This is a genomic window from Amycolatopsis sp. NPDC089917, from assembly GCF_040684635.1.
In the GTDB taxonomy this organism is placed as follows: Bacteria; Actinomycetota; Actinomycetes; order Mycobacteriales; family Pseudonocardiaceae; genus Amycolatopsis.
In genome coordinates this window covers 1-55,600 of record NZ_JBFBGL010000035.1, presented here as the reverse complement: position 1 = coordinate 55,600, position 55,600 = coordinate 1, and the positions used below count along the sequence as shown (strand labels likewise).

General features: G+C 69.5%; 58 protein-coding genes and 1 pseudogene (1 of these 59 cut by a window edge). 26 read left to right on the top strand and 33 right to left on the bottom strand.

Translation table 11 applies throughout. From position 1 onward, the window contains the following. A protein-coding gene (locus tag AB0N89_RS24815) for a sugar-binding domain-containing protein (protein WP_364208308.1) crosses the window boundary here: on the bottom strand, window positions 1-722 show its beginning. 1,045 nt of this gene lie to the left of the window's left edge; the window shows 722 of its 1,767 coding nt (coding positions 1-722); the start codon lies at window positions 720-722; its stop codon lies beyond the left edge, outside the window. 108 nt (window positions 723-830) lie between these two features. On the opposite strand from AB0N89_RS24815, the gene AB0N89_RS24810 reads away from it, so the two are divergent. Next, the gene (locus AB0N89_RS24810) at window positions 831-2,084 is read left to right on the top strand and encodes a glycosyltransferase family 4 protein (protein WP_364208305.1); all 1,254 of its coding nucleotides are present in this window, start codon (window positions 831-833) and stop codon (window positions 2,082-2,084) included. A 168-nt stretch (window positions 2,085-2,252) separates the two neighbouring features. Here the strand turns inward: AB0N89_RS24810 and AB0N89_RS24805 are convergent, their stop codons facing one another. From AB0N89_RS24805 to aceA, 3 genes are all read right to left on the bottom strand, one after another. Then, window positions 2,253-2,384 carry a hypothetical protein gene (locus AB0N89_RS24805; protein ID WP_364208302.1) on the bottom strand — a complete coding sequence of 44 codons (132 nt, stop codon included), beginning with the start codon at window positions 2,382-2,384 and terminating at the stop codon, window positions 2,253-2,255. Between the two features lie 358 nt (window positions 2,385-2,742). Further along, entirely contained in the window at window positions 2,743-4,347 is a 1,605-nt protein-coding gene (aceB, locus tag AB0N89_RS24800; protein ID WP_364208299.1) for a malate synthase A, read from the bottom strand. 99 nt (window positions 4,348-4,446) lie between these two features. After that, window positions 4,447-5,733 carry an isocitrate lyase gene (aceA, locus tag AB0N89_RS24795; RefSeq protein WP_007031644.1) on the bottom strand — a complete coding sequence of 429 codons (1,287 nt, stop codon included), beginning with the start codon at window positions 5,731-5,733 and terminating at the stop codon, window positions 4,447-4,449. 229 nt (window positions 5,734-5,962) lie between these two features. Between aceA and AB0N89_RS24790 the strand changes: the two genes are divergently transcribed. Continuing rightward, window positions 5,963-7,390 carry a short-chain fatty acyl-CoA regulator family protein gene (locus AB0N89_RS24790; protein WP_364208295.1) on the top strand — a complete coding sequence of 476 codons (1,428 nt, stop codon included), beginning with the start codon at window positions 5,963-5,965 and terminating at the stop codon, window positions 7,388-7,390. A gap of 76 nt (window positions 7,391-7,466) precedes the next feature. Next, entirely contained in the window at window positions 7,467-8,291 is an 825-nt protein-coding gene (locus AB0N89_RS24785) for an NAD(P)H-binding protein (protein ID WP_364208292.1), read from the top strand. Window positions 8,292-8,380: 89 nt separating this feature from the next. On the opposite strand, the gene ilvA is transcribed toward AB0N89_RS24785, so the two are convergent. Then, entirely contained in the window at window positions 8,381-9,637 is a 1,257-nt protein-coding gene (gene ilvA / locus AB0N89_RS24780) for a threonine ammonia-lyase IlvA (RefSeq protein ID WP_364208289.1), read from the bottom strand. Window positions 9,638-9,732: 95 nt separating this feature from the next. Here ilvA and AB0N89_RS24775 point away from each other — a divergent pair, with 95 nt between their 5' ends. Beyond that, window positions 9,733-10,299, top strand: a complete 567-nt coding sequence (locus tag AB0N89_RS24775; RefSeq protein WP_364208286.1) for an NADAR family protein — start codon at window positions 9,733-9,735, stop codon at window positions 10,297-10,299. Window positions 10,300-10,436: 137 nt separating this feature from the next. On the opposite strand, the gene AB0N89_RS24770 is transcribed toward AB0N89_RS24775, so the two are convergent. Next, window positions 10,437-11,195 (bottom strand): acyltransferase, encoded by a 759-nt coding sequence (locus AB0N89_RS24770; protein WP_005167908.1) that lies wholly within the window; start codon window positions 11,193-11,195, stop codon window positions 10,437-10,439. A 53-nt stretch (window positions 11,196-11,248) separates the two neighbouring features. Here AB0N89_RS24770 and AB0N89_RS24765 point away from each other — a divergent pair, with 53 nt between their 5' ends. From AB0N89_RS24765 to AB0N89_RS24755, 3 genes are read left to right on the top strand one after another with little or no spacing between them, the layout of a single operon-like run. Then, window positions 11,249-12,208, top strand: coding sequence for a nucleoside hydrolase (locus AB0N89_RS24765; protein WP_364208283.1), 960 nt, complete (start codon window positions 11,249-11,251; stop codon window positions 12,206-12,208). Beyond that, a complete protein-coding gene (locus AB0N89_RS24760) occupies window positions 12,208-13,335 on the top strand; it encodes a C40 family peptidase (RefSeq protein WP_364208280.1) in 1,128 nt (375 codons plus the stop codon). Before AB0N89_RS24765 ends, AB0N89_RS24760 begins: the two co-directional genes overlap by 1 nt. Window positions 13,336-13,354: 19 nt before the next feature. Next, complete coding sequence (locus AB0N89_RS24755; protein WP_364208277.1) at window positions 13,355-13,888, top strand: hypothetical protein; 534 nt, start codon at window positions 13,355-13,357, stop codon at window positions 13,886-13,888. On the opposite strand, the gene AB0N89_RS24750 is transcribed toward AB0N89_RS24755, so the two are convergent. The 5 genes from AB0N89_RS24750 to AB0N89_RS24730 all read right to left on the bottom strand — a co-directional run bounded on the left by AB0N89_RS24750 (window position 13,864) and on the right by AB0N89_RS24730 (window position 19,181). Beyond that, entirely contained in the window at window positions 13,864-14,721 is an 858-nt protein-coding gene (locus tag AB0N89_RS24750) for an NAD(P)H-binding protein (RefSeq protein WP_364208274.1), read from the bottom strand. The genes AB0N89_RS24755 and AB0N89_RS24750 overlap by 25 nt on opposite strands. Before the next feature lie 79 nt (window positions 14,722-14,800). Further along, window positions 14,801-15,745: an RNA polymerase sigma-70 factor gene (locus tag AB0N89_RS24745; protein ID WP_364208271.1), complete on the bottom strand. Its 945-nt coding sequence runs from the start codon at window positions 15,743-15,745 to the stop codon at window positions 14,801-14,803. A gap of 9 nt (window positions 15,746-15,754) precedes the next feature. Further along, entirely contained in the window at window positions 15,755-16,885 is a 1,131-nt protein-coding gene (locus tag AB0N89_RS24740; protein ID WP_364208268.1) for an NAD(P)/FAD-dependent oxidoreductase, read from the bottom strand. Between the two features lie 99 nt (window positions 16,886-16,984). Next, a complete protein-coding gene (locus AB0N89_RS24735) occupies window positions 16,985-18,262 on the bottom strand; it encodes a carboxylesterase family protein (protein WP_364208265.1) in 1,278 nt (425 codons plus the stop codon). 13 nt (window positions 18,263-18,275) lie between these two features. Continuing rightward, entirely contained in the window at window positions 18,276-19,181 is a 906-nt protein-coding gene (locus AB0N89_RS24730) for an MBL fold metallo-hydrolase (RefSeq protein ID WP_364208262.1), read from the bottom strand. A 102-nt stretch (window positions 19,182-19,283) separates the two neighbouring features. Here AB0N89_RS24730 and AB0N89_RS24725 point away from each other — a divergent pair. After that, window positions 19,284-20,129, top strand: a pseudogene (locus AB0N89_RS24725) (helix-turn-helix transcriptional regulator); the annotation flags it as partial. On the opposite strand, the gene AB0N89_RS24720 reads toward AB0N89_RS24725, so the two are convergent. After that, on the bottom strand, window positions 20,127-20,498 hold the full coding sequence (locus AB0N89_RS24720; RefSeq protein WP_364208259.1) for a VOC family protein: 372 nt from the start codon (window positions 20,496-20,498) through the stop codon (window positions 20,127-20,129). The pseudogene AB0N89_RS24725 and the gene AB0N89_RS24720 sit on opposite strands and share 3 nt — an antisense overlap. Before the next feature lie 53 nt (window positions 20,499-20,551). Here AB0N89_RS24720 and AB0N89_RS24715 point away from each other — a divergent pair, with 53 nt between their 5' ends. Then, window positions 20,552-21,001, top strand: coding sequence for a MarR family transcriptional regulator (locus AB0N89_RS24715; protein WP_364208256.1), 450 nt, complete (start codon window positions 20,552-20,554; stop codon window positions 20,999-21,001). A 1-nt stretch (window position 21,002) separates the two neighbouring features. Here the strand turns inward: AB0N89_RS24715 and AB0N89_RS24710 are convergent, their stop codons facing one another. Beyond that, window positions 21,003-21,437, bottom strand: coding sequence for a hypothetical protein (locus AB0N89_RS24710; RefSeq protein ID WP_364208253.1), 435 nt, complete (start codon window positions 21,435-21,437; stop codon window positions 21,003-21,005). Between the two features lie 128 nt (window positions 21,438-21,565). On the opposite strand from AB0N89_RS24710, the gene AB0N89_RS24705 reads away from it, so the two are divergent. Both AB0N89_RS24705 and lexA read left to right on the top strand, forming a co-directional pair. Beyond that, entirely contained in the window at window positions 21,566-22,027 is a 462-nt protein-coding gene (locus AB0N89_RS24705) for a nuclear transport factor 2 family protein (protein ID WP_364208250.1), read from the top strand. Next, window positions 22,005-22,661, top strand: coding sequence for a transcriptional repressor LexA (gene lexA, locus AB0N89_RS24700; protein WP_039919936.1), 657 nt, complete (start codon window positions 22,005-22,007; stop codon window positions 22,659-22,661). Before AB0N89_RS24705 ends, lexA begins: the two co-directional genes overlap by 23 nt. A 3-nt stretch (window positions 22,662-22,664) precedes the next feature. On the opposite strand, the gene AB0N89_RS24695 is transcribed toward lexA, so the two are convergent. After that, complete coding sequence (locus AB0N89_RS24695) at window positions 22,665-23,012, bottom strand: DoxX family protein (protein ID WP_364208246.1); 348 nt, start codon at window positions 23,010-23,012, stop codon at window positions 22,665-22,667. 156 nt (window positions 23,013-23,168) lie between these two features. Here AB0N89_RS24695 and AB0N89_RS24690 point away from each other — a divergent pair, with 156 nt between their 5' ends. The 3 genes from AB0N89_RS24690 to AB0N89_RS24680 are packed head-to-tail and all read left to right on the top strand — an operon-like array spanning window position 23,169 to window position 25,482. After that, complete coding sequence (locus AB0N89_RS24690) at window positions 23,169-23,777, top strand: helix-turn-helix domain-containing protein (protein WP_364208243.1); 609 nt, start codon at window positions 23,169-23,171, stop codon at window positions 23,775-23,777. A gap of 2 nt (window positions 23,778-23,779) precedes the next feature. Next, window positions 23,780-24,436 (top strand): enoyl-CoA hydratase-related protein, encoded by a 657-nt coding sequence (locus AB0N89_RS24685; protein WP_364208240.1) that lies wholly within the window; start codon window positions 23,780-23,782, stop codon window positions 24,434-24,436. A gap of 17 nt (window positions 24,437-24,453) precedes the next feature. Further along, complete coding sequence (locus tag AB0N89_RS24680) at window positions 24,454-25,482, top strand: sigma-70 family RNA polymerase sigma factor (protein WP_364208237.1); 1,029 nt, start codon at window positions 24,454-24,456, stop codon at window positions 25,480-25,482. Window positions 25,483-25,497: 15 nt separating this feature from the next. On the opposite strand, the gene AB0N89_RS24675 is transcribed toward AB0N89_RS24680, so the two are convergent. The 3 genes from AB0N89_RS24675 to AB0N89_RS24665 form a co-directional block, all read right to left on the bottom strand. Continuing rightward, window positions 25,498-26,484 (bottom strand): acyl-CoA desaturase, encoded by a 987-nt coding sequence (locus AB0N89_RS24675; protein ID WP_364208234.1) that lies wholly within the window; start codon window positions 26,482-26,484, stop codon window positions 25,498-25,500. A 458-nt stretch (window positions 26,485-26,942) separates the two neighbouring features. Then, on the bottom strand, window positions 26,943-27,794 hold the full coding sequence (locus AB0N89_RS24670) for a nitroreductase/quinone reductase family protein (protein WP_364208231.1): 852 nt from the start codon (window positions 27,792-27,794) through the stop codon (window positions 26,943-26,945). A gap of 211 nt (window positions 27,795-28,005) precedes the next feature. Then, window positions 28,006-28,500, bottom strand: coding sequence for a GNAT family N-acetyltransferase (locus AB0N89_RS24665; RefSeq protein WP_364208228.1), 495 nt, complete (start codon window positions 28,498-28,500; stop codon window positions 28,006-28,008). A gap of 257 nt (window positions 28,501-28,757) precedes the next feature. Here AB0N89_RS24665 and AB0N89_RS24660 point away from each other — a divergent pair, with 257 nt between their 5' ends. Next, a complete protein-coding gene (locus AB0N89_RS24660; protein WP_364208411.1) occupies window positions 28,758-29,018 on the top strand; it encodes a hypothetical protein in 261 nt (86 codons plus the stop codon). Here the strand turns inward: AB0N89_RS24660 and AB0N89_RS24655 are convergent, their stop codons facing one another. Next, on the bottom strand, window positions 29,019-29,444 hold the full coding sequence (locus AB0N89_RS24655; protein WP_364208225.1) for an acyl-CoA thioesterase: 426 nt from the start codon (window positions 29,442-29,444) through the stop codon (window positions 29,019-29,021). It abuts the gene before it with no gap. Between the two features lie 27 nt (window positions 29,445-29,471). Then, window positions 29,472-30,248: a helix-turn-helix domain-containing protein gene (locus tag AB0N89_RS24650; protein WP_364208222.1), complete on the bottom strand. Its 777-nt coding sequence runs from the start codon at window positions 30,246-30,248 to the stop codon at window positions 29,472-29,474. Between the two features lie 76 nt (window positions 30,249-30,324). On the opposite strand from AB0N89_RS24650, the gene AB0N89_RS24645 reads away from it, so the two are divergent. Continuing rightward, on the top strand, window positions 30,325-31,044 hold the full coding sequence (locus AB0N89_RS24645) for a hypothetical protein (protein ID WP_364208219.1): 720 nt from the start codon (window positions 30,325-30,327) through the stop codon (window positions 31,042-31,044). A 91-nt stretch (window positions 31,045-31,135) separates the two neighbouring features. Here the strand turns inward: AB0N89_RS24645 and AB0N89_RS24640 are convergent, their stop codons facing one another. From AB0N89_RS24640 to AB0N89_RS24615, 6 genes are all read right to left on the bottom strand, one after another. Next, window positions 31,136-31,510, bottom strand: a complete 375-nt coding sequence (locus tag AB0N89_RS24640; protein ID WP_364208216.1) for a DUF427 domain-containing protein — start codon at window positions 31,508-31,510, stop codon at window positions 31,136-31,138. Between the two features lie 36 nt (window positions 31,511-31,546). Then, entirely contained in the window at window positions 31,547-32,308 is a 762-nt protein-coding gene (locus AB0N89_RS24635; RefSeq protein ID WP_364208213.1) for an HAD family acid phosphatase, read from the bottom strand. An 11-nt stretch (window positions 32,309-32,319) separates the two neighbouring features. Next, complete coding sequence (locus AB0N89_RS24630) at window positions 32,320-33,489, bottom strand: class I SAM-dependent methyltransferase (RefSeq protein WP_364208210.1); 1,170 nt, start codon at window positions 33,487-33,489, stop codon at window positions 32,320-32,322. After that, the gene (locus tag AB0N89_RS24625; RefSeq protein ID WP_073848159.1) at window positions 33,490-34,452 is read right to left on the bottom strand and encodes a class I SAM-dependent methyltransferase; all 963 of its coding nucleotides are present in this window, start codon (window positions 34,450-34,452) and stop codon (window positions 33,490-33,492) included. Window positions 34,453-34,457: 5 nt separating this feature from the next. Next, the gene (locus AB0N89_RS24620; RefSeq protein WP_364208206.1) at window positions 34,458-35,237 is read right to left on the bottom strand and encodes an enoyl-CoA hydratase-related protein; all 780 of its coding nucleotides are present in this window, start codon (window positions 35,235-35,237) and stop codon (window positions 34,458-34,460) included. A gap of 63 nt (window positions 35,238-35,300) precedes the next feature. Continuing rightward, window positions 35,301-36,113 carry an ABC transporter ATP-binding protein gene (locus AB0N89_RS24615; RefSeq protein ID WP_005167843.1) on the bottom strand — a complete coding sequence of 271 codons (813 nt, stop codon included), beginning with the start codon at window positions 36,111-36,113 and terminating at the stop codon, window positions 35,301-35,303. Between the two features lie 341 nt (window positions 36,114-36,454). Here AB0N89_RS24615 and AB0N89_RS24610 point away from each other — a divergent pair, with 341 nt between their 5' ends. Beyond that, window positions 36,455-37,003, top strand: coding sequence for a cysteine dioxygenase family protein (locus AB0N89_RS24610; protein ID WP_364208203.1), 549 nt, complete (start codon window positions 36,455-36,457; stop codon window positions 37,001-37,003). Between the two features lie 74 nt (window positions 37,004-37,077). Beyond that, window positions 37,078-37,473, top strand: coding sequence for a rhodanese-like domain-containing protein (locus tag AB0N89_RS24605; protein WP_364208200.1), 396 nt, complete (start codon window positions 37,078-37,080; stop codon window positions 37,471-37,473). Here AB0N89_RS24605 and AB0N89_RS24600 read toward each other — a convergent pair. Next, window positions 37,470-38,303, bottom strand: a complete 834-nt coding sequence (locus tag AB0N89_RS24600) for a hypothetical protein (RefSeq protein WP_364208197.1) — start codon at window positions 38,301-38,303, stop codon at window positions 37,470-37,472. The genes AB0N89_RS24605 and AB0N89_RS24600 overlap by 4 nt on opposite strands. A gap of 240 nt (window positions 38,304-38,543) precedes the next feature. Next, window positions 38,544-41,084 (bottom strand): alpha-glucan family phosphorylase, encoded by a 2,541-nt coding sequence (glgP, locus tag AB0N89_RS24595; protein ID WP_364208194.1) that lies wholly within the window; start codon window positions 41,082-41,084, stop codon window positions 38,544-38,546. 140 nt (window positions 41,085-41,224) lie between these two features. Between glgP and AB0N89_RS24590 the strand changes: the two genes are divergently transcribed. After that, entirely contained in the window at window positions 41,225-42,697 is a 1,473-nt protein-coding gene (locus AB0N89_RS24590) for a neutral zinc metallopeptidase (protein WP_364208191.1), read from the top strand. A gap of 177 nt (window positions 42,698-42,874) precedes the next feature. Here AB0N89_RS24590 and AB0N89_RS24585 read toward each other — a convergent pair whose 3' ends face one another. Then, a complete protein-coding gene (locus AB0N89_RS24585) occupies window positions 42,875-43,849 on the bottom strand; it encodes a tetratricopeptide repeat protein (RefSeq protein ID WP_364208188.1) in 975 nt (324 codons plus the stop codon). 97 nt (window positions 43,850-43,946) lie between these two features. On the opposite strand from AB0N89_RS24585, the gene AB0N89_RS24580 reads away from it, so the two are divergent. Then, window positions 43,947-44,363 (top strand): hypothetical protein, encoded by a 417-nt coding sequence (locus AB0N89_RS24580; protein WP_364208185.1) that lies wholly within the window; start codon window positions 43,947-43,949, stop codon window positions 44,361-44,363. Window position 44,364: 1 nt separating this feature from the next. Here the strand turns inward: AB0N89_RS24580 and AB0N89_RS24575 are convergent, their stop codons facing one another. Continuing rightward, complete coding sequence (locus tag AB0N89_RS24575) at window positions 44,365-44,667, bottom strand: thiamine-binding protein (protein ID WP_364208182.1); 303 nt, start codon at window positions 44,665-44,667, stop codon at window positions 44,365-44,367. A gap of 87 nt (window positions 44,668-44,754) precedes the next feature. On the opposite strand from AB0N89_RS24575, the gene AB0N89_RS24570 reads away from it, so the two are divergent. Further along, a complete protein-coding gene (locus AB0N89_RS24570; RefSeq protein ID WP_184894533.1) occupies window positions 44,755-45,255 on the top strand; it encodes a MarR family transcriptional regulator in 501 nt (166 codons plus the stop codon). Window positions 45,256-45,317: 62 nt separating this feature from the next. Here the strand turns inward: AB0N89_RS24570 and AB0N89_RS24565 are convergent, their stop codons facing one another. The 4 genes from AB0N89_RS24565 to AB0N89_RS24550 form a co-directional block, all read right to left on the bottom strand. After that, window positions 45,318-45,686: a DUF3817 domain-containing protein gene (locus AB0N89_RS24565; RefSeq protein WP_364208179.1), complete on the bottom strand. Its 369-nt coding sequence runs from the start codon at window positions 45,684-45,686 to the stop codon at window positions 45,318-45,320. A 203-nt stretch (window positions 45,687-45,889) separates the two neighbouring features. Beyond that, entirely contained in the window at window positions 45,890-48,277 is a 2,388-nt protein-coding gene (locus AB0N89_RS24560; protein ID WP_364208177.1) for a GH92 family glycosyl hydrolase, read from the bottom strand. Between the two features lie 66 nt (window positions 48,278-48,343). Beyond that, complete coding sequence (locus AB0N89_RS24555) at window positions 48,344-49,654, bottom strand: NAD(P)/FAD-dependent oxidoreductase (protein ID WP_364208174.1); 1,311 nt, start codon at window positions 49,652-49,654, stop codon at window positions 48,344-48,346. An 87-nt stretch (window positions 49,655-49,741) separates the two neighbouring features. Beyond that, window positions 49,742-50,347, bottom strand: a complete 606-nt coding sequence (locus AB0N89_RS24550; RefSeq protein WP_364208172.1) for a TetR/AcrR family transcriptional regulator — start codon at window positions 50,345-50,347, stop codon at window positions 49,742-49,744. Between the two features lie 196 nt (window positions 50,348-50,543). Here AB0N89_RS24550 and AB0N89_RS24545 point away from each other — a divergent pair, with 196 nt between their 5' ends. The 5 genes from AB0N89_RS24545 to AB0N89_RS24525 are packed head-to-tail and all read left to right on the top strand — an operon-like array spanning window position 50,544 to window position 55,422. Further along, window positions 50,544-51,530, top strand: coding sequence for a LacI family DNA-binding transcriptional regulator (locus tag AB0N89_RS24545; protein ID WP_364208408.1), 987 nt, complete (start codon window positions 50,544-50,546; stop codon window positions 51,528-51,530). Then, window positions 51,527-52,582: a mannose-6-phosphate isomerase gene (locus AB0N89_RS24540; RefSeq protein WP_364208169.1), complete on the top strand. Its 1,056-nt coding sequence runs from the start codon at window positions 51,527-51,529 to the stop codon at window positions 52,580-52,582. The genes AB0N89_RS24545 and AB0N89_RS24540 overlap by 4 nt, the downstream gene beginning before the upstream one ends. Then, window positions 52,579-53,343, top strand: coding sequence for an ATP-binding cassette domain-containing protein (locus AB0N89_RS24535; RefSeq protein ID WP_364208166.1), 765 nt, complete (start codon window positions 52,579-52,581; stop codon window positions 53,341-53,343). The genes AB0N89_RS24540 and AB0N89_RS24535 overlap by 4 nt, the downstream gene beginning before the upstream one ends. After that, window positions 53,340-54,401, top strand: a complete 1,062-nt coding sequence (locus tag AB0N89_RS24530; protein ID WP_364208163.1) for an ABC transporter permease — start codon at window positions 53,340-53,342, stop codon at window positions 54,399-54,401. The genes AB0N89_RS24535 and AB0N89_RS24530 overlap by 4 nt, the downstream gene beginning before the upstream one ends. A 31-nt stretch (window positions 54,402-54,432) precedes the next feature. Then, a complete protein-coding gene (locus AB0N89_RS24525; protein ID WP_364208160.1) occupies window positions 54,433-55,422 on the top strand; it encodes an ABC transporter substrate-binding protein in 990 nt (329 codons plus the stop codon). The last annotated feature ends 178 nt before the right edge of the window (window positions 55,423-55,600 follow it).

The following is a 55,600-nucleotide window of genomic DNA, read 5'->3' as shown; positions in this document are numbered from 1 at the left end:
CCCGCGACGCGGGCCACTTCCCCGCCGCCGGGCTCGCTGACGATCGCTTCCACCCGGGCGCCACCTGTGACCTTCGGCACAACCGTCACCCCGGTGAGATCCGGCATCAGCCCGAGATCCGTGACGTGCGCGGGTGGCACCGGCTCCAGCCAGACGGTCTGCCAGATACCCGACGCGGCGGTGTAGAAGATCCCTTCCGGGGCGTTCCGCTGCTTGCCGACGGGATGCGTCGAGGCGTCGGTCCGGTCGACCGCGCGGACGGTCAGTTCCTGCGATCCGGACGGCCGCAGGACGTCGGTGACGTCCGCACTGAAAGCCGTGTACCCGCCTTCGTGGACGGCGACCTCCTGGTTGTTGACCCAGACCGTCGCGGACTGGTCGACGGCGCCGAAGCGGAGCATCACCCGCTGTCCGTCCCAGCCGGACGGGACCTGGAAAACCTTGCGGTACCAGAGGGTTTCGTCGTGCCGTCCGATTCCGGAAAGCGCCGACTCCGGCGGGAACGGCACCAGGATCCGCTCGCCGTAGCCGTTCCGGCCGGGCGATCCGTCCCCCGCGTACTCCCAGACGCCGTTGAGGTTCAGCCAGCGTTCGCGGACCAGCCGGGGGCGCGGGTACTCCGGAAGCGCGTTGCCGGGTCCGACCTGCGCGGACCACGGGGTCGACAGGACCGGTTCGACGGGCTTGAAGGCCGGTTCGGTCGCGTTCACCGAGGAGGTCATCGACCCGATGGTGGCAAAGATCGACGTCGCTGTCGCCCTCGCCCGGATCCGTCGCCGCGGGTGATCGCCCGGTCCCGGTGACGACCGACTCACGAGTAACCTCCACCCATGCGCGTGCTGATGTTGTCGTGGGAATACCCACCCGTGGTCGTCGGCGGACTCGCACGCCACGTCCACGCCCTGGCCCGGCATCTCGCCCGGCAGGGGCACGACGTGGTCGTCCTGTGCCGTCACACGGCGGGCACCGACGCCGAGACCCATCCGAGGACGGATCGCGTGGTCGAGGGCGTGCGGATCATCCGGGTCGCCGAGGATCCGCTGCACGTGACCTTCGAACGGGACCTCGTCGCGTGGACGCTGGCCATGGGGCACGCGATGATCCGCGCCGCGACCGATCTGCTGCGCGGCTGGCAGCTTGACGTCGTGCACGCGCACGACTGGCTGGTCACCCATCCCGCGATCGCGATCGCCGAGGCCGCGCGGGTCCCGCTGGTCGGCACGATCCACGCCACCGAGGCCGGACGGCACTCCGGCTGGCTCTCGCATCCGCTGAACCAGCAGGTTCACTCGGTCGAATGGTGGCTCGCGAACCGCTCGGACGCGCTGATCACCTGTTCGCAGGCCATGCGCCGCGAGGTGGCGCATCTGTTCGAGGTCGACGGCGACGCGGTCACCGTCATCCACAACGGCATCGAGGAACGCACCTGGCAGGTGCCGGAGGAAGAGGTCGCGCACGCGCGCGAGGTCTACAGCCCCTCCGGCGCGCCGCTGCTGCTCTACTTCGGACGGCTGGAGTGGGAGAAGGGCGTGCAGGACCTGCTCGCCGCGCTCCCCCGGATCCGCCGCGCCAAACCCGGCACCCGGCTGGTCGTCGCCGGCAAGGGCAGGCATCTGGAGGAACTGGTCGACCAGGCCCGCAAGCTGCGCGTCCGGCGCGCGGTGGACTTCGTCGGGCATCTGTCCGACCGCGAATTGCGCGCCATCCTGGCCGCGGCCGACGCCGTCGTGCTGCCCAGCCGGTACGAGCCGTTCGGGATCGTCGCGCTGGAGGCGGCCGCGGCGAAGGCGCCGCTCGTGGCGTCGACGGCGGGAGGGCTCGGCGAGGTCGTCGTCGACGGCGAGACCGGCCTGGCGTTCAGCCCCGGCGACGTCGACGCTCTCGGGGACGCCGTCGAGGCGGTCCTGGACGACGAGGTCGCCGCCGCCCGGCGGGCGCTGACCGCGCAGTCGCGTCTGGCCGCGGACTTCGACTGGGGCCGGATCGCGGAAGCGACGGTCGCGGTCTACCGGCGGGCTCGCGTCGGGGAGCCGGTGGAACTGGGGCGGCCGAAGATCGCGACGGGCAACGCTTTCGAGCCGTAAACCGCGTTTAGAGAACTGAACGCGCTGGGGCTCGTGGGGCTCACCCGCCTGCGAAGTACATGAAGGGGCGGAGGGGGAACCGGTACGTCGGGGGAACCGGATCCCCCCTCCACGAATGTCGCGGGTCGCGAGGGGCGCGACCCCCGGGGCTGCTCTAGGTGCCGAAGATCAGAAGTGGCAGGGGCGGACGCAGTCCGGCTGGGCCGCGACCGTCGCCGAGGCGGACAAGGCCGGTGCGGCGAGGACGACGGCGAGGACTGCGAAGGCCGCGGCCAAGACGCTTCTCAACTGCTTCTTCATGGTGGCTCCTCGGGGAAACAGGCGGAATTCCCACCCGGCGCCGAGCATCCGCGCGACCCGCCGCCGAAACAACGGGGGTATCACTAGGTACCGCTACCTATTCGCCATCCGTGACCGCTTCGTCCGGTCCCGTGAGTGTGCGCCAAGTCCGTGAAGGCCTCCTTGAGGGACCCTGGGTCCCTCAAGGAGGCCTTCACGGACCACGGAACGCACGCCCGACAGCGCTACCGGAAGAGCGCGCGCGTGAAGCGGGTCCGGCGGCGGGGAGCCTCCGCCGCCGGACCCGTTGGGCCACACCGTCCCAAACCGGTGTGGAACCCGGCCGCCCCGCGTCAGGTAGGGGCGGCCGGAGCCTGTGTCAATGCGTGGTCAGGTACCGCGCGTACGCGCCGGTGGTGAGGAAGCTCGGCAGCTTCTCGCCCAGCGCGGTCTCGGTGAAGAGCTCGTAGGCGTCGCCGAGCCGGTTGTCCTCGCCCAGTTCGGAACGCACCGACGCCAGCTCTTCGTCCAAATAGGACACGGCGAGTTCGCGGGTGAGCGCGGTGCCGTCTTCGAGCTTCGTGCCGTTGCGGATCCACTGCCACACCTGGCAGCGGGCGATCTCGGCGGTGGCGGCGTCCTCCATCAGGTTGTGGATGGCCGCCGCGCCGGTGCCGCGCAGCCAGGCGTCGATGTAGCGCAGCGCGACGTTGATGTTGGCGCGGACACCGGCTTCGGTGACCTCACCGCCGGCGCTGGCGACGTCGAGCAGGTCCTCGGCGGTGACGACGACGTCCTCGCGGAGCTTGCCGAGCTGGTTCGGCCAGCCGCCGAGCGCCTCGTCGAACACCTCGCGGCAGACCGGCACGAGACCGGGGTGCGCGACCCACGAGCCGTCGAAGCCGTCGTTCGCCTCGCGTTCCTTGTCCTGGCGCACCTTCTGGAGCGCGGTCGCGTTGATCTCCGGGTCCTTGCTCGGGATGAACGCGGCCATGCCGCCGATCGCGTGCGCCCCGCGCTTGTGGCAGGTGCTCACCAGCAGTTCGGTGTAGGCCCGCATGAACGGGACGGTCATCGTCACCTGCGCGCGGTCCGGGAGCACGAAGTCCGCGCCGTGCGAGGAGAAGTTCTTGATGACGCTGAAGATGTAGTCCCAGCGGCCGGCGTTCAGCCCGGCGATGTGCTCGCGCAGTTCGTAGAGGATCTCCTCCATCTCGAACGCGGCGGTGATCGTCTCGATCAGCACGGTCGCCCGGATCGTGCCGCGCGGGATGCCGAGTTCCCGTTGCGCCAGCAGGAAGACGTCGTTCCACAGCCGCGCTTCGAGGTGGTTCTCCAGCTTCGGCAGGTAGAAGTACGGGCCGCTGCCGCGGGCCAGCAGCTGGCGCGCGTTGTGGAAGAAGTAGAGGCCGAAGTCGACCAGGCTCGCCGAAACCGGGCGGCCGTCGATGCGGATGTGCTTCTCCACCAGGTGCCAGCCGCGGGGGCGGGCGACGATCGTCGCGGGCTCGTCGCCGATCGTGTAGCGCTTGCCCGCCTCGGTGGTGAAGTCGATGTTGCGGCGGATCGCGTCGAACAGGTTGAGCTGGCCGTCGATGACGTTGTGCCAGGTCGGTGAGGTCGCGTCCTCGAAGTCGGCGAGCCAGACCTTCGCGCCGGAGTTGAGGGCGTTGACCGTCATCTTGCGGTCGGTCGGGCCGGTGATCTCGACGCGGCGGTCTTCGAGACCGGGCGCGACCGGGGCGACCGACCAGCTGCTGTCGTCGCGGACGGCGTGCGTCTCGGGCAGGAAGCCCAGCGGCTCCTCGCCGGACTGCAGCTTCTCGCGGCGCAGACGGCGGGCGTCGAGCAGCTCGCGACGGCGTCCGGCGAACGCGTTGTCCAGTTTGGCCACGAAGTCCAGCGCGGCCGGGGTGAGGATCTCGTCGAACCGGTCACCGGCAGGTCCGCAGACGTCGATCCGGTAGTTCAGCTTCTCAACCATGGTGTGCCTCCGCTGGCTTCGCGAAAGAGAGAGTGGGGAAAGGGAGGTGGCGGTCCTCCGGGGTCGAAAGACCGCCACCTGTCACCTACTTGCGAGGGATCAGAACTGCTCGGCCTCGGTGGAACCGGCGAGCGCGGTGGTCGAGCTCTCCGGGTTCAGCGCGGTCGCGACGTTGTCGAACCAGCCGGTGCCGACCTCGCGCTGGTGCTTCGTGGCGGTGTAACCGCGGTCCTCCGAAGCGAACTCGCGCTCCTGCAGGTCGACGTAGGCGGTCATGCCCTCGCGGGCGTAACCGTGCGCCAGGTCGAACATCGAGTAGTTCAGGGCGTGGAAGCCGGCCAGGGTGATGAACTGGAACTTGTAGCCCATGTGGCCGAGTTCGCGCTGGAACTTCGCGATCGTCGCGTCGTCCAGGTGCTTCTTCCAGTTGAACGACGGCGAGCAGTTGTAGGCCAGCATCTGGTTCGGGTACTTGGCCTTGATCGCCTCGGCGAACTGGCGGGCGACCTCGAGGTCCGGCTTGGAGGTCTCCATCCACAGCAGGTCGGCGTACTCGGCGTAGGCCAGACCGCGGTCGATGCAGGGGTCGATGCCGTTGGTGACGTTGTAGAAGCCCTCGGCGGTGCGCTCGCCGGTGACGTACTTGCGGTCACGCTCGTCGACGTCGCTGGTGATCAGCGTGGCGGCCTGGGCGTCGGTGCGGGCGACGATCAGCGACGGCACGTTCAGCACGTCCGCGGCGAGGCGGGCGGCGTTCAGCGTGCGCTCGTGCTGCTTGGTCGGGATCAGCACCTTGCCGCCGAGGTGACCACACTTCTTCTCGGAAGCGAGCTGGTCCTCCCAGTGCACACCCGCGGCGCCGGCGGCGATCATGCCCTTCATCAGCTCGAAGGCGTTGAGCGGGCCACCGAAGCCTGCCTCGGCGTCGGCGACGATCGGGGCGTACCAGTCGATGTCGGTGTTGCCCTCGGCCCAGTTGATCTGGTCGGCGCGGCCCAGCGCGTTGTTGATGCGGCGGACGACGGCGGGCACCGAGTTGGCCGGGTAGAGGCTCTGGTCCGGGTAGGTCTGGCCGGAGAGGTTCGCGTCGGCGGCGACCTGCCAGCCGGACAGGTAGATGGCCTTGAGGCCGGCGCGGACCTGCTGCACCGCCTGGTTGCCGGTCAGGGCGCCCAGCGAGTGGACGTAGTCCTCGTTGTGCAGGAGGTCCCACAGCTTCTCCGCACCGCGGCGGGCGAGCGTGTGCTCTTCGACCACACTGCCGCGCAGCTTGACCACGTCAGCCGCGGAGTACGAACGCTTCACGCCCGCCCAGCGGGGGTCGGTCTCCCACTGCTTGGCCAGTTCGGCGGCCGCCTGCTCCAGCTGCTGCGCGTGCTGAGTCATCGGATTCTCCCGGGTGTTGCGAAGTTTGCGAGTGATCGCCTTTCCTGATTCGACCCTGACACGACAGGGGAAATCCGATCCAGGGCTCCAATTTGCCAATTTCTGCGAAGCTTCCGTAGCATCTTGCAAAGGTTGCGAATCTCGCGTTCGCAAGCGGAGCGAAAATCCACGGGCTTGACCGTTCACTGAATCGTTCAGGCCCGGAAACCTTGCGGACAGAGAGGCCTCAGTGGACAAAACCTTCGCCGGAGCGAAGCTGCGGCATCTGCGCGAAAGCCGGTCGATGAGCCAGGCGGATCTCGCTCGTGTGCTGGAGATCTCACCCAGTTACCTCAATCAGATCGAGCACAACTCGCGTCCGTTGACCGTCCCGGTGCTCCTTCGCATCACGCAGGCGTTCGGTGTGGACACCGAGTTCTTCGCGAACAACGACACCGCGCGGCTGGTGGCCGACGTGAAGGAAGCGCTGCTCGACGAGGTGCTCGGCGTGGATGTCACGAACAGCGAGCTCAACGACCTCGCCACGAACCTGCCGACGATCGCCCAGGCCCTGGTCAAACTGCATCGCAGTTACCGCAACGCCGTCGAGAACACGGCCGCGCTGACCATGGAGAACGGCCTCGGCCTGCACGGCAGCGCTGCCACCGCGCTGCCGCACGAAGAGGTCCGCGACTTCTTCTACGAGCGGGAGAACTACGTCGCCGAGCTGGACGAACGCGCCGAACGGATGGCTCAGGACATCCCGCTGCACCGCGGCCAGGTGCTCGCGTCGCTGAAGGAGACGCTGATCCAGCGCTACGGCGTCGACGTCACGAACGAGGGCATCGACGAGGCCAACGGCGAACAGCACCGGTACGAGCCGGGACCGCGGGTGCTGCGGCTGGCGCCGAGCCTGCGGGTCGGGCAGCAGGCGTTCCGGATGGCTTCGCAGATCGCCCTGCTCGAATACGACGACCTGATCACCGAACTCGCCGACTCCTGGGCGTTCTCCGGCCCCGCCGCGCGGTCACTGGCCCGCGTCGGGCTCGCGAACTACTTCGCGGGCGCGCTGATCCTGCCCTACGGACCGTTCCTGACCTGCGCGGAACGCTTCCGCTACGACATCGAGCGGCTGTGCGACCACTTCGGCGTCGGCTTCGAGACGGTCTGCCACCGGCTCTCGACGTTGCAGCGGCCCAAGAACCGCGGCGTGCCGTTCTCGTTCGTGCGCGTCGACCGGGCCGGGAACATGTCGAAACGCCAGTCCGCGGCCGGTTTCCACTTCTCCCGCGTCGGCGGCGCGTGTCCACTGTGGAACATCTACGAGGCGTTCACCCAGCCGGGCAAGATCCTCACCCAGATCGCGACCCTGCCCGACGGCAAGAGCTACTTCTGGATCGCGCGGACGGTGTCGCGCAACATCGGCGGTTACGGCAGCCCCGGCAAGACGTTCACCGTCGGCCTCGGCTGCGAGCTGCGGCACGCGAAACGGCTGATCTATTCGACCGGGCTCGACCTCGACGACCGCGCCGCGGCCACCCCGATCGGCATGGGCTGCAAAGTCTGCGAACGCCCGGCTTGTTCGCAGCGCGCGTTCCCCACGATCGGCAAGCAGCTGACCGTGGACGAGAACACGAGCACCTTCGTCCCGTATCCGGCGGTGCCCAAGGCGCCTTGAGCCGTCTTGATCTCCCTGGCAGGGTTGCCGTCGACGGCCGCGGTGTGACGGCGGCCACCGCACTGGGGAGAACTGCATGATCTTGGTGACCGGGGCAGGCGGGAACGTCGGCTCTGAACTGACCGGAATCCTGAGCGGAGACGGACATCCCGTCAGAGCGCTGGTCCGCACACCGCGGCCGCTGCCCGACGGCGTCGAAGGGGTGATGGGCGATCTCAACGAACCGACGAGCCTGAAGACCGCGTTGGAGGGTGTCCGGGCGGTGTTCCTGCTCGGCGGCTACGCCGACATGCCCGGCGCGCTCACGGTGATGCGCGGCGCGGGCGTCGAGCAGGTGACACTGCTGTCGTCGCGTTCGGTCGTGGGCGGGCGGCCGGACAACGCCGTCGCCGGGACGCACATGGCGGCCGAAGCGGCGGTGCGCGCGTCGAAGCTGGCGTGGACCTTCCTGCGGCCGAGCGGGTTCATGTCCAACACGCTGCAATGGGTGCCGCAGCTTCAGGCCGGGGACGTCGTCCGCGAGCCGTTCGCGAACGTGCCGGTGGCGACGATCGACCCGTACGACATCGCCGCCGTAGCCGCGGAATCCCTGACCACGCCGGGACACGAGGGCCGCGCGTACGCCATCACCGGTCCGGGTTCGCTCCGGCCCGCCGACCGGCTTCGCGTGCTGAGCGAACTGCTGGGGCGGAAGTTACGGCTGGAGCCGCTGCCGGACGCCGAGGCCAGGGCGACGATGAGCGCGGAGATGCCGGAGAAGTACGTCGACGCCTTCTTCCGCTTCTTCGCCGAGGGCGAGTTCGACGACTCCGTGGTCACGGGTGCCGTCCAGGACCTGACCGGACGGGAGCCGCGGCCGTTCGCCGACTGGGCGCGGGCGCATCTGGCCGCGTTCCGCTAGTCGCGTGTCAGGAAAGGGTCGTTCAGGACGAAAAACGTCTTGAACGACCCTTTCCTGACATCCGGGGCCGGGGACAGGGCGGGGCGGCGTCACACCAGGAAGTGGAACAGCGGGCTGCCCGGCTCCACCCGTTCCACCTGCAACGGGCTCACCTCCAGCCGGTGCAGCAGCCCTTCGAGGTCGCCGGGCCGCGCGAGCTCGACGCCGATCAGCGCCGGCCCGGTCTCCCGGCTGTTGCGCTTCACGTACTCGAACCGCGTGATGTCGTCGTCCGGTCCGAGGACCTCGTCGAGGAACCGCCGCAGCGCGCCGGGCTCCTGCGGGAACCCCACCAGGAAGTAGTGCTTCAGCCCTTCGTGGATCAGGGACCGTTCGAGCACTTCGCCGTAGCGGCTGACGTCGTTGTTGCCGCCGGAGACGACGCACACCACGATCTGGCCGGGGTCGATTTTCACCGTCGTGCCCAGCGCGGCGGTCGCGAGCGCGCCGGCGGGTTCGGCGATCACGCCGTCGGACTGGTACATCGAGAGCATTTCCGTGCAGATCGCGCCCTCGGCGACGTCGGTGAGCTCGACACCGCCGTCGCGGACCAGCGGATACGTCACCGATCCGGCCAGCGCGACCGCGGCGCCGTCCACGAAGGTGTCGACGGCTTCGAGCCGCACCGGCTCACCCGCCGCGAGCGCCGCCGCCATGCAGGTCGCGCCCGCCGGTTCGACGCCGACGATCCGCATCTCCGGCGCCCGTTCCGCGGCCCACGCGGCGATCCCCGCGAGCAGGCCGCCGCCGCCGACCGGCACCACCATGACGTCCGGGACGAACCCGAGCTGCGCGACGACCTCCATCGCGACCGTGCCCTGCCCGGCGACCGTCTCCGGCGCGTCGAACGCGGGGACCAGCGTCGCGCCGGTGCTCTCCGCGTCCTGCTTCGCGGCGGTGAAGGCGTCTTCGTAGGTCTCGCCGACGACGATGACCTCGATGTGCGAGCCGCCCAGCGTCGCGATCCGCTCGCGCTTCTGGCGGGGGGTCGTGCCGGGGACGTAGACGCGGCCGTCCGCGCCGAGACGGCGGCACGCGTACGCGACGCCCTGCGCGTGGTTGCCCGCGCTCGCGCAGACGACGCCGCGCTCCCGGTGTTCATCGTCCAGCTGGACGATGAAGTTGTAGGCGCCGCGGATCTTGTACGAGCGCACGGTCTGGAGGTCTTCGCGTTTCAGCCAGACCCGGGCGTCGACCCGCGCCGAGAGCCGCTCGTTCGGTTCGAGCGGCGTGCGGGTCACCACCCCGGCCAATCGCTTGGCGGCCTCTTCGACCGTTCGGGCGCTCACCGTTTCGATCCCTTGCACGAATGCTGAATGTACTGACCGGCCCAGGCCACGGCGGAGAGTGGTCCAGTGGGTGCTTCACCGGGTTGTCGGTGGCTTATGGTCCACTGGTCGCCATGGTGAGCAAGGTCGACGGAGTCCGGAGTCTCGATGCGTTGCGCGAGCTGGTCCACAGCGGCGCGGAGCCCGAGTACCAGCTCTTCTACGGCCACACGCCGCTCAAGAGCGGCCGGGTCAACGCGGCCTGCCTGAGCCAGTGGTGGCTCGCGCCGTTCGTCGCCGACGGCGAGCGGTACCCGACGGCCGAGCACTACATGATGGCGAGCAAGGCCGAACTGTTCGGCGATCACGAGGCCGCGGCGGCCATCCGTCAGGCGCCGGACCCCAAGACCGCCAAGATCCTCGGCCGCGAGGTCTCCGGTTTCGACGCCGAGGCCTGGGAACGGCACCGGTTCGACATCGTCATCGACGGCAACCTGGAGAAGTTCCGCCAGCACGCCGAGGAGCGCGAGTTCCTCCTGGCCACGGGCGACAAGGTGATCGTCGAGGCGTCCAAGATGGACCTGGTCTGGGGCAGCGGCGTCGCCCGCGACGACAAGAACGCCACCCGCCCCGACTACTGGCGCGGCCAGAACCTCCTGGGCTTCGCTCTCATGGAGGTCCGCGAACAGCTGCGCGGCTAGTTCTCGATGAGCGCGAAGGCGTGACTCGCGTGCTCAGAAACCGCACTCGCGTGATTGAAGGCGGATCTCACGTGCTTGAAGGCGGAACACGCGAGATCCGTCTCTGAACACGCAAGTCACGTCTCCAAGCACGCGAGTCACGAGTCCACGCCCAGGGTTTTCTGGAGTGCCTTGTTCGCCTTGCGCGCCATGTCCGCGACGGCCTCGCGGCGGGCGGCGTCGGCGGCGTAGTCGTCCTGCCGGTTCCGGACCACGCGGGCGGGCGAACCGACGGCGATCGAGTAGTCCGGGATGTCGCCCCGCACCACGGCGTGCGCGCCGAGGACGCAGCCGCGGCCGACCCGGGTGCCCTTGAGCACGGAGACCTTGGTGCCGATCCAGGTGTCCGGCCCGATCCGCACCGGCGACTTCACGATGCCCTGATCCTTGATCGGGACGGTGATGTCGGTGGTGACGTGGTCGAAGTCGCAGATGTACACCCAGTCCGCGACGAGAGTGGCCGCGCCGAGCTCGATGTCGAGGTAGCCGTTGAGCACGTTCTGACGCCCGAACACCGCCTTGTCGCCGATGCGCAGCGAACCCTCGTGGCAGCGGATGGCGTTGCCGTCGCCGATGTGCACCCAGCGGCCGATCTCCAGCCGTCCGTAGCCGGGACGGCAGTGGATCTCGACGTCCTTGCCGAGGAACACCATCCCCCGCAGGATGATGTGCGGATTCGCGACCCGGAACTTCAGCAGCCGCCAGTACCGGACCAGGTACCAGGGCGTGTACGCGCGGTTGCGCAGCACCCAGCGCAGCGAATCCTTGGTCAGGAACTTCGCCTGCCGCGGATCGCGCCGGGCCTGGCCCCAGGCACGGAGCCGCGTCAGCGCGGGCGCACCCCACATGGACGTCATACCGGTGACCGTAACCTGTGATCAGGCCGCCGACCGCAAAGGGGAGCACGCGCATGGGCACCAAGCTGATCATCGACACCGACCCGGGGGTCGACGACGCCTTCGCGCTGGCGCTGGCCACGCAATCCGAGGACGTGGACCTGCTCGGTGTGACCACGGTGTTCGGCAACGTCCCGCTGAGCCACACCACCGCGAACGCGCGTCGCCTGCTGCAGCTCTTCGGCCGCGAAGACGTCCCTGTAGCGGCCGGCGCCTCGCGGCCGCTGATCTACGACAACGCCAAGCCCGCCGGGTTCGTGCACGGTGAGGACGGCCTGTCCGGTCACGCGGGCACGCTGCCCGAGGCGAAGCGCCCGCTCGACGAACGCGGCGCCGTCCGCCTGCTGGTGGACCTGCTGGAGGCCGCCGACGAGCCGGTGACCATCGCTCCGATCGGACCGCTCACGAACATCGCGCTGCTGCTGGCGGCGCATCCGGAGGTCCGCGAGAAGATCGGCCGGATCGTCGTCATGGGCGGCGGGGTGACCAAGGGGAACTCCACCACGGCCGCCGAATTCAACATCTGGAGCGACCCGGAGGCCGCGCGCCGGGTGCTGGTCGACGGCGACGTCCCGACCGTGCTGGTCCCGCTGGACATCACCCACCAGTGCTCGGTCGACACCGGCTGGCTCGGCGAGCTCGCCGCGTCCGGCCCGCTCGGCGCGGCACTCGAAGGGCTCACGCCGACCTACGTCAAGCACTACACCCCGATCCTCGGTACTCCCGGGATGGTCATGCACGACGCCGTCGCGGTCGCCGAAGCGATCCGCCCGGGCATCCTCCACACCGAGTCGTACCCCGTGGACGTCGAGTGCGGCTTCGGCCCCGCGCGCGGCGCGACACTCGTGGACCGGCGAAGGCTGCGAAGCACCGATCCGCAGGCCGTGCCGGGCCGCACCATCGACGTCGCGCTGACCACCGACGTCGACGCCTTCCGTGAGTTCGTGCTCGGCCGGATCACCGGAGGCCGGTGATGGAGCAGCAGACCTCCCGCCGCCGCAGACTTCCGGTGATCATCGCCGCCGTGGTCGTCGCGGGCGCCGCCTTGATCGCCGCCATCACCTTCGCGCCGAAGGACGAGCCGAAGACCGAGGCCGCCGCCGTCCAGTCCTCGACTCCGCCCTCGCCGCCGCCTTCGTCGTCCGCCCCGGCGGAGATGCCGAAGGAACAGCCGAAGGTCCCGCAGCAGATGGGACAGGAGTTCGACGCCTGGGTGTCGAAGACCAGCGGCTGGCTCGACATCCCGCTGCGCGCGATGACCGGCTACGCGAAGACCACCGTCGCGCTGAGCAAGGAGACGCCGGGCTGCCGGCTGTCCTGGGTGACGCTCGCGGCGCTCGGGAAGATCGCCTCGGACCACGGCCGCGCCACCGGGTCGAGCCTGAACGCCGACGGCGTGATGACCGTCCCGCTCGGCGCCGTCGAGGTCCGCGACTTCTACAACAAGGTCGTCTCGTCGGCGAACGCCAGCGGCCCGCTGCAGCTGACGCCGTCGGTGTGGAACCAGTTCCAGGCTTCCGCGAACGGCGCGAAACCGAACCCGCAGAACATCGACGACGCCACGCTGACCGCCGGGCGTGCCCTGTGCGCGGGCGGCCGCGACCTCGGCCAGGGCCAGACCTGGTGGAACGCGGTGAGCACCCTGCAGCCCGCGCCGCTGCTGATGCACCGCACCCTCGCGACCGTGAACGTCTACGGCACCGTCGGCCAGAGCCCGCAGCCGCCGAACGTGGCGGCGCTGAGCGCGGTCAACTTCGCCATCGACAAGATCGGCCTGCCGTACGTCTGGGGCGGCAACGGCACCGGCGGCGGCGACCCCGGTTTCGACTGCTCCGGGCTGACGACGGCCGCGTACGCGAGCGCCGGCGTCAAGCTCATGCGCACCGCCCACACGCAGTACCACAGCGTCAGCAAGGTGACCGACCCCCAGCTGGGCGACCTGATCTTCTACGGCGAGCCGAACACGAAGATCCACCACGTCGGGCTGTACATCGGGAACCAGCAGATGATCGACGCCCCGCAGACCGGGCAGGCGGTGCAGGTGCACACCTACCGGAAGCAGGGCGACGATTATGCCGGAGCGGGCCGTCCGACGGCCTGATCCGGCATACGGTGACCGCGTGTATTCGCCGATCCCGGTCCTGAACGAGCTCAAGGACCTGTACGACTCGACCCGTGACTTCCTCGCCGACGGCTTCGAGCTGTACGGCTACGACGACAAGGAACGCTACTTCCCCCGGGAACTGGACGATCCGGAGTTCCTGTCGCGGCTGATCCCCTTCGCCCAGGCGAACGGGACCGGCTCGATGTACGCGATCTGGCGTTCGTCCGACGAGACGGATGTCGCCCTGCTGCCCGTCGTGGTCTTCGGCGACGAAGGCGGTGAGCACGTCATCGCCCGCGACTTCCGGGATTTCCTGCCGCTGCTGGGACACGACGCCGAGATCACGGTCGACCACGACTCGGCCTACTACTTCCGCGAGGAGGACGACGACCACAGCGGCTCGCACGAGATGTTCGTCGAGTGGCTCCGGGAACGCGGCCTGGAACCGGCCGAGGACCCGGACGCCGTGATCGCCGCCGCCCAGGAGATCCACGCGGAGCGGTTCCGGGCGTGGATCACCCCGTTCTACGCGAAGGTCGGCTGGGCCTGAAAAGCCGGCGCGTTGTCGCGCGCCCAGTCGGCGAAGGTGAGCGCGGGCCTGCCGAGGAGTTCTTCCACCGTGGTGGTCGTGGGGCCGGGGCGTTCGCTGTAGTCCGCGAGGGAACCGAGCAGGCGGGCGGGGATTTCTTCGGGCAGTCCCTGCGCGAGCATCCCTTGCCGCACCTGCTCGGGTGGAAGCTCCTGAAAGGACAGTGACCGGCCGGCGGCCGCGCCGATGAGCCGCACTTTCTCGTACTGGTCCAGCGATCCGGGGCCGGTCAGGGTGTACACCGACTCCGCCGGAACGCCGCCGAGAAGGGCTCGCGCGGCGACAGCGGCGATGTCGGCTTCGTGGATCGGAGACGTGGCCGCCCGGCCGTACGCGCCGCGCACCACGTCGCCCGCCGCGAGCTGTGGCGCCCAGGCCAGCGCGTTGGCGGCGAAATCCGCGAGGCGCAGGACCGTCCACTCCAGACCGGAGCGGGTGACGAGGTCTTCGGCGTACTCGAACCGGGCGGCGAAGCGGGCCTCCCCCGCCGGTTGCGCCACCGTGGTCGCCGACAGCAGCACCGCGCGCCGTACGCCTCGTCCGGCGGCCAGCTTCAGCAGCTCTTCGAGGCCGTCGCCGGTGGCCCGCGGACTGAGCTGGATCGCGTCGACCCCTTCCAGCCCCGAGTCGATCCACTGGGGACGGGCCAGGTCCCCGGCGACGGCTTTCACGTCGCCGGGCAGCCCGGCCCCGTCCGCGCCGCGAGTGACCGCGCCGACGGCGATTCCCTTTCGCAGCAGCACATTCATCACTTGACGTCCGACGACGCCGTTCGCTCCGGTGATCAGGATCATGATCGTTCCCTTCCGGTCGATGGTGCTTCCTGAACCGGATAGCGGCACGAAACCTGACAGGAGCGGCGTGTGATCCGAGTCACCACTCGACGGCGAGCGGCTCCCTGCGCGTGGAGGTGGCCCACCGGCTCGCCGCGCGTTCGAGTTTGGCGGGGTTCGCCTGGGTGTGGATCGCCGCGATGCCGTCGCCGGTCACGTCGAAGGAGACGACGGCGGCGATCCTGTCCTCCACCATCAGCACCAGCGCGGGTGCGCCGTTGGCGACGGTGGAGAACAGGACGGGCTCGCGGCCGATCAACGACCATTCGGCGGCGCTCGGCTCGAAAAGCCCGTGCAGGAACCTCGCCACCCGCAGCGCGCCGATGACCGGCCGCGGCAGCGAGAACCGAACGCCGCCGCCGTCGTCCATGCTGATCGCGTCGTCGGTCAGCAACCGCACCAGCTCCTCGGTGCGGCCGCTGAGCGCCGCGGCGAGGAACTCCTCGACGATCTTGCGGGCCGCGGCCGCGTCGACCTCCACCCGGCGCCGGTCGGCGGCCAGATGTCGCTTGGCACGCCGGTAGATCTGCTGGCAGTTCGCCTCGGTGACATCGAGCACCTCGGCGATCTCGGCGTGCGAGTACCCGAACGCCTCGCGCAGCACGTACACGACGCGTTCCTTCGCCGAGAGCCGCTCCATCAGCGTGAGCATCGCCATCGAGACCGATTCACGCTGCTCGGCGGTGTCGGACGGGCCGAGCATCCGGTCCCCCGGGAAAACCGGTTCGGGCAGCCATTGGCCGACATAGGTTTCCCGCCTCGCCCGCGCCGAGGTGAGCCGGTTGAGGCAGAGGTTGGTGAGCACCTTCGTCAGCCACGCCTCGGGCGTCTCGACGGACTCGTGATCGGCGGACTGCCAGCGCAGGAACGTGTCCTGTACCGCGTCCTCGGCGTCGCTCGCCGACCCCAGCAGGCGATACGCGATCGCCTCCAACCGGCCACGGGCCTTCTCGAACACCTCGACCTCGTGCGCACCGACCGGCATCACGCCAGATTAGCCATCCCGGCGCTCGAAAATGTTGAGCAGCTGCTGGGGGATCTCGTCGCCGAAGATGCTTTCGAGCAGGAAGTCCTCCTCCATGGGCGTTTCGCAGCGGATGTACATCGCCGGCTCGTACTCGGCGAGCGCCGCCTCGACGTCGCCGGGACGCGCCGCGAGGGCCTTGCCGAGTTCGGCGCCGTCGAGCATCGCCAGGTTGGCGCCTTCCCCGTTCGCCAGCGCGAGATGAGCGGCGTCGCCGAGCAGGGTCACCCCCGGGACCCGCTCCCACCGCAGTCCGGACGGCAGGGCGTAGGCGGGACGGTGGATCGGCGCGATGTCGCTTTCGGTGATCAGCGCGGTGAGCTCCGGCGCCCAGCCGTCGAATTCCGCCACGATCCGCGCTTTGGCCGCTTCGGCGTCAGTGAAGTCGATCGCGTCGAACCACTCCAGCGGCTTCTGGACTTCCACGTAGGCGTGCAAGGTGTCGCCGGTTTCCCGGTGGGCGTTGATGCTCAAGCCGGGCTCGGTCCCGTTCCCGAACATCGACCCGCCGCCGACCGTTTTCGCCACGTCGGCGTGCCGCGTGTCCGAGTCGTACAGGTAGGTCTCGACGATCGACGTCCCGCAGTATCCGGGCGTGGCGTCGGTGAGCAGCGGCCGGATCCTCGACCACGCGCCGTCCGCGCCGACCAGCAGTTCGGCGACGACGGCGGTGCCGTTCTCGAACGTCACCTCGTGGCGGCCGTCGTCGAGCGTCCGGGCACCGGTGACCTTGTGACCCCAGCGGACGGTGCCTTCGGGGAGCGAGTCGAGCAGCATCCGCCGCAGGTCGCCACGCTGCGCCTCGGGGCGGCCGCCGGTGCCGTCGTCGCCCCGCTCGAACAGGACGGTCCCGTCGACGTTGAGGACCCGCAGCGCCTGACGCCCCTCCAGGACGATGCCGCGGAACTCGTCCATGAGTCCGGCCGCTTCCAGGGCGAGCTGGCCGTTGTAGTCGTGGATGTCGAGCATCCCGCCCTGCAGGCGTGAGGTCGGGGACGTCTCCGCTTCGTAGACGGTCGACGGGATGCCGTGGACGTGCAGGACGCGGGCCAGTGTGAGGCCGCCGAGCCCGGCGCCGATGATCGTGACAGGGGTGGTCATGGTGACTCCTCGGTTCGCGACTGGAATGACATTCCAGAGACTGTCGCGGACCGCTGGCAGACCCCGCACACGGCGCTGGCACCGGCCTGGCACGTCCTGTCAGCCGAAGAACTCGACGGCGTCGTACTCGGCCCAGCCGGGGTCCCCGGTCTTCGCGAAGGCGACCCACGCGCCGTGCATCCTCGCCGCGAGCCCGTCCGGAACGGGATCAGGCCCGAGCAGACCGGTGTCCCCGTGCAACCACGGCTCGTCGGCGACGTCGAAGACGAACGGCAGCTCGACGGTGTGGGCGGCGCCGAGCCGTCCGCCCGACGCCGTCGAGCGGTAGCCGAACGAATAGGCGTAGGTGCGGCCGCTCGACGTCCGCGCGTGTGCCCGCGTCATCCGCGCCGTTCCGGCCCCGAACAGCGTTTTCCCGAGCGCGACGGGATTCGCCACGCCGTAAAGGTTTCCTTCTTCGGTGTTGGTGCCGATGAGCAGATCGACGTCGCCGCCGAGAAGACCGTCGGCGGGCTGGACCGGCAGCACCAGGCTGAACGGGCTCAGCCCGGCCAGCGGATCCGGCGTGGTTCCGGTCCGCAGATCGAGGCCGGTCAACGCGGGGAGGATCGCCAGGAACCGCTCGTCCGGGATCTCCCCGAACGCCGCGGCCGTGGATTCGACACCCAGCGCCGAGGCGGCCGCGGCGGTGACCCGTCCCGCCTGTTCCGGGGTGAAGGCGCCGGTCCCGCTGCCGCTCTGGACGATCGCCCGCCGGAACAGCCCTTCGGCCTCCGGCGTCGCCAGCAACGCTCCGGTGAGCGTGGCGCCCGCGGACTGCCCGAAGACGGTGACGTTGCCCGGGTCTCCCCCGAACGCCGCGATCGTGTCCCGCACCCAGCCGAGCGCGGCGATCACGTCGAGCAGGCCCCGGTTGGACGGAGCGCCCGCCAGGTCGAGGAAACCGGGGACGCCGAGGCGATAGTTCAGCGTCACCAGGACGACGCCGTCGCGCGCGAACGCCTTCCCGTCGTAGAGCGCGGCGCGGGTCGAGCCGGTGACGAAACCGCCGCCGTGCACGAAGACCAGCACGGGGCGCTTGCCGTCGTCCGCGGCGGGCGTGGAGACGTCGACGGTCAGGTACTCCTCGCCCCGCACCCAGCCCGGTCCGAAGTACGGGGTCATGTCGAGCGCGCCGAAGTCGCGCACCGGCTGGGGCGCCGTCGGGGACGGCCGGGTCGCGTCGCGGACGCCGGACCAACCCGGATGCGGAACCGGCGGAAGGAAGCGGCCGGGACCGAGCGGCGGGGCCGCGTACGGGACGGCGCGGTAGAGCTCGCCGAAGGAATCACGGCGGCCTCGTACGGCGCCCGCCGGGGTTTCTGCTTGCGGGTCCACGAAAACGGTCCTCTCAGGAGAGGTGGGAGAAGCCTGCCCACCGCGCGATCGCGAACTTCGACCCCCGGCGTTCGACCCGCACGGCGCCCTGGGCGCCGAAATGCGCCGGAAAGAGAAGCGCGTCGCCGTCGGCGGCCTGCCCGAGCAGCTTGTGCCGGGTGGCCCGGGATCCGGCCGGGTCCTCGCAATAGGGCGAATTGGTGTCCGGCTCGACGATCTGCACCGCGGTGTGCACGAGGTCGCCCACGAACAGCGCCTTCTCGCCGCCCGATTCCAGGGTGAGCACGGACGAGCCGGGCGTGTGGCCGGGGGCGAGGTCGAGCCGCAGGTTCCGGTCGATCCGGTACGTGTCGTCCCACAGCCGGGTCAGGCCCGCCTCGTGGACCGGCGCGACGCTGTCCTCGAAGACGTTCTGATTTCCGCGTCCCAGCACGGAATCGTGCGATTCGGCGGGGTTCCAGAACTCGAAGTCGGGCCGGGCCATCAGATACGTGGCGTTCGGGAAGGTCGGCACCCAGTCGCGGCCGTCGAGCCGGGTGTTCCAGCCGACGTGGTCGATGTGCAGATGGGTGTTGACGACGACGTCGACGTCCTCGGGCCGCACGCCGGCGGCCGCGAGGTTGTCGAGGTAGGCGGTGTCGAGCCGGTTCCAGACCGCCGCGTAGGGCCGGTCCTTGTGGTTGCCGACGCCGGTGTCGACGAGGATCGTGCGGCCTTCGCTGCGGATCAGCCAGGACTGGAGCGCGGCGCGGCATTCGTTCGTCTCGGGGTCCCAGAAGTCGGGCGCGAGCCAGTCGCGCTGTTCCTCCCACGAGCCGTCCGGGCTGTCGGGCAGGAATTCGGCCGGGCTCATGCCGAGCGAGCCGTAGAACTCCTTGACGCGGGTGACGGTGACGTCTCCGATGGTGATCTCGTCCATGCGACCGAGACTGGCCGTCCGGGCGGACGCGGACCACGCCCCCGTTTTCCTCCCACTGGGAGGGTGTGGCTGACGTGGTCCGCGCCCCGGATACTCGGGATCATGGACGGACCCGGCCCGCTCGGCGACTTCTTGCAGGCGCGACGGGCCCGGCTGCGCCCGGAAGACGTCGGCCTGCGCGACTTCGGGCCGCGACGCCGGGTGGCCGGGCTGCGCCGCGAGGAACTGGCCCAGCTCGCCGGTGTCAGCGTCTCGTACTACGCGCGGCTGGAGCAGGGCATGTCACGCGGTGCCTCGGCCGAGGTGCTCGACGCCATCGCCTCCGCGCTCCGGCTCGACGGCCACGAGCGCGATCACCTGGACAGGCTCGCCGACGCCGCTCGCCGCACACCACGGGCGCGCCGTCCACGGCCCGAGAAGCTCCACGACGAGACCCGGGACCTTCTGCGCACCGTCGACGCTCCCGCGCTGGTGCTCGGCCGCCGCTCGGACGTCCTGGCGTGGAACGCCCTCGGCCACGCGCTGCTGGGCGGGCATCTGGATTTCCACGCCCCGGACGACCCGGCACGACGGCCGAACATGAGCCGGATGCTGGTGCTGGACCCGCACAACCGGGAGCTGTACGCCGACTGGAAGCGGAAGATCCGCGCGGTGGTCGGGAATCTGCGGATCGCGGTCGGCAGGCATCCCGACGATCCGCTGCTCGCGGAGCTGATCGGCGAGCTGACCATGAAGAGCCCCGAGTTCGTCTCGCTCTGGGGCGATCACCGCGTGCAACCCTGCGACGCGGCGGCCTACGAACTGCGTCATCCGGTCGTCGGCTCGGTGACGGTGACCCAGCAGACCCTGTCGATCGCCCGCTCGCCGGACCAGCTGCTGATCGTGTGCACGACTCCCGTGGACTCTCCCGACGCACGGGCCCTCGCGCTGCTCCGGCAGGCGAACTCAGGCCTTGTCGTGCACGGTGATCGCGTAGCCGTCCGGGTCGGCGAAGGCGAACGTGCGGCCGAACGGCCCGTCGAACGGCTCCGTGAGGATGGTGACGCCCGCGCCGACCAGCCGGTCGTGCAGCGCCTGGGTGTCGTCGGCGTGCAGCCACAACGCCACTCCTGAGCCCGGCCGCGGGGTGATGGCGTCGAGGTCCGTCCCCGGCACGGGTTCCCGCACCGCGAACGGGATCGTCTTGGTGCCGAACACCACCGCGTGCGGCGGCGCGACGGGCAGTCTGCTCAGTCCGAGGTGGGTCTCGTAGAACGCGGCGGCGCGATCGAGGTCGCGCACCTGCAGCGAGAAGAAATCGGGTCCGGTCACGGTCATGTCGTCCTCCATGTCAGGGTGTTGACATAGCGAAGGTATGTCATGATGCTGACATGAGTCAAGGCGAGACGGTCGGCCCGCTGGACCTGTCGGTGGGATACCTGCTGAAACGGGCGGCGACGGCGCTGCGCACGGCCATGGACACCGCCCTGCGTCCCCTCGACCTCACGGTTCCGCAGTACTCGTGCCTCGAAGTGCTTTCACAGCGGCCGGGGCTGTCCAACGCGGAACTGGCCCGGGCCGTGTTCGTCACCCGGCAGTCGATGAACCTGGTGCTGCGCGGCCTGCAGGACCGCGGGCTGGTCACCCGTCCGACGACGGCGCCGCAGGGCCGCGCCCTGCCCAGCACGCTCACCCCCGCCGGGCGTGCCCAGCTCCGCACCGCCAGCGGCCTCGTGCGCGAGGTGGAGAAACGGATGCTCGAACCGTTTTCCGCGGCCGGCCGTGACGGGCTGCTGCGCGACCTGGCCGCCTGCGTCGACGCGCTGACTCCGCAGGAGTGACTCAGGACCTCGTGCTCACCAGCGTCTCCGGCTTGAACGCGAACACGTCGCCGCCCTGGACGAGCACATGCCATTCGCCGCAGACCTTGTCGGTCCTGCTCTCCTGCCCCTGCGGCCACCACGGGGCGACGAGCGTGGCCGACTGCGTCGCGGCCGGCCCCGGCACGCAGACGGCGGGCAGCGTCCCGCCGGTGAACCGCAGGATCCGCTCCGAACCCGTCGTCCGGATGACCTCAGTGATCGACGCGGCGCCGTCCGGCACCCACTCCGGCACCCGGGCGTCCTTGTCGCGCTTGCCTTCCGCGCCGGTCGCGTAGCCGACCGTCTTGACGTGCCCGTTGGCCTTCTCGGTCAGGCCTTCCTTGAGACCACAGCCGGACAGGGCGACCGTGGCGGTCGCGGCGGCGAGGACCGCCGCGGTGATCTTCGTGTTCATACGATCGAGTCAACCTCGCGGACGGGCTCGCGGGATCGGACTTTCGGTCCGCCGGGGTCGCCATCCGGCCGATCTTCACGGCCGATATCCGCCAGCGGTTTCCCGTGCCGCGCACCACAGTGATCGTCGTGACCTCGACGACTGACGCCCTGTCCGTACTCAAAGGCATGTACGCGGCGGAATCCGCCTACTTCGCCGCGGGCGGCCCCGGCAAGACGACTTTCGCGCCGCTCGCCCCGTTCTTCTCCCCCGGCGTGGTGCTGCACCAGGCGGACGGCCTGCCGTACGGCGGGATCTGGCGCGGTCACGAAGGCATGGAGCGGTTCTTCGCCGCCATGAGCGGCACTTGGGACGTCTTCGACATGGTGGAGCAGAGCTTCCTGAGCGGGACCAGCCCGCTGGTCGTCCTGACCCACGTGCACGTCCGGTCGAGGGCCACCGGCCGCGAACTGGACTTCCCGATCCTGCAGACGATCACCGTCGAGGACGGGCGCATCACCGAGGTGCGGCCGTTCTACTGGGACACCGCGGCGATCGCGGCGGCCTGCACGAACTACCATTCCGTTGATGACCGCCTACCACGATCTTGACGTGTTCGAGGAAGCCGCTTCGCTGCCGGAGCGCCAGCAGAAGATCCTGCTGACCATCCGCGAATGGGTGGTGGAGCACGGGTACTCGCCGAGCACGCGCGAGATCGGCGAAGCGGTCGGGCTGCGCTCGACGTCCTCGGTGTCGAAGCATCTGGCGGCCTTGGAGGAGAAGGGTTTCCTCCGCCGCAGCAGTTCCATTTCCCGCCCCATCGACGTCCGCGCGTTCCTGCACGGCACGACGTCGCGGGAATCCACAGAGGACTCCGTGCCGGTTCCCGTCGTCGGTGACATCGCCGCGGGAACGCCGATCTCGGCCGTCGAGCACGTCGACGACGTGATGACCCTTCCGCGTGAACTCACCGGGCGGGGCAACGTCTTCGGACTGCGGGTGCGCGGTGACTCGATGATCGACGCGGCGATCTGCGACGGCGACATCGTCGTGGTGAAGCAGCAGCAGGAGGCGCACTCCGGGCAGATCGTCGCCGCGATGATCGACGAAGAGGCCACGGTCAAGGTGTACCGCCGCCGCGACGGTCACGTGTACCTCGAACCGCGCAACCCCGCCTACGACGTCATCGACGGGGATCGCGCGGCCGTGCTGGGTGTCGTGGTCTCGGTGCTGCGCAGCGTCTGACCTTCAGGCGGCGAAGCCGAGCACCAGCGACGCGGCGACGGGCGCCAGGTACATCAGCGGGAACGCGACGTGCGACGGCCAGTGGGCGCGGAGCACGGTGATCGCGGCGCCGGCGAAGTAGAGCACCAGGCCGATCCCGGCGGCGACACCGAGCGCGGGCACCCACAGACCGGCGATCATGCCGAGCGCGCCCGCCGCCTTGGCGACGCCGAGCGGGGTCCACCAGGTGCGCGGAACGCCGTAGTCGGCGAGCGGCTGCACGACCCACTTCGCGCGGAAGAAGATCGAGGCGGCCGAGAAGGCGGCCATGAAAGCTCCGACGACGGTGACGATGACGTAAGCGGTGGTCATTTCGGTTTCTCCTCGGGTCTCGGTGGTTCGTCGGGTTGACCCCGGCCACCGGACCGATGTGACAGCTCGGCGCGTGAAGCACGTCACAGCCCAGGAAAGTCCATCCGTCACCGCCATTCCGCAGTTTTGGAGCGAGTGCTCTGTTACTGTCGCCTCATGGCCCGCCCCCGCGTGCACGACCTGGACCGGCTGCTCGACGCGGCCGAACGCCTCGTCGTCGAGCGCGGTGCCCAAGGCGTCACCGTCCGGTCGCTCGCGGCCGCCGCGGGGGTCCCCAACGGCACGATCTACCACGCTTTCGGCTCACTCGGCGCCGTGCTGGCCCGCGTCTGGCTCCGCGCGGCGAACGCTTTCCTCGATCTCCAGACCGAACTGGCCGACCGAGCCGGAGACCCGGCCGAGGCGGTCGCGGCCGCGGCGGACGCACCGGCCGCTTTCGCCGGCCGCAGGCCGGAGGCGGCCCGCCTGCTCATCACCGTCAAGAAGGAGCACCTGCTCGGCCCGCAGGTGCCCGAAGACCTCGCCGGCGACCTCCTGGCGCTCGACAAACGCCTGGTCGCGCTGCTGGTCAGGCTCGCCGAACGACTCTGGGACAGGCGGGACGCGCACGCGGTCGAGGTACTGACCACCTGCGTGGTCGATCTGCCGACCGCCCTGTTCCGCCGGGCCTTCACCGTGGGCGAGCCGATCCCCGAAGACTCCCGCGTCCGACTGGCCGCCGCGGTTCACGCCATACTCCTGCTCCCACCCCCACGAAAGGACTGACCATGCCGACCCTCCGTCACGACGCCCCGGTGTTCCTGCTGGACCTCGGAGACGACGAAAACCGCTTCTCGCCGTCCTGGCTGGAGACGGTCCATTCCCAGCTCGACACCGTCGTCTCCTATCCGGATCCGGCGGTCCTGGTCACGGTCGGTTCCGGGAAGTTCTACTCCAACGGCCTCGACCTCGAATGGCTCACCGGCAACCCCGCCCAGGCCGCGCAGTACGTCGCCGACGTCCACGAACTGCTGGCCCGTGTGCTCACCCTCGGCGTGCACACGGTCGCCGCCATCAACGGGCACGCCTTCGGCGCCGGGGCCATGCTGGCGATGGCTCACGACTTCCGGGTGATGCGCGCCGACCGCGGGTTCTTCTGCTTCCCCGAAGCCGACATCAACATCCCGTTCACGCCGGGCATGGCCGGGGTCATCCAGAGCAAGCTCACCCCCGCCGCCGCGATCGCGTCGATGACCACCGGGCGGCGTTTCGGCGGCACGGACGCGCGGGATCTGGGGCTCGTGGACGCCGTCGCCGAGAAATCCGCCCTGCTGGAATACGCGGCCGACCTCGTCCGCCCGCTGGCAGGCAAGGACCGCGGCACGCTGGCCGCGATCAAGACGACGATGTTCACCCCCGCCGTCACCGCGCTTCGCGCCAAGTAAGGGCACAATCATCGACTGTGAGCGAAGATATCCTGCGCGCCGAGGACCCGGACGTCGCCGAAGCCCGTAACGGGGACGACGCGGCGTTCAACCGCCTGGTAGAGCCACTGCGCCGCGAGTTGCACGCCCACTGCTACCGCATGCTCGGCTCGACCCACGACGCCGACGACGCCCTCCAGGACGCGCTCCTGCGGGCCTGGCGGGGGCTGGAACGGTTCGAGGGCCGGAGCTCGATGCGGACGTGGCTCTACACCGTCGCCACCCGCACGTGCCTGGACACGGCCGCCGCGCGCGGCAAGCGCGCCCTGCCGATGGACCTCGGCCCGTCGAGCGAGCGGGCGGTGCTCGAACACGCCCCGGTGACCGAGGTCGCGTGGCTCGGCCCGTACCCCGACGCGAGCCTCGGCCGGGGCCCGGCGGGGCCGGACACCCGGTACGAGCAGCGTGAGGCCGTCGAGCTGGCGTTCGTCGCCGCCTTGCAGCACCTGCCCGGCAACCAGCGGGCCGCGTTGCTGCTCTTCGACGTCCTCGGTTTCTCCGCCGCCGAAATCGCGTCCACAATGGACACCTCGGTCGCGGCGGTGAACAGCGCGCTGCAGCGCGCGCGGGCGATCGTGGCCGAGAAGGTCCCGTCACCCAGCCAGCAGCAGACGCTGCGGAAGCTCGAAGACGCGCGGGTCCGCGAGATCGCCGCGGACTTCGCCTCCGCGCTGGACCGCGGCGACGCCGACGCGCTCGTGGCGTTGCTGACCGAGGACGTCACGTGGTCCATGCCGCCGCTCGCGCACTGGTACCGCGGCATCGAGGCCGTCGCCGACTTCGCCGTCGAGGTCCCGATCAGCCGGTGCCCGAGCTGGCGCAACGAGGTCATCACCGCCAACGGCCAGCCGACCGTCGCCTGTTACGTCGGCGAATCGGCGGACGCGGTCCACCACGCCTGGTCGATCAACGTGCTTTCGCTCCGGGACGACCGGATCCACGAGATCACCTCGTTCCTCGACCCGGCCCTGTTCGCGCAGTTCGGTCTTCCTCCGACGAAGCCCTGACCGCCTCTCGTCGGCTCAGGCCCGCCGCGCGCTCCGGTGCGGTGACAGGGTGTGGCCGGGGTTGAGCTTGCGGCCGAGGCGGTCGGCCTTCGGCCAGCGGACGTCGGTCGCCCAGCCTGCCTTCTCGAACAGCCAGATCAGCCGGGCGGAGATGTCGAGCTGGCCGCGGCGGACGCCGTGCCGGGCACCGGTCGGGTCGGCGTGGTGGGAGTTGTGCCAGGACTCGCCCATCGAGGCGATGGCGAGCGGCCAGAAGTTCGAGGACTTGTCGCGGGCGGCGAACGGGCGGTCGCCGATCAGGTGACACAGCGAGTTCACCGACCAGGTGACGTGGTGCAGCAGCGCCACCCGGACGAGGCTCGCCCAGAAGAACGCGGTGACCGCGCCCAACCACGACAGGGTGAGCACGCCGCCGAGAACGGCGGGCGCGAGCAGGGTCACGACGGTGAGCAGGGGGAACAAACGGTCGACCCGGGCGATGTCGCGATCGGCGAGCAGATCCGGGGCGAACCGTCGCGCGTTGGTCTTCTCGCGTTCGAACAGCCAGCCCATGTGGGCGTGCCAGAAGCCGCGGGCCAGCGCGGCCGGACCGGCGCCGAACCGCCACGGGGAGTGCGGGTCGCCTTCGCGGTCGGCGAAGGCGTGATGGCGCCGATGGTCGGCCACCCAGCCGATGACCGGGCCCTGCATCGCCATGCTGCCGGCGACCGCGAGGGCGATCCGCAGGCCGCGGTTGGCTTTGAAGGCGCCATGGGTGAAGTAGCGATGGAAACCGACGGTCACCCCGAGGCCGGTCACGAAGTAGAACCCGGCGGCCAGGCCGAGGTCCACCCAGCCGAGTCCCCAGCCCCACGCGAAGGGGACGGAGGCGGCCAGTGCCAGCAGGGGAACCACCGCGAACAGCTTGACGAGGAGATTTTCGGTACGGGACTGCTCCCCGGACATCAAGGGTTGCGGCGTCTGCCGCTCTTCGCTGTCCGGGGGTCTCAGAACAGAGGTCATGTCGCCGTTTCTTGTCGAGGGCCACGGCCTGTGTCAGCCGGTTTGCGTCAGCCGACCTGTGTCACGACGCGGCGCACGAAAAGGCATGCCCGCGACGAATTCTGCGCGAGCGTGCTTGGACAACACGACACCCAAAACGTTGGACCGCTACGCTCAACGAACGGCGTCGGCCGAAGGTTCCGGTGCGGGATAAGAGGGTTCGCGAAAAAGATCCACGTATCGCTCACCCTGGGGAGCGGTCGGGTCGTATCGCTCGGCCTGGGTTTCGAGCGGATGGCTGAACAGCGCACTGTCCGTGCTGTGAGTATTGACGATGAAACCTTTCGAGGGGGACCGCCGTTTCGCGGTCTTCGGCGAGGCCGGGGACGAATTCCACCGCCTCGCGGCGTCACGCTGACAGCGCCGCCACCAACCACGGTACACGCCCCGGGGCCGAAACCCCAGGGCATGCGCTCCGATCAGCCCGGCGCCGTCACGTTGAGTGCCGTGACGACGGTTCGTTCCTCAGCGGCAAAATGTGCTTCGAGCCGCCCCGCGAGCTCGTCGAAGTCGTCGCGCAACCGGGTCGGGTCGCTCTCGCCGTAGACGTAACCCTCCACGAGTCCGCGGATCCGTTTCTGCAGCGCCGCGACGACGACGTGATCCTCCCCGAGCTTCGTCAACGTCGGCGCGAGCGCCGGAAACCGTTGCGCCAGCATCGGAAAAGCGCCCATGTCCTCGCCGGTGTGATGTTTGGTCAGCGCCTCGCAGAACGAAACACAGTGCGCCCGCAAGGATTTCTCCATGGTGAGCGAATCCGCGCGGCCCGCCACCAGGTCGTCGATCCCGGCGCGCAGCGTCGCGATCTCCTCCCGCAGCCATGCGTGGACCTCCACCAGGAAGTCCCCCATCCCCCGCACCCGGTCGTCGATCCGGTGCAGGATCACGACAGGCAGCTCACGGGTGGTTTTCGCCTGATACTCGGCGAATCCGGGGTCGATGGTGACGACCTTCGCGAACAACTCGGCTCGTTCCGCCGCGGGCGGGACGGCCGCGATCGCCTCGTGGGTTTCGGTCCCCGTCTCGATCGTGACCCGGTGATCGCGCCGGATGTCGTGATACCATCCCGGATTCCTCGACGACCCCATGTTCGAAGCGACGACGACGGTCTTGCCGTCGATTTCGAGGTATCCCAACGGATTCGTCCGTCGCTCACCACTCTTGGCGCCGGTGGTGGTGAGCAGGATCAGCTTCCACCCCTCGAACATGCCGCCGAGTTTTCCCTTGTTCTTCCTGAATTCCTCGATCACCTGGTCGTTGAAGCCGGTCAATGCGGTCCTTTCCCGTCGTCGCGTCGACAGGAGGGCGCGGAACAGTCGCCGAAAGGGCACAAGTCTTGGTACGCCGCGATTTTCGGGCGCACTGCATGGAGGCGTCATCCCACTGACGAGGGTGAGTGAATGCGAGAGACGGTGTACCGATCTCCGGTGGCCGAGTAGCCGCTACCTCCATGCGTAGGCCCATACGGGGCTCAGTGGCAAGTTAGCATATGGCCGACTTGCCGCACCACTCCAGCAACAACTCCCCGACCGTCTGATCCCCGCTCGTCTCTCCTGTCGGGACGAATCCGAGCTTCAGATAGAACCCCTCGGGGCCGTCCTCGCCCGGGTGCCAGGTGGTGGTCATCCGGTCGCCTCCCCTGCGGCGGATCTCGGCGGCCACGGCTTCGACCGCGAAGCGGCCGTAGCCCCGGCCCTGCTCGCCGGCCGCGATGTTGAGCCGCCACAAGCCCGAGCGGAGGTCGGTGCCCGTTCCGTCCCCTGCGAAGTCGATGTCAAGGAAGGCCATGAGGAAACCGACGAGCCGATCGCCGTCGAGAATGAGCCGGGGCCAAGCTGTCCTCGGGTACACGTATGCCTCGGCGAGGGATTTCACCACCGGCGCGACCAGATGGTTCTGCTCGGGATGCACCCGCAGACCGATCGCGGCGTCGAAGTTGGCGGCGGTGACCTCGGCCAGCCGGAACGTCCTCGTCATGCCCAACCGTAAGCGGTCGATGGCATCTCTCACGACAGCCATCCAACCAACCCGGGGCATCATCGAGCCATGCCGATCATCACCGGCCCCGAGCCGCTCGCTCCGGGCACCACCATCCGCCCGGCCCGGCGAGGAGGACGCGGTGCTCGACCTCCTCGCCGAGGCCGCCGCCTGGCTGACCGGGCGCGGAATTCGTCAATGGCCGCAACGCTTTCCCCGGGAATCGGTGCGTCACCGGATCGAATCGGGGGAAGCCCCTGCTGATCACGCGGGACGGCAAACCGATCGCGACTTGCGTTGTCGCCGAAGCGGAACTGGATCTCTGGGGCGAGAACACCGAACCGGCCTACTACCTAGGACGTCTCGCGGTGGCGCGGGAAGCGGCCGGAACCGGGCTCGGGGTCCGGATCATCGAGTGGACCGTGCGCTCCTACGAACGCGCGGGATTCGAGCACGTGACGGATCCTCCGGAGGTGAAATGGCCGACCAGTCTTTACCAACGGAGAACCGGCGGGTGATCACGTCAGACCGAGGATCTCCGGCCGCGCCGCGTACTTCCGCCAGTGCCGCCCGGGATCCGGGACGAGGCGCCGTCGTTCGAGATCCAGCAGCCCGGACAGGCTTTCGACTTCGGCCACCACGGCGCCGTCCGGTGTCACGAATTCCTGGACCACTCGCGACACCTTGCCCGGCTCCCAGGTGAACCGGGTCAGGACGTCGATCCGCGCGCGGGCCCGGAGTTCCCGGCGGAACCGGATGGTCGTTTCGAGGTTGACCGGGCCGAGGTTCCCGGCCTTGAGTGCCAGCGGGTCCACTCCGGCCGCCCACACGCATTCCCAGCGTGCGTGGTCGGCGTACGCGAGGTAGGCGGGGCCGCGGACGTGCCCGTTGATGTCGAGGTCGTCCGTGCGGATGTCGAGGGTGACGCGGAAAGGTTCGGGCACCTCCCGATCTTCGCTCGGCGCGCCGCCTCAGTCTGGAACGTTTCGGCCAGCCCAGGAACGCACCAGCCCGCCGGGCGAGGCGCCGGACAGCCGACGGCATTCGCGCCCGAGGTGGGACTGGTCCGCGTAGCCCACTTCGGCGGCGACGTCGGCGAGCGAAGAACGATCCCGCGCGACGGCCCCGACCCGGTCGAGGAACCGGCGGAACCGCAAGACCCGGTGCAGTTCCTTGGGACCGACGCCGATTTCGTGCCGTACGTGCCGCCGAAGCCCGCGCTCGCTCACCCCCAGCGCCGCCGCCACCCGATCGGTGCGAGCGCCGGGCGACCGCAGCGCACGAGCGGCCGCGATCGAGAGGCCGTCCAGCTCGACGTCGCGGAGCCTTTCCGCGACCAGCTCCTCCAGCACCGACCGCGCCTCACCCGGAGATCCGCACTCGGCCAGCCTGGCTTCCGCACGACGGGCAGTGCCCGCCCACAGATCGCGCAGCGGGGTGGCCTCCGCCGTCAGGTCCGTCATGGGCAGCCCCAGTACCGTGCCACCGGCACCGCATCGCAGGCGAAGCCCGACGGTCCACTCCGCCGACGGCAGGTCATGGCGCAGCACCCCACGCACCGTGGTGACCGCGGCCAGCTCTCGCCCGTCCCAGACGAGATCCACGCACCCGTCCGGGAACACGCGCAACGGACGACTGCACCCCACCAAGCCCGTCCAGGCGCTCTCGACCACGCCGGTCACCTTCGCGACCGGCGCGGCTTCGCGGTACACCGAACGGCCCGAACGGCGACGCAGCGGAACACCCACGCCCGGCAGTATGCCCCCGCCCACCGACAAGAACGACAAGATGCGCGTCACTTGATCTTCATGAAGACTTGCCGTCGTGCTGAGGCCGGTGCTCGACCCGTCCCCCGCCGAGTGGATCTCCTCCAGGCTCGGCGGGGCGTTCGGCGCGGCCTGCCGCACGGTTCCGCGTGGCTATCCCGCGTACGCCCGGCTCTGCCACCCCGCCGAACGCGACCGCGGTGGCTGGGCGAGCTGGCGCGAGGCCGCCTCCGAAACGGGGCGGCGCGCCCACGGGGCCATGCAGTGGCACTCGCTCGTCGGCTCCCCGGATCCGGTGAACCTGACCGGCTCGCTCTGGCGGGGTTCCCCGCCGGGACGCGGGACGCTGCCGTCGCACAGTCTCACCGCGCTCCTGGCCGTCCTCGGCGACCACACGACCGCTTCGGACGCCTGGTTCTGTCTCTGGGAGGGCTACGGCTGGGCCGACGAGACGACGTTGTCCCGCGAACACCTCGACGCGCCGCGCCTGCGGCATCCCGGCCGCGACTACCTGCTGTTCACCGGTCCGCTGGCCTCGGCAACGGAACTCGGCTGGCGGCCCCGGCCGAGCTGGTTCGAGGCGCAGTCCCCCAACCTGTTCTGGCCGGACGACCGCGCCTGGTGCGTGGCCACCGAGGTCGACTTCGATTCGACGCTCGTCGCCGGCGAGGGAACCCTGATCGACGCGCTTCTCGAAACGCCCGGCCTCGACGCCTGGCGGATCGACCCCGACACCTCGCTCGCGGCCGACGGGGACCGGATCAATCACCTCGCGTGACCGCAATCCGGAAGAACTCCCCCCTGCGATGAACGGTCCGTTCCTTGCGAATTTCGCAAGGAACGGACCGTTCATAGCGCTCGACGCGGGGTCAGCGCTCTTCGATCGCGTCCACCTTCGCCGGGTAGAACGCCACGTGGTCCTTGATCTCGGCGACCGCGTCGTGCGGCGCCTCGTAGGTCCAGACGGCGTTCTCGGCGACGCCGTCGCCGGTGCGGATGCTGTAGTACGACGCGTCGCCCTTGAAGGGGCAATACGTCGAGTGTTCCGTCCGCTCCAGCACGTCGAAGTCGACGTCGGCACGCGGGATGTACTGCGCCGGCGGGTAGTTCGCCTCCTGCAGCGTGAGCGCGTTCGCGCTGTCCGCCACGACCTTCCCGCCGACCGTCACGACCACGCGCGCCTTGTTCGGCGCCACCGTGATCGGGTGGCTCGCGCTGGGCTTCAACACCTTTTTGTCAGACATACCGGGCACAGCGACGCCGCCCTCGCGGATATTCCGTCAGGGCAGGTAGTACATCGGGTTCGGCAGCTTCACCGGGAACTCCGCGTAACCGCCTTCGAGGTCGCTGAACTGGTCGCCGAAGTTGGCCACGATGGTCGCGCCGGTCGAGGCGATGTGCTTCCGCGTGCCCGACTTGTACTGGACGGTGGTGCAGGTCAGCCCGCACGGCAGGTAGTCCGGCGCGGTGGTCTTCGGCTTGAAGAACGCGCCCGCCGGTGCCGGGTAGCCCTCGTTCGCGAGGTTCTTGAGCGACTGCGGGCCCTGGAACTCGTTGCGGCCGGTCAGGAAGTAGATCTTCACGCCGCGCTGCGCCGCCCAGTTCGCCAGTTCCAGCACCGGCTTGTTCGCGACGAACGTGCCCTTGTCGATCGCTTCCTGCTGCTTCACCGGGTCGAAGCCGAAGTCGTTGTCGGCCTCCCAGCCGTAGGTGACTTCGGCGGTGTCGTCGACGTCGAACACGACGGCGGGGTTCTTCACGCCGCGATCCAGCCTCCGCTGCAAATAGCGCTTGGCGTCGGAGACCTGGCGCTTGGTGTCGGAGACGAACCGGCTGCCGTCCGAGTACTGGTGCTTGCCGTCGACGACGACGTCGCCGTAGTAGGCCTTGACGTCGAGCTTGACCTGGCCGATGTTGGCGGGCTCGTGCCCGCGCCGCCAGGCGGCGTCGTCCTGGTTCGCGACGGCGGTGGCACCGCCCGCGAGAACGGCTCCGGCGGCCGCGGCGGCGGCCAGTTTCAGCAGACCGGTGAACCGGCTCATGGAAGTGCTCCTCACGTCAGCTGTGCGCGGCAAAGGAACGCTACTCCAGAACGGCCGATTCTGGTCAAAACCAAAGTAGCTTCTTCACCGCCGCGAGGTTTCAGCTTGCGCCGCAAGGCATCCGGGTCTATGTCGAGACCTCGGACGAGGATCTCCAGCCGACCGATATCGTGTTTTTTCAGCAGTACACGAAGATTCTTCTCGCTGTACGGTCCGTACTCGAACACCCGGAACGCCCGGATTCCCGGCGGCGGAACGTCCCCGGTCAAGTACGCGATGCGTTCGTCCAGCTGCCACAGGCCGTGCCGTGCCGCGTAATGCCGCACGAGTCCCGCGCGGACGACGGCGCCGTCGGGGTCGACGATCCATTCCCCCGGCTCACACGGGGGAATCTCGTCGGGATCGGTGTCGGTGATCGTCCACTGTGCACCGTCCGAACGCAACACCGTCGCACGGCGGGACACCGTCGAGCCCACGCCGCGCCACAGGCACGCCTCGCGGACCTGACCGTCCAAAGAGACCAGTTCGACCTCGTCCGCCCAGGGCGCGATGGAGAAGTCCAGGCCAGGCGCGCATTTGACCGACAGCTCCCGGCCCGCGTACGCCTCGACCAGACCGTCCAGCGGCGGCAGGAAATCGGCGGGCTTCCAGGCCCGGCGCCCGGCCGAGTCACGACGGGCGGGATCGGCGACGACGACCGAAGACCGGCTGACCGGCCGCAGCGCGTCGGCACGCATCAGAACAGGCGAAACCCCGGCTTCGGAGGCGTTGTGCCGCGCCATCGCCAGCCGGACCTCGTCCAGGTCCGAGCCCATCGCCCGGGAAGCGACACGGGCGATCTCGACGAGGTCCGCGCCGACGGAACACGTCACGTCGTGGACGTCACGGCCCGCCAGCCGCGCGGCCCGATGCCGGGCGACCAGGGTGGCGCTGGCCTGCTGGAGGGCGTCACCGGTGAACAGCCACGAGCCCGCGGAGTCCAGTTTGGCCGACGACTTCCGCCGCAGCACCACCGTTTCCAGTACCGCGGCCGCGTGGTCCGGGGCGATCCGGCGGACGGCGGCGACGTCGGCGATACGGGTCTTGTCGGTCAGCGGCAGGGAAGAGCATTCGGCGAGCGCCGCGCTTCCCGCGCCGGAACGCAGGAAGGCGACGTCGTCGAGAGTGAACGCGTAAGGCACCTAGGAACGCTTGGTGCCGGTGATCATCACGTTGTAGAACAGTTCGCGCGGCAGCACCTTCGCGAGCAGCTTCTTGTCCAAAGCGGACAGCCGCAGCCACAGCCGGTACGCGAACAGACGCCAGCGCAGGGTCAGTTTCTCCTGCGGCACGGCGGCTTCGAAGGTCCGGATCGGCCAGCCCGCGAGCGCGGCGGCGAACTCCTCGGTGACCGCGCGGACGTCCTGCGCGCCCGCGCCGCGGGCCATCGACTCGAGGTCGGACGGGTCGAAGGTGTGGATGTCGACCACGGCCTCCAGCGCGGCCGCGCGGGAGGACTCGTCGAGCTCCTCCTGCGGACGGCGCCAGCCGTTCAGCACCGGGATCTTGGTCAGGTTCGTGGTGAGGTACCACGTGATCTGGCCGAGTTTGCGCGCGTAGAAGTCGCCGACCTTCGTCGGCTCGCCCGCGAAGACGAATCGGCCACCCGGCTTCAGCACCCGCAGCACCTCCGCGAACGCCGCGCGGACGTCCGGGATGTGGTGCAGCACCGCGTGCCCGACGACGAGGTCGAAGCTGTTGTCCTCGTAGGGGATCCGCTCCGCGTCGGCGACCCGGCCGTCGACGTCGAGGCCGAGGTTCTCGGCGTTGCGCAGCGCGACCTGGACCATGCCGGGCGAGAGGTCGGTGACCGACCCCTTCTTGATCACCCCGCCCTGCATCAGGTTCAGCAGGAAGAAACCGGTGCCGCTGCCCAGTTCCATCGCGGTCGGGTACGGCTGGCCGTCTTCACCGGCGACGGCGTTGAACACGTCCGTCGCGTAGGAGATGCAGCGCTCGTCGTAGGAGATGGACCACTTCTCGTCGTAGGTCCCGGCTTCCCAGTCGTGGTAGAGCACGTTGGCGAGCTTGGGGTCGTCGAAGGCGGCCTTGACCTCTTCGGCGGTGGCGTGCGGGTTCGGCGCCGGGTCGTTCACCTGGGTCATCGTGCTTACTTCCCCTCGAAGGTGGCCTTGCCCGGGCCGTTTTCGATGAACGACTTCATGCCGTTGCGCTGGTCCTCGGTCGCCCAGAGCGCGGCGAAGAGGTGGGATTCGAGCTTGAGGCCGCTCGCGAGGTCGGTGTCGAGACCGCCGTCGATCGCGGCCTTCGCGGCGCGCAGGGCCACGGCGGGTCCGTTCGCGAACTGCGAGGCCCACTTGTGCGCGGCCGCGTAGACGTCGTCCGGCGCCACGACCTCGTCGAGGATGCCCAGCGCCAGCGCCTCTTCGGCCTTCACGAAGCGGCCGGTGAACACGAGGTCCTTGGTCTTGCTCGGGCCGATGAGCCGCGCGAGGCGCTGCGTGCCGCCGGCGCCGGGGATGACGCCGAGCTGGATCTCCGGCTGGCCGACCTTGACGTTGTCGCCGGCGATCCGGCGGTCCGCGGTCAGCGCGAGTTCGAGACCGCCGCCGAGCGCGTAACCGGTGATGGCCGCGACGACCGGCTTCGGGATGTTCGCGATGGTGGCCAGCGACGCCGTCAGCGCCGCGCCGAACTTGGCGATCTCGGGGTAGGTGCGCTCGGCCATCTCCTTGATGTCCGCGCCACCCGCGAAGGTCTTCTCGCCGCCGTAGAGGATCACCGCGCGCACGTCGCCGCGCTCGGACGCCTCGCGGGCCGCTTCGGCCAGCTCGGCCTGCACCTGGTTGTTCAGCGCGTTGACCGGCGGGCGGTCCAGCCTGATCGTGCCGACCCCGCCTTCAACCTCAAGGCTTACGAACTCTCCCACGCCAGTCCTCCTCAACGGGCCGTCCACAACGACAGATTGCAGGCTACCGGTCAGTATTACCCGTCAGCGGCGACGGGCGAAGAAGCGATCACCGGACCGTTCGAGCAGGAGGTCCTGGTCGAACGTCTTGGACAGGTTGTCGCTGGTCACGACGTCGTCCACGAGACCGGACGCGACCGCGCGGCCGTCCCGCAGCAGCAGCGCGTGGGTGAACCCCGGCGGGATTTCTTCCACGTGATGGGTGACGAGCACCATCGCCGGGGCCTCCGGGTCGAGGGCCAGCTCGGACAGGCGGGCGACGAGGTCTTCGCGGCCGCCGAGGTCGAGTCCGGCGGCGGGCTCGTCGAGCAGCAGCATCTCCGGGTCTGTCATCAGCGAACGCGCGATCAGGGTCCGCTTGCGCTCGCCCTCCGACAGCGTGCCGAACGTGCGCTCGGCCAGATGTGGGATGCCCAGCGCGGTCAGCAGTTCGACGGCGCGGTCGGTGTCGAGCCTGTCGTATTCCTCACGCCAGCGGCCGACGACGGCGTACCCGGCGCTCACCACGACGTCGAGGACGCGTTCCTCGGCGGGCACCCGCTGGGCGATCGCGGCCGAGGTGAACCCGATCCGCGGGCGCAGCTCGAAGATGTTGACCTTGCCGATCCGGTCGCCGAGGAGGTCGACCGTTCCCGAGGTCGGGTGGAGTTCGGCCGCGGCCAGCCGGAGCAGGGTGGTCTTGCCCGCGCCGTTCGGGCCGAGCACCACCCAGCGTTCGTCCAGTTCCACGGTCCAGTCGAGGTCGGCGAGGAGGTCGTTGCCTGTTCGGCGGACCCCGACACCGGTCATCCTCACCACGAGGTCGTCAAGTTCGCTGGGCTGGATCGGCTCGCTCACGCGCCCATTGTGTCCGGACACGCGCGCGCGTGTGCACCGGGCCGCCGGTCGGTGGAAAGCGGCAGGTCCAGGGAGTGAGACGGAGCTCTCCGGAGTAACCGCCGGAGTGGCGCCTGTGGCACCATCGGAGGCGTGATCAGGTCCGTGGCCACCGCCTTCCCCGTCATCGGGGGCTCTTTCTGGCGCCGTCGCACCATCGACCTGCTCCTCGTCGCCTCGTCCGGGTGTACCACCGCGCGACACGGCTGATCTCCTGCTCTTTTCCCGGCACCCGTGTGCCGGGAAGACCCGTGTCGTGCCGCGTCCGGCCCTGCCCGCGAACCTTCACGAGGAGCCTCACCGTGACCACGTCCGTCTCGTCCCGTCAGGACTTCGAGATCCACCCGCAGCTGACCAACCCGCTGCTGCCCGAGTTGCTGCACCCCGAGCGCCTGCTCTGGACGCCCCGGGAGCTGGCCGATCTGACCTCCACCGTCACCACCGAGCTGACCGCGGGCCTGCGCGGCCTGCTGCGGTTCGACGAGGAGCGCCGATGGTGGGCGCGGCTCGCGCTGACCGACGGCGTCGAGCTGTGGCTGCTGTCCTGGCTGCCCGGCCAGCAGACCAAACCGCACGACCACGGCGGCGCGTCCGGCTCGTTCACCGTGCTCCAGGGCGAACTCGGCGAGGAGTACCGCTACCCGGGCGGCCCGGTCCGGCGCCGCACGCACGTCGCGGGCGAGGGCATCGGCTTCGGGGCGGGCCGCGCGCACCAGGTGACCGGCATCGGCGCCGAGCCCGCCGCCAGCGTCCACGCCTACTCGCCGCCGCTGGTCGCGACCCGCGAATACGGCACGCTCGCCGAAGTCCCCGCCGAGATCCCCTCGCTGGCCCCGATACTGGGCGCATGAGCGAGCCTGCGAGCGAATCGATAACACAGTGCGCCGCTCATGCAACGCAAAGCGACCCACTACGAGGAGGAGGCATGAGCGCGATCGACGACCTGCTGTCCGCCGCCCGGTCCGGACTGAACCGGGCGGAACCCGAGCAGGCACAGCGGTTACAGCGTGACGGCGCCCTGATCGTGGACATCCGCCCGCACGTCAACCGCCTCGAAGAGGGCGAGATCCCGGGCTCGGTGATCGTCGAGCGGATCCACCTCGAATGGCGGCTCGCGCCGGACAGCGAATGGCGGCTTCCCGAGGTGAAACCGGACTCGACGGTGATCGTCGTGTGCAACGAGGGGTACTCGTCGAGCCTGGCCGCCGCCGATCTGCGACGGCTCGGCCTGCCGGGCGCCACGGATCTCGAAGGCGGGTTCCGCGCCTGGCGTTCGGCCGGCCTCCCGGTCCGCGAGGGCGGCACCCCCGCCGTTCCCTAGCGGCGGATCGCCAGCCGGGCGATCGAGTCCGGGGAGAGCGGGAGCGCGGCGTGGATCCCGGCGCCCCGCGTCGGCCTGGGGTTGACCAGGACACCCGTCGCCACGTCGCGCCTGGCGGCCGCGAGCACGACCTCGCGGCCGGTCCGGGGACGGATCCGGGCCCAGCCGGCTCCGGTGATCGCGCGGTACTCGGCCAGCAGGCGTTCGTCGGTGAAGACGCAGAGCCAGTCGCCGTGCGCGCCGAGGCGGGCCGGGACCGGCGCGCCCGCCTCGTCCGCCGGGCCCCACACCGTGCCGTCGAGGAACATCCGCATGACCGAGGGGACGGGGTCGCGCAGGCCGCCGTCGGTCTGCTCCCGCTCCGGCCGGACGTTCCCGGCGATCCACCCCGAAGCGACCCTGAAGTCTTCGCCCGTGAGGTCTTCCTGGAAACCGTCCAGGCTGTTCTTGACCGTCCCCAGGAAGTCGTAGAACCGGCGGGTGCAGGTCCGCTCGGAGACCGCCACCCGGCCGCGGCCGACCATGGTCCTGATCCGGCCGACCATGCCCGCCCCGCCGTTCACCGGATCGACGCCGAGGTTGTAGGCGGTCCAGACGATCTCGGGCATGAGCGGGTCGGCGAACCGCTCGAGAACGCGATTCAGCCGCAGCAGGACGATCTCGCGCACCCTGCCGGGCTCGGCGTCGTCGGCGACTCCCCAGATCTCCCGCAGTTCCGGCCCCAGCGCCCGGCGCAGCCCGTCCTGCTGGATCCCGGCTCGGGCGTGGATGTGGTGCAACCGGTCCTTGGCCCTGCGCGATGTTTTCGTCTCTTTCGCCGAAGCCACCATTCCTCCGCGATTCAGGATCGGCCCGGCAAAGTGTATTTCACCTGCCTGTTCCGCATTGTTCGGCGGAAATCGAGAATCAACGGTTTCTTTTGTTCGGTACCGGCTTGACGCGGATCGGCTCGACACCGGAACTCACGTGATCAGAGCCGCACACCGAGTGCGGAGTCCAGTCACGCGAGTTCCGTCCCCGATCACGCGTGATCCGGCTCTGAGCACGCGAGTCACGGCCGCGCAGAAGGCTTACGCGTGGACGACCCGGGCGAGTTCGGCCGGCGTGGCCAGCAGACGGTGTTTGGGCAGCACGCGGACCGTGTAGCCGATCGACCCCGGATGCGGCAGTTTCAGCCGCGCGGCGAACGCGCCGATCCCGTCGCCGGACATCGGGACGGTGAGGGGCCCGGTCAGCTCGTCCCCGTCGCCCACCTTCCCGACGACGGCCTGAACGTCCACTTCGGACGGATCGAGACCCGCGAGGTCGATCCGCGCCCGGATGGTCACCTCGGTCCCGGTGACCAGCGGGGCGGCGTCCTCGACGAGCAGTTCGGTGTCGAAGATCCGCACGCGCGGCCAGGAGACGTCGAGTTTGGTCCGGTACTCGGCCAGCGAAAGCGCGCCGCGATACCCGTCACCGGTCGCCTCGGCGACCATCCGCGAGGCGGGCAGGTACCCGGACTCGACGTACTCCCGCACCATCCGCGCGGCCTGCACGCGCGGCCCGAGGGTCTCCAGCGTGTGCCACACCATCGACAGCCACCCGCCGGGCACACCGCCGGCGTCACGGTCGTAGAACAGCGGCGCGATCTGGTGGCCCAGCAGGTCGTAGAGCGCCGCGGCCTCCAGTTCGTCGCGGCGCAGCGGGTCGGTGACGCCGTCCGCGGTCGGGATCGCCCAGCCGTTGCTGCCGTCGTAGCACTCGTCCCACCAGCCGTCGCGGATGGACAGGTTGAGGCCGCCGTTGAGCGCGGACTTCATCCCCGAGGTCCCGCACGCCTCCAGCTGACGGACCGGCGTGTTCAGCCAGACGTCGCAGCCGCGGTAGAGATAGCGCGCCATGGACATGTCGTAGTCCGGCAGGAAGACGATGCGGCGGCGCACCTCGGGATCGTCGACGAACCGGACGATCTGCTGGATCAGCTGCTTGCCGCCCTCGTCGGCCGGATGCGACTTGCCCGCGACGACGAGCTGGATCGGGCGCCGCTCGTCCAGCAGCAGCGCGCGCAGGCGGTCCGGGTCGCGCAGCATCAGCGTCAGCCGTTTGTACGTCGGCACGCGGCGCGCGAAACCGACGGTCAGCACGTCCGGGTCGAAGACCGTGTCGGTCCACCCGAGTTCGAGCGCGGACGCGCCGCGCTGCATCCACGCGGCCCGCACCCGGCGCCGCACCTCGGCGACCAGCTTCTCGCGCAGCTCACGCCGCAGAGCCCACAACTGCTCGTCGCTGACGCCGTCCCGCAGTGGCTTCCCCCGCGCGCCGTCGAGCCCCAGTTCCTCGTGGTTGCGGCCGAGCAGCGCGCTCAGTTCGCGCGCCACCCAGGTCGGGCCGTGGACGCCGTTGGTGACCGAGGAGACGGGTACCTCGTCGAAGTCGAACCCGGGCCACAGCCGGGAGAACATCCTCCGCGACACCCGGCCGTGCAGCGCCGAGACGCCGTTCGCCCGCTGGGCGAGCCGCAAACCCATGTGCGCCATGTTGAACAGACCGGGGTTGTCCTCCGCGCCGAGCGCGAGCACGCGGCGCGGGTCGACGTCCGGCACCAGCCTGCCGTCGGTGAAGTACCGCTGGACGAGGTCGACGGGGAACCGGTCGATACCGGCGCTGACCGGCGTGTGCGTGGTGAACACGGTGCCGGCGCGGACGGCGGGCAGCGCCTCGTCGAACGCCAGCCCGTCGGTCTGGATGATCTCGCGGGCGCGTTCCAGCCCGAGGAATCCGGCGTGACCTTCGTTGGTGTGGAACACCTTCGGCTGCGGATGCCCGGTCAGCTCGCAGTACCGCCGCACCGCGCGGAAGCCGCCGATCCCGGACAGGATCTCCTGCCGGATGCGGTGGTCCGCGTCGCCGCCGTAGAGCCTGTCGGTGACCGCGCGCAGGTCTTCGTCGTTGGCCTCGGTGTCGGTGTCGAGCAGCAGCAGCGGGATCCGGCCGACACGGGCCTTCCAGATCTGCGCGTGCAGCGTCCGCCCGGCGGGCATGGCGACGTCGACCACCACCGGCTCGCCGCCGTCGGTCAGCAGTTCCAGCGGGAAGGCGTTCGGATCGATCACCGGGTAGTGCTCGACCTGCCAGCCGTCGAGCGACAGCGCCTGCCGGAAGTACCCGGCGCGGTAGAGCAGCCCGACACCGATCATCGGCACGCCGAGGTCCGACGCGGCCTTGAGATGGTCGCCGGCGAGCACGCCGAGACCGCCGGAGTAGTTCGGCAGCGCCTCGGTGACGCCGAACTCCATCGAGAAGTACGCGACGGCCGGCGGCAGCTCGGCGTCATCCTGCTTCTGGTACCAGCGCGGCTCGGCGAGATACCGGTCCAGATCGGCGACCGCCTCGCGCGCGCGGGCGAGGAAGGCGTCGTCGACGGCCAGCTCGTCGAGCCGGGCCGGGGGCAGGGCGGTGAGCATCCGGAGCGGGTCGCGGACCCGGTTGAACAGCTCGGCGTCCATTGACGCGAACAGGTCGCGAGTGGGCGGATGCCAGGTCCAGCGCAGATTCGTGGCGAGGTCACCAAGGCCGGAGAGCGACTCCGGCAGGCTCGCGCGGACGGTGAACCGGCGGACTGCTCTCATGAGGAGCGACCATATCGGGACCGCCCCCACCCCGCTCAAGACCCACTTCGGGGATTACCTGCACGCGGGCCATAAGCGCTGGGTAGGGTCCCAGCTTGCCGGTGTACGCGCGGCCCGGTCGGGGCCCTGACGACAAGCGAGTGAAGATGATCCAAGGGGGATTGCGGGGCTTTCGCCGCCCGGCTCTGATCGCGATCGTGGCGGTGATGGCTCTCGGGCTCGGCGCCTGCAACGACAAGGGCGGCACCGCCGGGGGCCAGCAGGGCAGCCAGCCGGGAGCCGGTGACATCGCCGGTCTACCGGTCACCCACTTCGAGAGCGGGCTGAAGCCGGACGCCCCCAAGCCGGACCTGCAGGTCCGCAACGAGGACGGCTCCGAGGACGACCAGCTCGCCATCGCCGCGATCGCCGACGCGCAGACCTACTGGACCGAGGTCATGCCGCGCGACTTCGGCCAGCAGTACGAGCCGCTGAAGTCGCTGCTGTCCTACAGCGCGCGCTCCGATGACGAAGACACCAAATGCGGCAGCGTCAAGGGCCTGGTCAACGCCTTCTACTGCCCGCCTGACGACTCGGTGGCGTGGGACCGCGGCGTGCTGCTGCCGATGCTGCGCGAGCGGTTCGGGAAAATGGCCAGCGCCGTCGTGCTCGCGCACGAACTCGGGCACGCCGTGCAGTACCGGCTCGGCGAGAAGGCCAACATCAAGAAGAACACCCCGTCGATCGTCAAGGAGCAGCAGGCCGACTGCTTCGCCGGCGGCTACTTCCGCTGGGTCGCCGAGGAGAAGAGCAAGTTCTACAAGCTCTCCACCTCCGAGGGCCTGAACCAGGTCATGGCGTCGCTGTTCCTGATCCGCGACCAGGCGGGCACCAGCGCGACGAAGCAGGGCGCGCACGGCACCGCGTTCGACCGCACGTACGCGTTCCAGGTCGGGTTCGAGAAGGGCCCGAAGGAATGCGCCGCGATGAACGAGGAGAACATCAAGGCGCGCATCACCGAGCGCCCGTTCGACAAGGGTGACAAGGGCAAGGGCGACGCGAAGCTCGACGCCGAGATCATCGGGATCCTGAAGAAGAGCCTCGACGAGGCCTTCAAGGGCGCCGGCGTCCCGGGCCCGGAGATCACCGAGGACGGCAACGGCAGCTGCGCCGGCGGCCCCAGCACGCCGCCCGCGTCGTACTGCCCGTCGAACAACACCGTCAGCATCGACATGACCAAGCTGCGCGAACTCGCCCAGCCGGTCGACCAAGAGGCCGAGTGGAAGAGCGGGCAGAGCGAGGGCAAGGGCGACTTCGCCGCGTTCTCGGAAATCGCGTCCCGCTACGCCATGGGCATCCAGAAGGGTGTCGGCGCGTCGATCGACAACGCGAACGCCGGACTGCGCACCGCCTGCCTGGTCGGCGCGTGGGCGAAGGCCAGCTCGGTGCCCGGCGCGACGCTGCGGCTCTCGGCCGGTGACCTCGACGAGGCCATTTCGGACCTGCTGAGCCCGGAGAGCCTGGTCTCGGCCGACGTCAACGGCAAGCGCGTGGACAACGGTTTCGAGCGGATCGAGGCACTGCGGAAGGGCTACCTGGAGAGCTCTTCGGTGTGCTCGACCCAGTACGGCTGATCGGTCCGGTCACTGCTGCCTGAAGTGTCATGAAAGGGTCGTTCAGGACGAAAAACGTCCTAAACGACCCTTTCATGACACCCGGCCGGCCAACTGGCCCACCCGCGGCCCCCGAAGTACGTGAAGGCCCCCTTGCTTGCGTCTGGCGCAGGCAAGGGGGCCTTCATGTACTCAAGCTCAGTAAAGCGCGCTGGCCAGATCCCGCCGCGCCTTCATCACGCGCTCGTCCGCGGAGTCGAACAGCTCGAACAGCGCCACCAGGTGCTCCCGCGCCTTGTTGCGGTCGTCCCCCGCGGTCCGGCGCACGGCCGCGATCAGCCGCGCGAAGCCTGCTTCGGGCTCCTGCCCGGCGACTTCGAGGTCGGCGGCGGCGAGCTGGGCGTCGAGGTCGGCCGGGTCGGCGTCGGCCTTCGCGATCGCGTCCGGGCCGGCGGCCTCGGCGCGGGCGGTGAACTTGACCTGCGCGAGCGCGGTCTTGGCCTCCTCGTTCGCCGGCTCGACGTCGAGGATGCGCTCGTAGGCCGCCTGCGCCGCGGCGAAGTCACCACGTTCGAAGGCGTCCTCGGCCTCGGTGAACCGCTCGTCCTCCGGCACCTCGACACCGCCTCCGTTCTGCTCGGCGGCCTTGATGCCGGGCAGCCGGTCGCGCAGCGCGTCGAGCAGCGAACCGAGCCACTTGCGGATCTCGGGTTCGGGCAGCGCGCCCGAGAACGCGTCGACCGGCTGGCCGCCGCCGATGGCGATGACCGTCGGGATCGACTGCGCGCCGAAGAGCTGCGCGATGCGCGGGTTGGCGTCGACGTCCACCTTCGCGAGCACCCAGGCGCCGCCGGACTCGGCGGCCAGGCGTTCCAGCACCGGGCTGAGCTGCTTGCACGGCCCGCACCACTCGGCCCACAGGTCGACGACCACCAACTGCTGCAAGGACCGCTCGACGACCTCGGACTGGAAGGTCGCTTCGGTGACGTCGATCACGGCACCCGCCGTGGCGGGGCTCGGCGCGGCACCTTCGCCCGCCGGTGGCCGAGGCGGGGCGGGGGGCTGTTTCTGGGGCGCTTCGGCACGCGCCTTGAGCGCGGAAAGGTCGACCGCGCCGGAAAGCGCGGCGGACAGGGCCGCCGTCTTCGATGCTGATCCGCGTGGGTGTGTCACGCACCCATCCTGGCACGCATCCCCGACCGTTTCACCGCACGCCCCCGCCTGCCCGCTTGGCAGGACGCTCCCCGTCCGGCAGGCTCCCCACGAGGGGGTGATCGACATTCCGACACGCAGGACGGCGACGGTGGCCGTGGCGATCGCCATCGCGGTCACGTGGGTGAGCGTCATCACGGTGCTCATCGCCCATCAGCCCGATCCCGGCGTCGCCAGTCCCCGGCAACTCCGGGACGGCCTCGCCGCCGCGCTCAACGAACACGACGTCGAGGCCCTCTCCGAGCTCATCGACTATCCGCCCGCCTCGGCGGACGACTTCGCGAAGTCCTACATCGACGCGCTGGCGGGCCGCGGCGCCCACGACGTCACGGTGAAGTTCGCGCCGGACGACCTGGCGCCGACTTCGGCGACCGTCAGCGGGAAACTGGGCGACGGCAGCGTGTTCGGCTACCCGGTGGCCATCGCGGTCAAGGACAAGCTGTGGCTGGTGTCCTTCACCCCACCGCTCCCCTGACTTACTCGCTCAGGTGCTTCTCGACACGCTCCACCTTCGCGGTCAGCTGGCCTTCGTACCCCGGCCGGATGTCGGCCTTGAGCACCAGCCCGACCCGTGACGATCCCTCGCCCGCGGCCTCGACGGCGCGCTTGACGACGTCCATCACCTGGTTCCAGTTGTCTCCTTCGATGTTGGTGAACATCGCGTTGGTCGAATTCGGCAGGCCGGACTCGCGCACCACTTTCACCGCGCGGGCGACCGCTTCGCTGACACCGCCGTCTTCTTCACTGGCAGACGGGCTGACGCTGAAGGCCACGATCATCTTCTGCTCCTCCTCAGGACGCTTTTCCCACGCATAACACCCGGTAGCGCGGCATGGCACGGGTACCCACTGGTAACTTCGAGCGCCATGAGCCGTCCGTTGCCGTTCGACCCGATCGCCCGCGCGGCGCAGCTGTGGGAGGCCCGCATCGGGCCGTCCGAAACCATGGCCGCGGTGACCGGGATCATGCGCGTGCAGCAGATCATCCAATCCGCCGTGGACGGCGCGCTCAAACCGCACGGGCTGACCTTCGCCCGGTACGAGGCGCTGGTGCTGCTGACCTTCGCCCGCGCGTCCCACCTGCCGATGCGCGTGATGGGCGAGCGGCTGCAGCTGCACCCGACGAGCGTCACCAACATCGTCGACAGGCTGGAGAAGGACGGTCTGGTCAAGCGCGTCCCGCATCCGACCGACCGCCGGACCACGCTGGTCGAAATCACCGGCGAAGGCCGCGCACGCCGTGAAGAGGCCACCAAGGCCGTCACCGAGATCGACTTCGGGCTGACCGGGCTCACCGGCAAGCAGACCGAGCAGCTGACCGACCTGCTCACCAAGGTCCGCAAGGCCACCGGCGACTTCACCGAATAACACCGGAACACGGGAAAGGCCCCTGTCCGGCTGGACGGGGGCCTTTCACGTAGCGATCAAGATCAGGCGGCAGCGGGCTCGGGGGTCTTGGCCACGAACAGGCCGACGCCGCCGTGCGACAGCCGCTGCGGGCCGTCCAGCTTGCCGTTGCGCAGCGCCCAGGACTCGAACAACCAGGTGAACAGCGGCGGGATGCTGGAGAGCAGCGCGAGGATCAGGGTCTTCGGGCGCCAGCCGAGCGGCTTCGCCACGGACAGGGAGACCAGCACGTAGAGGACGAACACGACGCCGTGCACCATGCCGAGGACGGGAACGCCGCCTTCGCCGAGCTTGACGGCGTACTTGAGGAACATCCCGACCAGCAGCCCGGCCCACGAAAGGGCTTCGGCTACCGCGGCCACGCGGAATACTAGAGCGGCCTTGCTGGACACTTTCTCCTCCTGTGGGGTCTCACCACTATGTGTGCCTACATGACTACGTCCGACGAGCACTGTCCAAGGCGGACTCGCCAGGGACGTCAACAGCGCTGTCGGACGTGGTAATACCAGTGTGAGGCGTGACGGCCCTCACCGGAACACCGGGGGTCGTGATGCTGCTCACGACCCCCGGTACGAACCGGTCTAAACCACTCGGATCACCCGGCGCACGGCGATTTCGGCGCGCCTTCCGGGCCGGTCGCCCAGGTGGCCTTCGCCACATCCTCGGTGAGCTTGAAGTCCAAAGTGGTCCCTCGCGTCAGCTGCTCCAGACCGACGTAGGCCCGCTGCGAACCGGATCCCAGCCCTTGGACGTACTGCAGCTTCGACGCGTCGGCGCCGTCGGCCTTGATCGTGATGCCACGGCCGTTCTCCAGGTGCACCACCGACTTCTCGAACCTCGGCGCGTTGAGCACGAACTGCCCGGTGCCCGGCACCGCCGGATACAGGCCCAGCGCACTGAAGACATACCAGGCGGACATGGTCCCGAGGTCGTCGTTCCCGGTGACACCGTTGGGCGCGTTGGTGAACAACGTGTGCGCCGCGCGGACGACGGCCGAGGTCTTCCACGGCTGCCCGGTGAGCGTGTACATCCAGGGCGAGTGCAGATCCGGCTCGTTGTTCGGGTTGTAGCGGAACTGGTTGTAGTAGTTGTACGGACCGACGACCCATTCCTCGCGCACGGTCTTCGCCGGATCCTTCAGCAGATCTCCGTAGGCGAAGAAGTCGTCGAGCCGCTTGCCGGCGTTTTCCTTGCCGCCCATGCGCTCGACCAGACCGGGCACGTCCTGCTGGGTCAGCCACTGGTACTGCCAGGACGTGCCTTCGTGGAAGCCGTCCGGGCTCTGCGGGGTGTACGGCTTGTCCGCCGGGCTGAACCAGTCACCGCCGGTGACCTTGGGCCGGTAGAACCCGGTGAAGCCGCGGTCGGTCACCGACGAGTCCCACAGCGTGCGATAGCTGCGTCCCTTGTCGGCCAACGCCTTGGCATCGTCCTTCTTGCCGAGACCGGCGGCCATGATCGAAAGCGAGCAGTCCGCGAGCGCGTATTCCAAGGTGGCCGAAGCGCCGTGGTTCGGGTCGGTGTCCTGCCCCTTCTTCGGGAAGTCCTTGTCGTACTGGACGAACCCGTCCTTCTGGTAGCTCGCGTTCCCCGAACGGCCCTGGAACGGGGACGACGCGGGCGGGATCTCGCGCGAGTTCTGCAGAAGTGCCTGGTACGCCTTGAACTCCTGCCCGGACAACGCGCCGAACCGCCACAGGTCGACCAGGAACGGGGTGACCGGATCGCCGGTCATCGTGTTCGTCTCCTGGTTCGCGTACGCCCAGCGCGGCAGCCAGCCACCCTGGTCGTGGATGGCGAGCACGGACTTCGCGACATCCTTCGCCCGCGCCGGCCGCAGGAGCGCGAGCAGCTGGTTCTGGGTGCGATAGGTGTCCCACAGCGAGAAGAACTCGTAGTACGTCCAACCCAGCGCGCGGTGGATCTTGTCGTCGAACCCGCGGTAGCGGCCGTCGGCGTCGTTGCCGGTCAGCGGCTGCAGAAGCGCGTGGTAGAGCGAGGTGTAGAACACCGTGCGGTCGTCTTTCGCGCCGCCCTTGATGTCCACTGAGGACAGTTCCTTGCGCCAGGCGCGCTGGGCGCCGTCACGGACCGCGTCGAACGAGCGGCCCTTCTCGGACGCCAGGTTGCGCTTGGCGCCGGAAGCGTCCACATGGGAGATCGCCGTCGTGGCGGTGACCTGCCCGCCGCCGAAGGTCAGCCAGGCGCCACGCAGGCCCTCACCACCGGCGGACTCCTTCGAGCCCGGCGTGCCACCCGTCGGCGACCAGGTGCCGAAGGACTTGAAGGGTTTGTCGAACGTCGTGGTGAACCAGGTCTTGTACGGCTTCCCGCCGCAGAACGCCTGCGACTCCACCATTCCCTCGACCGTCCGGTCCCCGACGACGCGGATCTGGCTCGCCGTCACGGGTTCCTTGTCGTTGGCCTGGCCGACGTTGACGAACACGTTGGCGTCACCGGACTTCGAGAAGGTGTACCGCTCGACGCCGGTCCGCGTGGTCGCGGTCGTCTCCGCGTCGACGCCGCCGTAGCCGGTGAGCCGCACCTTGTAGTAGCCGGGCTTCCCGACCTCGCCCTCGTGCGTGTACGGCGAGGCGTACTTCTTGTGGTCGAAGGTGTCCGGTTTCGAGGTGTCGAACGCCGCGCCGGGACCGACCGCGCCGGTCGTGGGCAGGGACGACACGAGGCCGCCCTGCTCCCAGCAGCCCGCGCCGGACAGGAAGAAATGCCCGAAGCCGCGGATCGCGGTGTCGTCGTAGCGATATCCGGCGTAATGCGAGGAAATCGGGCTGACCTGGGTCATCCCGAAAGGCGCCGAGGCGCCGGGGAAGGTGTTGCCGTCGTCCTTGGTGCCGATGAAGGTGTTGACAGCGTCCACGGGGTCGCCACCGGGTGCCGCCGCCGCGACGGGCGTGAGGAGCCCGGCGGGAACGACCAGTGCGGTGAGCAACCCGGCGACGCGGGTCGAAGTGCGTGCAGGCATGGGAAAGGCCGCCTCCTGACAACGTTGTCGCTGCCTGCTCACCTTCGGCAAGAACAGACCACCCGGTCAAGAGGTCCGCCGAACCCTGTCCGATTCGGGACATGCCCGGCCGAGCGCCTCGGCGACCTCCCGCGCCGCCCGTTCGCCCGCTTCGATGGCGCCGTCGAGATAGCCGGGATGCTCACGGGCGGATTCCGAGCCCGCCCAGTGCACCGGCCCGATCGGGGTGGCCGGGATCGGCGGGAAGCCGTCGGTGGCACCGGGTTCGGGCAGCGCCGTGTAGCCACCGCCGGCGTGCTCGTCGAGGTGCCACGCCTTTTCGTGCCAGTCCGCGGGTTCGAGCACGGCCGAGCCGAGACGCGGGACCAGCGGCCGGAGCAACACGTCCCGGCGGGCTTCGAGGTCCAGCCCGTCGAGACGCCGCGCCCGTGGACCGCCCACCAGCACGCACAGATGCCCGGGCCCGCCGGGTGCGGTGGTGTCGAAGACGGCTTGCCCCAAGCCGTCCAGCACGAGGAGTTCGCCGCTCGCGCGCTCGCGCCAGAACGGCCGTCCGTAGACCGCGATCGCCTTGCGCACCGTCCCCATGTAGCTGTTTTCCTCCAGGTCGAGCCGCTGTCGCGGAAGCGGGGGCTCGTGCCCGATCCGGGCGGCGACCGGCGGCGGCACGGAGACGACGACCTTGGCGGCCCGCAGCCGCTCTGTCGCCGTCCGCACGGTGACGCCGTCTTCGTCGCGGACGATCGACGTGACCGCGGCCCCGGTCCGCACCCGCCCGCCAAGTTCGGCGGCGAGACCGTCGACGAGCGTCCCCATCCCCTCGGCGAGCAGGGCCTCCTGCGCCCCGCCGCTGGTCGAGAGCATGGTCCGCAGGCCGCCCTGGACGCGGATCATCCTGGCCATCGCCCCGAGGGAGAACCTGTCGAGGTCGGCGGTCCACGACACCGAGGCCACCGTTTCCAGCAGCCCGCGCGCCCGGCGACCCGGGATCGCGCGCAGCACCGACGCGAGTGTGGTGTGGTTCCACCGCGCGGGCGTCCCGGTCCGGGCCAGGACGGCCGCCGCGGCCAGCGCGAGACCGGCGGGCACCAGGGCGGGCGACAGCGGCACCCGGCGGCCCCCCTCGACCAGCCCGGGAACCGTCCCGGTGCGCATGGGGAACTTGGTGGCGCCGAGTTCGGCCGCCAGCGCCGTGACCCGGTGATGATCGGGCCCGATCCACTGCCCGCCGAGATCGAGCCGGGAACCCAGCGCCGTCGTCTCGCTCAGGACGCGCCCGCCGATCCGGTCGGCTGCTTCCAGCACTATGACGTCGACGCCCTGACGGTGCAGGGCGCGGGCCGCCACCAGTCCCGACAGTCCGGCACCGACCACCACGACGGTGCGTCCATGACCTCTCCCTCAACTCAGTCAGTCGTATGACTTGACCGTAGGGCAGTCGAGGACGATCGGCAACGACGCAGGTCAGGCGGGCCGGATGCCGGCGGTGGCGATGAGCATGGCGACGACGGTGTCGAGATCGGCGCGGGCGCGCTCTTCGTCGGGGTCGCAGACGTACTGCACGATGAGCCCGTCGACGCCGGCGAGCATGACCCTGGCGAGCCGGTCGTAGGACAGCGCGCACGTTTCACCCGCCCGGACGGCGGCTTCCCGGCACCAGTCGGTCAGCACGTCGACATAGCGCCCGTACTGCCAGCGCGCCAGGCTTTCCTGCCCGGGCCTGCGGAGCGTGTAGTGCAGCAGTTCACCCTGCATGAGCTGCAGCTTGACGTGGTCGGCGACCAGCGACGTCCAGAAGCTCGTCAGCCCCTGCCGGATCGCGTGCGCCAGTCCGCGGTCGAGTTCGACGGCGCCGGTCAGCACGGTCGAGATCTCCTCGACGACGTCCTCGATCACCGCCCGCAGCAACGCCTCCTTGCTGGAAAAGACGTATTGCAGCGTGCCGAGCGGGACGCCGGCCTCGGCGGCGACCGCCCGCAGGGTCGTCGCCGCGACACCGTCGCGCAGCATCACCTCGCGAGCGGCGGCGACGAACTGCCTGCTGCGCACCGACGCTTCGACATACGGCATTTCCCCGCTCCCCTCTCGATCGTCATGACCCTGCCACAGCCCGGTCCGCGTAACGGTTCGACCTCGGAACGCGTCTTCTCGGTGAACCGGGCATTGACATCACCACTTCACTCGCGTTTCAATTCCCGCCACTATGACAACGTTGTCTTCCAGCGGACCGGACAACGTCCACCGCACCACCAGCCGACGGGCCACGATGAGCGACGTGGCCCGGCTCGCGGGCGTGAGCATCAAGACCGTCTCGCGGGTAGTGAACGACGAGCCCGCCGTCCATCCGGACACCGCGGAGCGCGTCATGGCGGCGATCGAGCAGCTCGGCTTCCGGCGCAACCTCGGCGCGCGGAACCTGCGGCGCGGCTCGACGACCGGGACGATCGGCCTGATCGTCGAAGACGTCGGGAACCCCTTCTATTCGGAGCTCAACCGGGCCGTCGAACGGATCGCGACCTCGTTCGGCCGTCAGGTGCTGACCGGTTCGTCGGAGGAGAACTCCGACCGCGAACGCGAGCTGGTGCTGGAGTTCTGCTCCCGCCGCGTCGACGGGATCCTCGTCGTCCCGGCCGGGATGCAGCACGGGTACCTCGTCCCCGAGATGCGCGCCGGCACTCCCGTCGTGTTCCTCGACCGGCCCGCCGGCGACATCGTGGCCGACACGGTGCTGGTCGACAACATCGGCGGCACCGTCGAAGCGGTCGCCCAGCTGGTGAAGCACGGCCACCGCCGGATCGCGTTCCTCGCCGACAGCCCGGACATCTTCACCGCGGGTGAACGCCTGCGGGGATTCCGGGAAGGCTGTGTCCGCAACGGGATCCCGTACGACGAGAGCCTCGTCGTGATGCGGACCCCGACGGCCGAGAGCGTCGGCGACGCCGTGCGCCGCCTGCTCACCGGGCCGAATCCGGCCACCGCCGTGATCGCGGGCAACAACCGGGTCGCGGTACACCTGCTGCGCGCGCTGGCGCACGCGCGGCGGCGGCCCGCGATGATCAGCTTCGACGACTTCGAACTGGCGGATCTGCTGGATCCGCCGGTCTCCGTGATCGCGCACGACGTGAGCGCACTGGGCCGGGCGGCCGCGGAACTGCTGTTCGCCCGGGTCCAGGGAGATCAATCCGCACCGAGAAAGGTAGTTCTGCCCGTGCATCTCGTAGCCCGCGGTTCCGGGGAGGTCGCCCCTTCATGAGCGGTCACCTCGAACCGATCCGCCTGCCGGCGAACCAGCCGCCGCAGTTCTACCGCGGCGGCGACGCCATCGCCGCGTTGCGGGGCGCTTCGTCGGAATCCAAGTACGGCCCCGAAGACTGGGTCGGCTCGGCCACCACGATGTTCGGCCAAGAGACCAACGGCCTGACCGAACTCCCCAGCGGGGTCTGGCTGCGCGACGCCGTCCGCGAGAACCCCTCGGCCTGGCTCGGCGCCAAGCACGTCGAGGCGCTCGGCGATTCGACCGGCCTGCTGGTGAAGCTGCTCGACGCGGGCCAGCGCCTGCCGGTGCACTTCCACCCGTCGGACTCGTTCGCGCGGCGGCATTTCGACTCGCACTTCGGCAAGACCGAGGCGTGGATCGTGGTCGGCACCTACGGCGACGACCCCCGCGTCTACCCGGGCTTCAAGGAGACCGTCGACAAGGCCACGGTCAACGAATGGGCCCGCAGCCAGGACGCTCCCGCCATGCTCGGCGCGCTGAACAGCGTCGCGGTGACGCCCGGCGACACGGTCTACATCCCGGCCGGGCTGCCGCACGCGATCGGCGAAGGCGTGTTCGTCGTCGAGCTCCAGCAGCCGACCGACTTCTCGCTGACCCTGGAATGGCGCGACTTCCTGGCGAACCCGGAGAAGGCGCACCTCGGGATCGGCTTCGAAACCGCCATCGAAACGCTGGACACCTCGGGCTGGGACGAAGAACGCCTCGGCTCGATCGTCAAGCGCACCGCGGGCGACACAGCGTCCACTGTGGACCTGCTCGCTGACGGCAGTGACGCATTCTTCCGCGCCGACCAGCTCCGGCCCGGCGCTTCCGGTGGGACGACAACGTTGTCACTCGACCCGTCGTTCGCGGTGCTGGTCGTCATGGACGGCTCGGGAACGCTCCGGACCGAACACGGCGGCGAGTACGCGCTGCGCAAGGGCGAGACCTTCGTGGTCCCGCACGACGCCGGTCAATCCACTGTGGAGGGCGACGTCACGGTCATCCGCTGCAGGCCACCGGCACCGGAGAAGAGGGAGCGATCGTGAGCGAACTCCTGCTCGACGCCCAGAACCTGGTCAAACGGTACGGCTCGGTCGAAGCCCTGCGCGGCGCGTCCTTCCAGGCCCGCGCCGGTGAGGTCACCGCGCTGATCGGCGACAACGGCGCGGGGAAGTCCACTTTGGTCAAATGCCTGTCCGGCGCGGAGCAGCCGACGTCGGGCAAGATCCTGCTCGACGACGTCGAGGCCCACCTGGACTCCCCCACCACGGCACGGAAGATGGGGATCGAGACGGTTTACCAGGACCTCGCGGTCGCGCCGGAACTCGACCCGGCCGCGAACCTGTTCCTGGGCAGGGAGATCCACCGCAAGGGGATCCTCGGCAAGCTGGGGATGCTGGACAAGAAGGAGATGCGGCGCCAGGCCGTGGACGAGTTCCAGCGGCTCGGCGTGACCCTGCAGAGCACGGACGTCCCGATCGGCTCGCTTTCGGGCGGACAGCGGCAAAGCGTCGCGGTCGCGCGGTCGGTCGTCTGGGCTTCGAAGGTCGTGTTCATGGACGAGCCGACGGCCGCGCTCGGCGTCGTGCAGCGCGAACGCGTGCTCGACGTGATCAAGAAGGTGCGGGACAAGGGCATCGCCGTCGTGTTGATCAGCCACAACATGCCCGAGGTGCTGTCGGTGGCCGACCGCATCGAGGTGCTGCGGCTCGGCAAGCGCGTCGCCCGGTTCACCGGCGCCGACACGAAACTGGAAGACCTGGTCGCCGCGATGACGGGCGCCCTCGTACAAGAGGAGGCGGCGTGACCGTGTCCACTCCGACTAAGAAGGATCCCGAGATCCAGACCTCCGTGGACGGCGGCTTCGGCAAGCGGTCGATCGGCCAGCGGATGATCGGGGCCAACACGTTCTGGATCGCGCTGGTGCTGCTGGCGCTGATCATCGTGTTCACCGCGATCGCGCCCGCCGAGTTCGCGACGCTGTTCACCTTCCAGACGCTGCTCATCGAGACCTCGGTGCTGCTGGTGCTCTCGGTCGGCATGACGTTCGTGATCATCACCTCGGGCATCGACCTGTCGGTCGGTTCCGTGCTGATCTTCGCGGGCATGGTGGCGGGCAAGACGATGGAGGCGATGAGCCCGGGTGGTGACGCGACGAAGGCGGGCTGGGACGTCATCATGGTCGGCCTGCTCGCCGCTGTCGTCGCCGGCACGATCTGGGGCCTCATCAACGGTTTCCTGATCGCGGTGGCGAACATCCCGCCGCTGATCGTCACGCTCGGCACGATGGGTGCCGCGCTCGGCGCCGCGTATCTGCTGAACAACGGGTCCGACGTGCGCAGCGTGCCGACCGAGCTCAACAAGACGCTCGGCTACGGGACGTCGTTCGGCGGGGTGCCGAACCTGGTGCTGGTGGCCGTGGTGATCACGCTGATCGGCGCCTGGCTGTTGCACACCACCAAATTCGGCCGCTACACCTACGCCGTCGGCTCCAACGCCGAGGGCGCGCGCCGGGCGGGCATCGGCGTGACCGCGCATCTGCTGAAGGTGTACACGCTCACCGGTTTCCTCGCCGGTGTCGCCGGTTTCCTTTCGCTGGCGTACTACGCGTCGACGACGATTTCGGCGCACACCACCGACAACCTCAACGCCATCGCCGCCACGGTGATGGGCGGCACGAGCCTCTTCGGCGGTGTCGGTTCGGTGCTGGGCACGGTGATCGGCGTGTTCATCCCGGCCGTGCTGAAGAAGGGCTTCAACATCACGCAGGTCCAGGACTTCTGGCAGATGATCGCGGTCGGCGCGGTGCTGATCGCCGCGGTCTGGTTCGACCAGCGGCGCCGCCGTCGCCGCAATTCCCGCTAGTTCTCCCTACGCACAAAGAGGTGCAATCCCCATGAAGAAGACCCTGCTCGTCACCGGCGCCGCGCTCTCGGCGGCCCTCCTGCTGACCGCGTGCGGCGGTGGCACCGTCGGCGAGTCGTCCTCGGGCGACTCCGGCGCGAAGACCAACAACAAGAAGCTGTCGCTGATCCCGGGTGTGCAGGCCGAGCCGTTCTACATCTCGATGCAGTGCGGTGCCGAGGCCGAGGCCAAGAAGTCCGGCTACGAGATCACCACGCAGGCGCCGCAGAAGTTCGACGCGGCCATGCAGACCCAGCTGGTCAACGCGCTGGGCTCGAACCCGCCCGCCGCGCTGCTCATCGCGCCGACCGACGCGCAGGCGATGCTCGCGCCGATCCAGCAGGTCAAGACCCGCGGCGCGAAGATCATCGAGGTCGACACCGCGCTCAAGGACACCGGCGTGGCCGAGTCGTCGATCTCCTCGGACAACGCCGAGGGCGGCAAGCTCGCCGCGAAGACGCTGGCGGAACTGGCCGCGGGCAAGAGCGGTTCGGTGCTGGTGCTCGACACGATCGCCGGCACCTCGACCACGAACACCCGCGCGAAGGGTTTCGAGGACGAGCTGAAGAACTACCCGAACCTGAAGTCGGCGGGCGTTCAATTCACCCAGAACGAGCCCGACCAGGCCGCGTCCAAGGTGACCGCCGCGCTGGCCTCCACCCCGGACCTGATCGGCATCTTCGCGACCAACCTCAACACCGGTGAGGGCGCCGCGACCGGCCTGCGGAACGCGGGCAAGATCGGCGCGGTCAACCTGGTCGGCTTCGACGCTTCGCCGTCGGAGATCGAGGGCCTGAAGAAGGGCGAGTACCAGGGCCTCATCGCGCAGGACCCGGCCTCCATCGGGCAGCAGGGCGTCCAGCAGGCCATCGCGGCGCTGGAGGGCAAGCCGGTCACGCGCAACCTGACCGCTTCGCTGCACTCCATCACCAAGGCGAACATGGACGCGAACGCGCAGTACTTCTACAAGCAGAGCTGCTGACGCGCTTCGGGCCCCCTCCGTGTGTGTCATGAGGGGTCCCCATGAGACAGATCTTGTCCCATGGGGACCCCTCATGACATCCGGGCACCTCACCGTGAGGTGCCCGGGCAGGTGTCATGAAAGGGTCGTTCAGGACGTTTTTCGTCCTGAACGACCCTTTCATGACATCCGGGACCCC

Coding starts and splice junctions, on each gene's coding strand:
- AB0N89_RS24810 (WP_364208305.1), top strand. CDS start 831: ATGCGCGTGCTGATGTTGTCGTGGGAATACCCACCCGTGGTCGTCGGC.
- AB0N89_RS24805 (WP_364208302.1), bottom strand. CDS start 2,384: ATGAAGAAGCAGTTGAGAAGCGTCTTGGCCGCGGCCTTCGCAGTCCTC.
- aceB (WP_364208299.1), bottom strand. CDS start 4,347: ATGGTTGAGAAGCTGAACTACCGGATCGACGTCTGCGGACCTGCCGGT.
- aceA (WP_007031644.1), bottom strand. CDS start 5,733: ATGACTCAGCACGCGCAGCAGCTGGAGCAGGCGGCCGCCGAACTGGCC.
- AB0N89_RS24785 (WP_364208292.1), top strand. CDS start 7,467: ATGATCTTGGTGACCGGGGCAGGCGGGAACGTCGGCTCTGAACTGACC.
- AB0N89_RS24775 (WP_364208286.1), top strand. CDS start 9,733: ATGGTGAGCAAGGTCGACGGAGTCCGGAGTCTCGATGCGTTGCGCGAG.
- AB0N89_RS24770 (WP_005167908.1), bottom strand. CDS start 11,195: ATGACGTCCATGTGGGGTGCGCCCGCGCTGACGCGGCTCCGTGCCTGG.
- AB0N89_RS24765 (WP_364208283.1), top strand. CDS start 11,249: ATGGGCACCAAGCTGATCATCGACACCGACCCGGGGGTCGACGACGCC.
- AB0N89_RS24760 (WP_364208280.1), top strand. CDS start 12,208: ATGGAGCAGCAGACCTCCCGCCGCCGCAGACTTCCGGTGATCATCGCC.
- AB0N89_RS24750 (WP_364208274.1), bottom strand. CDS start 14,721: ATGATCCTGATCACCGGAGCGAACGGCGTCGTCGGACGTCAAGTGATG.
- AB0N89_RS24745 (WP_364208271.1), bottom strand. CDS start 15,745: ATGCCGGTCGGTGCGCACGAGGTCGAGGTGTTCGAGAAGGCCCGTGGC.
- AB0N89_RS24740 (WP_364208268.1), bottom strand. CDS start 16,885: ATGACCACCCCTGTCACGATCATCGGCGCCGGGCTCGGCGGCCTCACA.
- AB0N89_RS24730 (WP_364208262.1), bottom strand. CDS start 19,181: ATGGACGAGATCACCATCGGAGACGTCACCGTCACCCGCGTCAAGGAG.
- AB0N89_RS24720 (WP_364208259.1), bottom strand. CDS start 20,498: ATGACCGTGACCGGACCCGATTTCTTCTCGCTGCAGGTGCGCGACCTC.
- AB0N89_RS24715 (WP_364208256.1), top strand. CDS start 20,552: ATGAGTCAAGGCGAGACGGTCGGCCCGCTGGACCTGTCGGTGGGATAC.
- AB0N89_RS24710 (WP_364208253.1), bottom strand. CDS start 21,437: ATGAACACGAAGATCACCGCGGCGGTCCTCGCCGCCGCGACCGCCACG.
- lexA (WP_039919936.1), top strand. CDS start 22,005: ATGACCGCCTACCACGATCTTGACGTGTTCGAGGAAGCCGCTTCGCTG.
- AB0N89_RS24695 (WP_364208246.1), bottom strand. CDS start 23,012: ATGACCACCGCTTACGTCATCGTCACCGTCGTCGGAGCTTTCATGGCC.
- AB0N89_RS24690 (WP_364208243.1), top strand. CDS start 23,169: ATGGCCCGCCCCCGCGTGCACGACCTGGACCGGCTGCTCGACGCGGCC.
- AB0N89_RS24685 (WP_364208240.1), top strand. CDS start 23,780: ATGCCGACCCTCCGTCACGACGCCCCGGTGTTCCTGCTGGACCTCGGA.
- AB0N89_RS24675 (WP_364208234.1), bottom strand. CDS start 26,484: ATGACCTCTGTTCTGAGACCCCCGGACAGCGAAGAGCGGCAGACGCCG.
- AB0N89_RS24665 (WP_364208228.1), bottom strand. CDS start 28,500: ATGACGAGGACGTTCCGGCTGGCCGAGGTCACCGCCGCCAACTTCGAC.
- AB0N89_RS24640 (WP_364208216.1), bottom strand. CDS start 31,510: ATGTCTGACAAAAAGGTGTTGAAGCCCAGCGCGAGCCACCCGATCACG.
- AB0N89_RS24635 (WP_364208213.1), bottom strand. CDS start 32,308: ATGAGCCGGTTCACCGGTCTGCTGAAACTGGCCGCCGCCGCGGCCGCC.
- AB0N89_RS24625 (WP_073848159.1), bottom strand. CDS start 34,452: ATGACCCAGGTGAACGACCCGGCGCCGAACCCGCACGCCACCGCCGAA.
- AB0N89_RS24605 (WP_364208200.1), top strand. CDS start 37,078: ATGAGCGCGATCGACGACCTGCTGTCCGCCGCCCGGTCCGGACTGAAC.
- AB0N89_RS24600 (WP_364208197.1), bottom strand. CDS start 38,303: ATGGTGGCTTCGGCGAAAGAGACGAAAACATCGCGCAGGGCCAAGGAC.
- glgP (WP_364208194.1), bottom strand. CDS start 41,084: ATGAGAGCAGTCCGCCGGTTCACCGTCCGCGCGAGCCTGCCGGAGTCG.
- AB0N89_RS24575 (WP_364208182.1), bottom strand. CDS start 44,667: ATGATCGTGGCCTTCAGCGTCAGCCCGTCTGCCAGTGAAGAAGACGGC.
- AB0N89_RS24570 (WP_184894533.1), top strand. CDS start 44,755: ATGAGCCGTCCGTTGCCGTTCGACCCGATCGCCCGCGCGGCGCAGCTG.
- AB0N89_RS24560 (WP_364208177.1), bottom strand. CDS start 48,277: ATGCCTGCACGCACTTCGACCCGCGTCGCCGGGTTGCTCACCGCACTG.
- AB0N89_RS24550 (WP_364208172.1), bottom strand. CDS start 50,347: ATGCCGTATGTCGAAGCGTCGGTGCGCAGCAGGCAGTTCGTCGCCGCC.
- AB0N89_RS24545 (WP_364208408.1), top strand. CDS start 50,544: ATGAGCGACGTGGCCCGGCTCGCGGGCGTGAGCATCAAGACCGTCTCG.
- AB0N89_RS24540 (WP_364208169.1), top strand. CDS start 51,527: ATGAGCGGTCACCTCGAACCGATCCGCCTGCCGGCGAACCAGCCGCCG.
- AB0N89_RS24525 (WP_364208160.1), top strand. CDS start 54,433: ATGAAGAAGACCCTGCTCGTCACCGGCGCCGCGCTCTCGGCGGCCCTC.